Consider the following 57494-nt stretch of genomic DNA (forward strand, 5'->3'; position numbering starts at 1 on the left):
GAACGTCATGCATCCGCTCAACCGTGTCGGCGACATGGAGGGTTGCGTGCGCCATGACGACGGCTCGGTGACCACGCCCAGGGGCTTCAAGGAAGCCTTCGACCAGTATCGCGAAGGCGGCTGGATGGGCCTGGCGGCGCCCGTCGAGTTCGGCGGCCAGGGCCTGCCCTATGCCGTGCACACGGCGGTGGCTGAATACATGGTGTCGGCCAACATGTCGCTGATGATGTATCCGGGCCTGACCCAGGGCGCGATCGCCGCCATCATCACCCACGGCACCGACGAGCAGAAGGCGACCTGGCTGCCCAGGATGGTCGAGGGCAGCTGGACCGGCACCATGAACCTGACCGAGCCGCATTGCGGCACCGATCTTGGCCTGCTGCGCACCAAGGCGGTGCCGAACGGCGATGGCACCTACAAGATTTCAGGCCAGAAAATCTTCATCTCGGCCGGCGAGCACGACATGTCGGACAACATCGTCCATCTGGTGCTGGCCCGCATCGAAGGCGCGCCGGAGGGCGTCAAGGGCATTTCGCTGTTCATCGTGCCCAAGCTGAAGCTCGACACATCGGGCAATCCGGGGACGAGAAACACCGTCTCCTGCGGCTCGATCGAGGAGAAGATGGGCATCCACGGCAACTCGACCTGCGTCATGAATTATGACGAGGCCGAAGGCACGCTGCTGGGCGAGGCCAATGGGGGCCTGAAGGCGATGTTCACGATGATGAACGAGGCCCGCCTCGGCGTCGGCCTGCAGGGCCTGTCGCTGTCGGAGATCGCCTACCAGAATGCCGCCGCCTATGCCAAGGACCGGTTGCAGGGCCGCTCGCTGTCAGGCCCGAAGGCGCCGGACAAGAAGGCCGACCCGATCATCGTTCATCCCGACATCCGCCGCTCGCTGATGACCATGAAGGCGTTCAACGAGGCCGGCCGCGCGCTGGCGCTGTGGACCGCGATCAAGTCCGATATCGCGCACCGCTCCGCCGACGACAAGGATCGCCAGGCGGCCGACGACTACACCGGCCTGATGACGCCGGTAGTCAAGGGCGTGCTGACCGACAAGGGTTTTGATCACGCCGTCATGGCGCAGCAGGTGTTCGGCGGTCACGGCTACATCGAAGAACATGGCATGAGCCAGTTCGTGCGCGATGCCCGCATCGCCATGATCTATGAAGGCGCCAACGGCATTCAGGCGCTCGACCTCGTCGGCCGCAAGCTCGGCTTGAACGGCGGCCGAGCCATCCAGGCCTTCTTCAAGGAGGTCGGCGAGTTCTGCGAGGAAAACCGCGCGCACGAAAAGATGGCGCCCTTCACCAAGGGTCTGAAGAAGGGCCTCAACGATTTGCAGGCGGCGACCATGTGGCTGCTGCAGAATGGCATGGCCAAGCCCGATAATGCCGGTGCGGCCTCGACCGACTACATGCATCTCTTCGGCCTCGTCGCGCTGGGCTACATGTGGGCGCAGATGGCCAAGGCGGCACAGGGCAAGACTGATGCCAACGGCTCCCAGTCTTTCTACGATAACAAGGTGGTGACGGCGCGCTTCTTCATGGAGCGGATCATGCCGGAGACCTCGGCGCACCTCGCCCGTATTTCGAGTGGTGCCGATACGCTGATGGCCCTGCCGGCGGAAGCGTTCTAAACTCCGTCTCGCTAGCCTTTCTGTCTGTCGATACGCGGAGGAAATCGTGGCGACAAATCCCGCCGAAGTGCTCTCTTTGCCGAAACCAGCCTGGGCGGCCGACGAGGTCGGCATGCTCTACGACATGGCGACCCGCTTCATGTCGGAGGAGATCGCGCCGCGCTACGACGAGTTCGAGAAGAACGAGATGGTCGACCGCGAAAGCTGGTTGAAGGCTGGTTCCGCCGGCCTGCTCTGCGCGTCCATGCCGGAGGAATATGGCGGCTCCGGCGGCACCTTCGCGCATGAGAGCGCGATCATCGAGGCGATCGGCCATGTCGGCGTCGACGGTTTCGGCATCGGCCTGCACAATTCGATCGTCGCCCCCTACATCCTCCATTACGGCTCGGAAGAGCAGAAGAAGAAATGGTTGCCCAGGCTCGCCACCGGCGAACTGATCGGCGCCATTGCCATGACCGAGCCCGGCGCCGGTTCCGACCTGCAGGGTGTCAAGACCCGTGCCGAGAAGGACGGCAACCAGTACAAGATCAACGGCTCCAAAACCTTCATCACCAACGGCCAGCTGGCGAACTTCATCATCGTCGTCACCAAGACCGATCCGGAGAAGGGCGCCAAGGGCACATCGCTGATGGTCATCGAGACCGACGAGGTCGAGGGGTTCGAACGCGGCCGCAACCTCGACAAGATCGGACTGAAGGCCAACGACACGTCGGAGCTGTTCTTCAACGACGTGCGTGTACCGACCTCCAATCTGCTCGGCCATGAAGAGGGACAGGGCTTCGTCCAGCTGATGCAGCAATTGCCTCAGGAGCGATTGCAGATCGGCACCGGGGCGATCGCCATGATCGAGCGGGCGCTGGCGCTGACCATCGACTACGTCAAGGAACGCAAGGCCTTCGGCAAGGCGATCATCGATTTCCAGAACACACAATTCAAACTGGCGGAGCTGAAGACCGAGGCCACCATCGGCCGCGTCTTCTACAATGACTGCGTCACCCGCCACATCAATGGCGGCCTCGATCCGGTGACCGCTTCGATGGCCAAGTACTGGCTCTCCGACCTCCAGGGCAAAGTCGTCGACGAATGCCTTCAATTGCATGGCGGCTATGGCTACATGAATGAATATCCGATCGCCCGCATGTTCCGCGACGCTCGCGTCCAGCGCATCTATGGCGGCACCAACGAGATCATGAAATTGCTGATCGGACGCTCGCTCTGAGCAGCTTTTCAGCGAACCCCAGGGAGCATGAAAAATGACCGAAGCTTATGTCTATGACGCCGTGCGCACGCCGCGCGGCAAGGGCAAGAAGGACGGATCGCTGCACGAAGTGCCGGCGGTACGGCTCGCCGCCAGGACGCTCGAGGCCCTGCGCGACCGCAACGGGCTGGACACTGCAAACGTCGACGACATCATCTTCGGCTGCGTCGACCCGGTCGGCGAGGCGGGTTCCGTCATTCCACGGGCCGCAGCATTCGAGGCCGGCTACGACACCAAGGCACCCGGCATGCAGATCTCGCGCTTCTGCGCCTCCGGCTTGGACGCCATCAATTTCGGCGCCGCCAAGATCGCGCAAGGCGCCGATGAAATCGTCATCGCCGGCGGCGTCGAATCCATGTCGCGCGTCGGCATGGGCATGTCCGGCGGCGCCTGGTTCATGGATCCTTCGGTCGGCCTGCCCGGCTGGTTCGTGCCGCAAGGCATTTCGGCCGACCTGATCGCCACCAAATACGGCTTCTCGCGCGACGACGTCGACGCTTACGCGGTCGAGAGCCAGAAGCGCGCCGCGAAGTCGTGGACCGATGGCCGCTTCAAGAACTCGGTCATTCCGATCAAGGACCAGAATGGTCTCACCATTCTCGACCATGACGAGCATATGCGGCCGTCGACCGACATGCAGTCGCTCGCCTCTCTCAACCCGTCCTTCGTCATGCCTGGCGAAATGGGCGGCTTCGACGCGGTGGCGGTGCAGAAGCATCCGGAGGTCGAGGAGGTCAACCACGTCCACCACGCCGGCAACTCGTCCGGCATCGTCGATGGCGCGGCCGCCGTGCTGCTCGGCTCGAAGAAGGCCGGCAAGGCGATGGGTCTCAAGCCGCGCGCGCGCATCCGCACCTTCGCCAACATCGGCTCCGAGCCGGTGCTGATGCTGACCGGCCCGGTCGACGTCACCGAGAAACTGTTGAAGCGCGCCAAGATGAAGCTGTCGGACATCGACCTGTTCGAGCTCAACGAGGCCTTCGCCTCGGTGGTGCTGCGCTACATGCAGGCTTTCGAAATTCCGCACGACAAGATCAACGTCAATGGCGGCGCCATCGCCATGGGTCACCCGCTCGGCGCCACCGGCGCGATGATCTTCGGCACCGTGTTGGACGAACTCGAGCGGCGCGACCTCAACACCGCGCTGGTGACGCTCTGTATCGGCGCCGGCATGGGCACTGCAACCATCATCGAACGCGTCTGACGGGGAGAGAACGATGAGCTACACCAATTTCACCCTCGACATCGACGCCGATGGCATCGCGTTGGTCACCTGGAACAGCCCGGACCGCTCGATGAACGTCTTCACCGAAGAGGTGATGCGCGAGCTGAACGATATCGTGGACAAGGTGGCCGGCGACGCCGCCATCAAGGGCGCGGTGATCACCTCCGGCAAGGACACCTTCTCCGGCGGTGCCGACATCACCCTGTTGCAGAAGATGCTGACCACCTTCGCCAGCGAGAAGGTCAAGGATGTCGAAAAGGCGACCAAGGCGCTGTTCGACAATGCCGGCATCATGACCGGCCTGTTCCGCAAGCTGGAAACCTGCGGCAAGCCATGGGTCTCGGCGATCAACGGCACCTGCATGGGCGGCGCCTTCGAAATGTCGCTCGCTTGCCATGGCCGCGTCGCGGCCGACTCCGACAAGGTCAGGATGGCACTCCCCGAGGTGAAGATCGGCATCTTCCCCGGTGCCGGCGGCACCCAGCGTGTGCCGCGGCTGACCGACCAGCAGCAGGCATTGCAAATGCTGACCTCCGGCCAGACCCTGTCGCCGCAGAAGGCGAAGGCGATGGGCCTGATCCATGAGATCGCCGAACCGGCCAAGCTGGTCGAGACCGGCAAGGCAATGATCAGGAACGGCCTCAAGCCGGTGGCGCCGTGGGACGAGAAGGGTTTCAAGCTGCCCGGCGGGCCGGTCTATTCGGCGGCCGGTGCCAATCTGTGGCCGCCGGCCATCGCCATCCTGCGCCGCGAGACCCATGGCAATTACCCGGCCGCCGCTGCGATCCTGAAATGCGTCTATGAGGGCCTCCTGGTGCCCTTCGATACGGCGCTCAGGATCGAGCAGCGCTATTTCACCGAGATCATGCAGACCAAGGAAGCGGCGGCGATGATCCGCTCGCTGTTCGTGTCGCTGCAGGAATTGAACAAGGGCGCACGGCGCCCGGCCGGCGTGCCGGACACCAAGTTCAAGAAGATCGGCATCCTCGGCGCCGGCTTCATGGGCGCGGGCATCGCCTATGTCACCGCCAAGGCCGGCATTCCGGTGGTGCTGCTCGACCGGGACATGGAGGCGGCCGCAAAGGGCAAGGCGCATTCCGACGGCCTGATCTCGGATCAGGTCAAGAAGGGCCGTGCCAAGCCCGAGGACAAGGACAAGCTCTTGTCTCTGATCACGCCGACGGCAGACTATGCCGACCTCGCCGGCTGCGATCTCGTCGTTGAAGCCGTGTTCGAGGATTCCGCCGTCAAGAAGGCCGCCACCGAACAGGCGGAAGCCGCGTTGAAATCGTCGGCGATCTTCGCCTCGAACACCTCGACCATTCCGATCACCGGCCTCGCCAGGAATTCGGCGCGGCCGAAGAATTTCATCGGCATCCATTTCTTCTCGCCGGTCGACAAGATGATGCTGGTCGAGATCATCCTTGGCAAGAAAACCGGCGACAAGGCCTTGGCCACCGCGATCGACTTCGTGCGGGCCATCAAGAAGACGCCGATCGTCGTCAACGACACGCGCGGCTTCTACGTCAACCGCTGCGTGCTGCGTTACATGTCGGAAGCCTACAAGATGCTGATCGAAGGCGTGCCCGCGCCGATGATCGAGAATGCGGCCAAGGCCGCCGGCATGCCGGTCGGTCCCTTGGCGCTGACCGATGAGACGGCCATCGACCTTGCCCAAAAGATCATGAAGCAGACCATCAGGGATCTCGGCGAAAAGGCCGTCGACCCCAGGCAGATGGCGCTGATCAACACCATGGTCGACGATCACGGCCGTTTCGGCCGCAAGAACGGCAAGGGTTTTTACGACTATCCGGGCAAGCCGGCCAAGAAGAAGCTGTGGCCCGGCCTGAAGGATCTCTATCCGCAGCTCGCGGCCGAGAAGGTCGACTATGAGGAGCTGCAGCAGCGCCTGCTGGTCACCATCGCGCTCGAAGCGGCGCGCGTGATGGAAGAGGGCATCGTCACCGATCCACGCGAGGCCGATGTCGGCTCGATCCTGGCCTTCGGCTTCGCGCCCTACACCGGTGGCGCGCTGTCCTATATCGACGGCATCGGCGCCAAACAATTCGTCAAGATCGCCAAGGCGCTGCAGAAGAAGTATGGCGCCGAGTTCAAGGCGCCCAAGCTGCTCCTCGACATGGCCGAGAAAGGTGAGACCTTCTACGAACGCTTCGACCCCTATGCCAAGGGCGATGTGAAGCAGGCAGCCTGACAGAGCGTCATGTTATGTCTGGGCGCGCATGCTGGCCACGGCGCGAAGCCGTGGCCCCTACATGATGGGCGGTGAAGGCCGGCTGGCCTTTCGCTGCTTGCCGACCGACTATGACCGCAAGGCGCGCCGCTTCCTCGACATTGACGCGGTTGTCGCCGCACTTGGCCGTGCGTGAACCGCGGCCACAGACCGAGGCAGAACGCATTTTCATGACATCGCACCAGGGACTGCGCGGGCTGGCCAGATCGTCCGGCTGATCAACCCGTTGGCAAGCAGGGTTCGATCGACTTTGCCAAACCAAGCGCGGATGATACATTAGGTATCGCTAACATGATGTTGGCGGAGGAGTAATCATCATGCGTATGATGCTGAGAGTTTGCATCCCGGCCGAGGAAGGCAATAAGGCGATCAAGGACGGCAGCATGGGCAAGATCATCGAGCAAACCCTGTCCGATCTCAAGCCGGAGGCTGCCTATTTTACCGCAGACGGTGGTTGGCGGACGGCCTACCTTTTCCTGGAGGTAAAGGACAGTTCGGACATGCCCTATGTCGCCGAGCGGTTCTTCTTCGCCTTCAATGCCACCGTCGAGCTCATCCCGGTGATGAACGTCGACGAGCTCCAGAAAGGCCTACCGAGGGCGATGGCGGCATTGGCCGGATAGCGGCTTCGGCCATGACACTGTGCCGTCGTTGCGGCACACAGCTTTGTTCGTGATCCGCCGGCCCGCTGGTGGACAACGCAGCCGTTGCGCGTTAGACAGGAAGAGGCATTTTTTCCTGTTTCGAAGGAGAGCGTCATGCTCTCGCACGACCGAGTCTGGGCTGCCATCGATGCTCTTGCCGAGCGCTATTCGCTTTCGGCTTCGGGTCTGGCAAGGCGCGCGGGACTTGATTCAACCGCCTTCAACAAATCCAAACGCTTGTCCTCGGACGGTCGGCCGCGCTGGCCCTCGACCGAATCGCTGGCCAAGATCATCGAGGCGACGGGCGCTTCGCTGGACGAATTCACCGGGCTGATCGAAGGCCGTGGCGCATCGCCCGCCAGCCGGCGCGCGGTGCCGTTGCTCGGCTTCGCCCAGGCCGGCGCCGGCGGCTTCTTCGACGATGCCGGCTTTCCGGCGGGGCAGGGCTGGGATCTCGTCGAATTGCCGGCGCAATCGACCGAAAGTTCCTATGCGCTGCAGGTCCAGGGCGATTCCATGCTGCCGCTATACCGCAACGGCGACGTCCTCATCGTCGAGCCGGGTGCGGCCACCCGCAAGGGCGATCGCGTCGTCGTCAAGACCACATCGGGCGAGGTGATGGCCAAGGTGCTCGAGCGCCAGACAGTCAAGTCGATCGCGCTGGTCTCGCTCAATCCGGAGCATCCGGACCGCGATATCCCCATGCTCGAGGTCGAGTGGGTGGCGCGGATCGTCTGGGCAAGCCAATAGGTGCAACGGGTGCGACTTCCTCATCTTGTCCTGGCGGTTCTGATGATCCCGGCGATGGCGGCGCTGGTCGTTGCCGGCGGACGCACGCTGAAAGGCAGCGAAAGCACTGTTGCGGTGGATCAGATCGATCCCGGCGCCGACACTACCGCTGAGGCAGATAGGGATGCGACGCCCGAGGAACCGTCCACCTCAGCGATTCGTGCACCGGCGCAGCCACCAAATCCGGCGGTGCATTCGCGGGCGATCGACCCGGACGTGGTCGCGCCGCCGGAACTGCCTACCGGCGAACTCGAGCGGGTCGAGCCGCGTGCGCCGTTGAGCAAGCTGGCGCTCGCCGTGCCGCCCAAGCCTAAAATGCCCGACGACTGGAACGGCACGAAACTGTTCCAGCCGGTAGCTCCGGCCGCCGGCCTGATCGAGGCGAAGGGGTATTCGGTCGCGATTTCCGGCATCGATGTCGTCAGGCAGGACGAGACCTGCACCACCGACGGGAAATCCTGGCCGTGCGGCATCCGCGCGCGCACGGCATTCCGCGCCTTTCTGCACGGCCGCGCCGTGGTTTGCACGGTGCCGCCGGAAGGCGGACGCGACCGGATCGCGGCGGAATGCCGGATCGGCAAGCAGGATGTCGGTCAATGGCTGGTCGAAAACGGCTGGGCACGTGCCGCCAAGGGCGGACCCTATGTCGAGGCCGGTGACAAGGCACAAGGCGCGAAGAAAGGCATTTTCGGGTCGGCGCCGAACCTTGCCGGCATCTCGGCGATGCCGGCCGCACCCACCCCAGCGCCTCAGGCGCCGGGCTCGATCCTGGAGGAGGACTCGATCCTGCAAGAGGAGGGCGGCGTCCTCAAGCCAGCTGACCAGCCAGCGCCTTCTGAATGAGCGAGCGGGTCTCGGCGACGCCGTAGAGGGCGGCGAATGATCCAAAGCGTGGACCACGCTCCTGGCCGATCAGCACCTGGTAGATCATCTGGAAGAAGGCGCCTGAGACACCCGGGCCACCTTCAGGACTTTGCTTGGAATGATCCTGATAGCGTTCGATCTTGCGCGCCACGTTGAGCGAAGCGTTCTGGATCGCTTCGCCGCTGGCGCCCGCCGGCAAGTCGCCAAGTGCCTTTTCGAGAGCCACCAGCGCTTCGCGCTCGACCTCGTCGGCCGGGCGAAAGGTTTTCGTCGGCTTCACGAAATCGTCGAAGTAGCGGATCGCGTAGCCCGTCAGCCGGTCCAGCTCGGGATGGGTCGCCGGAGTCACACCCGCGACGTGACGCGAGATGAAGCCCCACAGCACCTCCTTGTTCTGCGCATTGGAGGCGCTGACAAGGTTGAGCAGCAGCGAGAACGGCACCGGCATGTCGATGGCGGGCGGGTTGCCGTCATGCATATGCCAGACCGGGTTGCCCAGCCGCTCCTTCCACTCCTGGCGGGGATAGGCGGCGAGGAAGGTGTAATATTCGTCCACGGCCCGCGGGATGACGTCGAAATAGAGTTTCTTGGCCTGCCGCGGCCGCTGGTACATGTAGAGCCCGAGGCTCTCGGTCGGTGCATAGGTCAGCCATTCGTCGATGGTCAGGCCGTTGCCTTTCGACTTCGAGATCTTCTGGCCATTCTCATCGAGGAACAGTTCGTAGACGAAATGCTCCGGCGCCCGCCCGCCCAGTATGTTGCAGATGCGGTCGTAAACCACTGCATTGGTCTGATGATCCTTGCCGAACATCTCGAAATCGACGCCGAGTGCCGCCCAGCGCATGCCGAAATCCGGCTTCCACTGCAGCTTCACGCGGCCGCCGGTGACCGGCAGCGTGGTTTCGGTGCCATCATCGTCGAAGGTGATGGTACCGGCCTTGGCGTCGACATGCTTCATGGGAACGTAAAGCACGCGCCCACTCTTTGGCGAGATCGGCAGGAAGGGGCTGTAGGTCGCCTGCCGCTCAGGTCCGAGCGTCGGCAGCATGACCGCCATGATCTGGTCGTAGCGTTCGGCGGCGCGCAACAGCATCGCATCGAAGCGGCCTGACTTGTAGTATTGCGTCGCGCTGGCGAATTCGTAATCGAAGCCGAACGTGTCGAGGAAGCGGCAGAGCATCGCATTGTTATGGTCGGCGAAGCTCGCATAGTCGCCGCCGAAGGGGTTGGGCACCGATGACAGCGGCTTGTGCAGATATGGCTCGAGCGCAGCGCGGTCCGGCACGCTGTCGGGTATCTTGCGCATGCCGTCCATGTCGTCGGAAAAGCACAGCAGCTTGGTCGCGACCTTGTCCTGCGTCAGCACGCGAAACGCATGGCGCACCATCGAGGTGCGCGCCACTTCGCCGAACGTGCCGATATGCGGCAGGCCCGACGGTCCATAGCCGGTCTCGAACAGGATCGTTTCGGGGAAATCGGCGCCCTTGTAGCGTTCGATGATCTTTTTGGCTTCCTCGAACGGCCATGCCTTGCTCTCGGCCGCGGCCGTCAGCAGTTCGGGATTGAGATCGATGATGTTTGATCCCGCCATGTCACAGTTTTCCAGATTGTATCCCGGCAATAGCCGCAAGTGCATTTTCAACCGGTCTCTAGGCGTGCGTGGCCGGAGCGTCAACGCGTCGGGCGCTTTTTCCTTGCGGCCTCAGGCTCCCCTTCCTACCTTCGGAGCCCGTTCAAGGAGCAAAGAATGCTGTCGCCCACCCCGCACGAAGCCCTGATCTATCTGATGGTCATCACTTCGGCCTCCGACGGGGACATGACCGATGTCGAACTGGCCAGGATCGGTGAGGTTGTTCGCTCGTGGCCGGTGTTCGAGGATTTCAAGCAGGACCGGTTGGTTGCCGTGGCCCAGGCCTGCCAGAAGATGCTGCATGAGAAGGGTGGGCTCGAAGGTGTCCTGACCCAGGTCTCGGAGGCGCTGCCGGAGCGGTTGCGCGACACCGCCTATGCCGCGGCCTTCGAAGTGGCCGCCGTCGATCTGGAGATGCGGCTGGAGGAAGTGCGGGTGCTGCAGTTGATCCGTCGCCAGCTCGATCTCGACACGCTGACCGTGGCGGCCATCGGCCGTGCGGCCAAGGCAAGGCTGCGAACTCTGACCTGACGAGGTTACGGCCGGATCAGAAAAGCTGACCGGACCGGATCAGAAGAAACTGACCGGGAAATAGCGCAGGTAGAATTCGGCAAAGGTGCCTTTCATCGAAATCTCTTGCAAAGCGTAGTCGAGGGCCGCGGCCAGCGCCGGATTGTCCGCTCGCGTGGCGATGGCCATGCCGGTGCCCAGATACTCGGGCGCCAGGTAGGGGCCGCCGGCAAAGCGGCAACAGCCGGCGGCATCGGAGCCGCCGAGCCAGAAGGCGAAGCGCATGCCATCGCCGAAGGCCGCGTCGATCTTGCCGGCCTTGAGATCGCCATAGAGGGCTTCCGGCTTGTCGAAGGGGACGACCTGGACCGTGCCGAAATAATCGCGCAGCATGCGTTCATGGGCCGAGCCCGATATCACGCCGACTCGCTTGCCATGCAATTTGTCGAAGAGCGGTTCCGCCAGCGCCTTGTTCTTCGCAGTGATGAAGCGCGCCGGGAACTGCAGGTAGGCGCGCGAGAAGGCGTATGTCTGGCGGGACTGTGACGTCGGGGCAATGCCGGCGATAACAGCTTCACCTTCGCCCCTCTCAAGCGCGCCTTGAAGCTCCGCCCAAGGCAAGGCCTGGATCTGGCATTTGTCGACGATGCCGAGTTCCGCGCAGATGGCGCGCGCCAGGTCGATGTGGAAACCGGACAGCTTCCCCGCGCCGTCGAGGAAATTGAAGGGGGGGAAATCCGTGGTCGTCAGGAACCTCAGCCGCGGCAGCGCCGAAAGGTCGGGCTTGGGAAGCCGCTCCTTGGCATCCCACAACACCGGCACCTGCGGCTCCGCCGCGCCCGCGCCGGAAACCCATGACAATGCGGCGATGAGCGCCGCTGCCAGGACATGGGACCTCCATTGGAACGCCACGATAAAACTCCGCCGCACCCGTGCTCGTGCCGGTTTTGGTACGAAAACGATACAGGCACAATGCTTTTTGATTTCAACGCTTCGATTTCAGGATATGGTTCGGTCGGTTTGCAAACAGCGGTGGCTGCCCTGGTGGGAATACCAGGGTCGAGAACCACAACCGGAAGCGGGCGCTTTGCAATCCGTGGTCGGTGGCGAAGTGCCGGGAAGGCGCGGACCATGGACTTAATGCATGAGGCAACATGGGGTTGATGTTGCGATGAGTCAGTTCGATCGAACGCTGGAATACATAGATCAACTGCAGCACGCCGCAACGGCGGCCGCGGTCTGCGAGAAACTGTTGGGCGTAACGTCGGAGTTCGGTCTGACCGCGCTGATGGCCGGAACCGTTCCGCAGCCGGGCACACCGACGGGCCAGCAGAAGCAGCATGTGCTGCTCTGCGACTGGCCGGTCGAATGGCTCGAGCGCTACGTGACGCGCAACTATGTCGATCACGATCCCGTCGTCAGTCACATGAAACAGCTGCAAGCGCCGTTCCAGTGGCGGGAAGCCGCCCAGGGCATCCGCATCGACAAGAGCAGCGGCGAAGTGATGGGCGACGCCGGCGCCTTCAAGTTGCGCGACGGGCTGGCCTTTCCGTTGATCACGCTCGACGGCGAAATCGTCATGGTGTCGCTGGGGGGCGAGGCCGTGGAACTGTCGGCGGCCGAGTTCGGCCTGGTCTCCCTGGTCTCGACCTATGCCGTCGGCCGCGCCATGCAGCTCCACACCATGGCGACCACGACGATCGATCACATCGAGCTGACGCCGCGCGAACGCGAATGCCTGCAATGGGCTGCCGTCGGCAAGTCCGAATGGGAGATTTCCCAAATCCTCGGCATCTCCGAGCACACCTCGGAGAAACATCTTCTTAACGCCAAAAGCAAACTCGGTGCCGTCAACCGGGTCCAGGCAGTCGCCGAGGCGATAAGGCGCGGCTACATTAGCTAGGTCGGCCGTGCAGGCCTAGAACTTCTTGCCTACGTGATCACGCAATTTTCGCATCGAAGCACGGCCGTATCTTCCCCTGAACCACAGGAGACTACGGAATGCTTTTTTGTCTTACGACCAAGGAATTGATGGAACGTCCCGACCTTTGGGAGGCCGTCCATCGGCTGCGCTACCGGATATTCGTCGAGGAGATGGGATGGGAGGACCTTCGGCGCCCCGACGGATTTGAAGTCGACCAGTTCGATCATGACGAGGCGGTGCATCAGATCGTCATCAGGGGCAATGAAGTCGCGGGCTATCAGAGGATGTTGCCGACCACACGGCCGCATTTGTTGACCGAGGTGTTGACCGATCTCTCCGAAGGAACGCCGCCGGCGGGTCCCAACATCTGGGAGTTGACCCGCTACGCGGTGGCTCCGGGTTTTCGCGATGGCCGGCGCGGCGTCTCGACCGTCGGCACGGAATTGATAGCCGGCTTCGTCGAGTGGGGTCTGAAGCGCGGCGTCGACAAGGTGATCATCGAGTTCGAGCCGATGTGGGTGCTGCGCGCATTGCAACTGCACTTCCTGGCGACGCCGCTCGGTTATCAGCGCACCTATGGCAACCAGCAGGTCGTGGCGACGCTGCTCACCTTCAACGAGCACACGCTGGACGTGGTGCGTTCGCGCCGCAATCATCATGCACCCGTCCTAGCCAGGGGATATCCCGACATGTTCGGTCAAAGGAGGGCGTCATGAACGCGCACCCGCAACCCGAACTGCGCAACCACACACTGATCGTCACTGTGTCGTCGAACGACGGCCGGCCGGTGCTCGACCGGAGGGCCTATGAGAGCCTTGCCAGGACGTTCCATGAAGCCGCCGAGAATGACGAGGTGCGGGTCGTCGTGCTGCGCGGCCTGGCGGGCTGCTTCTGCCTCGGTGGTGATTTTTCCGAATTCCTGGATGCCGCCAAGCACCAGAAGCTGATCGCCGCCGTCACCGACATGTTCCGCATGCTGGCGACGTTTCCAAAGCCGATCCTGGCCTGTGTCGACGGCGATGCCGTCGGCGTCGGCTGCACCATCCTGTTCCATTGCGACATGGTGATCGCATCTGAAAAAAGCACGTTCCGGGTGCCGTTCGTCGATTTCGGCCTGGTGCCGGACGCGGCAACCAGCATCCTGGCGCCGCAGAAACTCGGCTATGCCGGTGCTTTCCGCTTCTTCTGTCTCGGCGACACGCTTGTTGCCGAAGACGCCAGAGCGCTCGGCCTCGTTGCCGAGATCGTCGCGGAAGGCAGCGTCGAGGAAGCGGCGCTTGGCCGAGCCAGGCAGCTCGCCAAAAAGCCGGTTGCCGCTTTGCTGCAGACACGCGGCCTGCTCAAGGGGAACACCGCCGCGCTTTGCGAGCGCATCGACGAGGAGATATCGCTGTTCCAGCAGGCGCTGCAGGACGACGCCACGTTGCGACGGTTGCAGCGGATCGCCAGGCTGGCTGCCTGAGCCACTGCCCGGAATGCCGTGCCGCGCGGACCATCACGCGGCACGGCGGTATCAACTTTCCTTGCCCAGGAATGACGGCCCTTCGCCGATGATCTTCTTGTCTTCCTTGCCGATGTCGTCGAGATCGCGCCCCTCATAGGGCAGCGACAGGAGGATGCGGCGCATCACCGCCAGCCGCGCGCGGCGCTTGTCGTTGGCCCGCACGATGATCCATGGCGCGAACTCTTTGTGGGTGCGCTCGAACATGGTGTCGCGCGCCTTGGTGTAATCGTCCCACTTGGTGATGCCGGCAATGTCGATCGGCGAGAACTTCCAGCTCTTCAGGGGGCTGTAGCGGCGATCGTGAAAGCGCTCGAGCTGCGTCTCCCGGCCGATGTTCAGCCAGAATTTGAAGAAATGGATGCCGTCATTGACGATCATGCGTTCGAAATGCGGCGTCTCGTCGAGAAACTTCTCGTGCTGTTCGGGGGTGCAGAACCCCATCACCGGCTCGACGCCGGCACGATTGTACCAGGAGCGGTCGAAGGTGACGAATTCGCCCGCTGTCGGGAAATGGTCGGCGTAGCGCTGGTAGTACCATTGCCCCAGTTCCGTCGGGGTTGGCTTGGTCAGCGCGACGTTGCGCGCCGTGCGTGGGTTAAGATACTGGCGCAGCACGAATATCGTGCCGCCCTTGCCGGCCGCGTCACGACCCTCGAACAGCGCCATCATCCGCTTGCCGGTCGCCTGCAGCCATGCCTGCGCCTTGACGAGCTCTATCTGCAATTTCTCGAGCGTCTCGTCATACTCCTCGCTCTTCATCTTCTTGTCGTAAGGATATCCGCCCGCGGTCAGCTTGTTCTCCTCGACCCAGTCCGGAAGCTCGGGATTCTCGATATCGAACTCCCGTTCCTTGCCGCCGATCCTGATTTTCAGCGGGCCCGAGGTTGGAGTGACCGAATTGTCGTTGGCTTTTTTCATGCAGACGAACCCTTTTAAGTGTCTGGACTCATGCTATTGGGAGCCACTACAGCGCCGCGCCTCCGTTTGGACGCGCAAAGGAGGCTGTAGCACTTTTGATTTGCGGTCCAGCGGAAGTTTTCGCCGCCGTCTGACCGGTGGAGGCTGGGCGCGCGAATGACCGAGCTGGGCGCAGAGCAGAAGAGCACGGGGCAAGCTGTGGCCGCTCGGCTGTGGCACAGCCGCTGGCTGCTTGCGGCCGGTGTCGTGGCGGTTCTGATCGCCTTTGGCTTCGCGGGCTTTTCCGCCTACGTGCTGGTGCCGGCGCTGCTCCTGCTGCCGGCCGCGGCAATATTGCCGGTCACCGGCGCCCGCCATTCCGCGGGGAACGCCGCGGCGATCGAGGCGATTGGCTTGCAGCGCCTGTCCGGTGAATATCTGGCGGCCGCCGTGGCCGACCCGCTCATCATCTTCGACCACGCCGCCACCATCGTCCACGCCAACGCCGCCGCCTTTGCCGCCTTTGGCGGCATCGCGCCCGGCATATCGCTGCCGCTGAAATTCCGGGCGCCGGAAATGCAGGCGCTGCTGGACAGTGTGCTGTCGGGCACTGTCGCCTCGGATGTCGTCGACTACACGGAGAAACTGCCTGTCGAACGGGCCTACCGGGTCAGCGCATCCTCGGTCGGGCATGGCACCGATCTTTATGTGCTGGTTTTCAAGGACCAGAGCGAGGCGCGGCGTATCGACCGCATGCGCGCCGACTTCATCGCCAATGCCAGTCACGAATTGCGCACCCCGCTGGCTTCGATCGCGGGCTTCATCGAAACGCTGCGCGGACCGGCCCGCAACGATCCGGCGGCGCGCGAGCAGTTCCTCCAGATCATGCAGAACCAGACCGGCCGCATGGCCCGCCTGATCGACGACCTCCTGTCTCTGTCGCGATTGGAGATGAAGCCCTATCTCAAGCCGGGAACCGAAGTCGATCTGCGCCAGACCGTCGACAGCGTCATCGATTCGCTCGGCCCGCTCGCCCGCGAAAACAATGTCGCCATCGAGCGCGATTTCGCCAAGGGGCCGCTCGATGTGCCGGGCGATCGCGACGAGCTGTTCCAGGTGTTCGAGAACCTTTTGGAAAATGCCTGCAAATACGGCCAGTCGGGCGGTCGTGTCGTGGTGTCGATCGCGCGCGGCGATGATGGTTCCGAACCCGGCATCGACGTCACCATCAGGGATTTTGGTCCCGGCATCCCCGAGGAGCACATACCGCGCATCACCGAGCGCTTCTATCGTATCGATGTCGAGACCAGCCGGACCCAGAAGGGCACGGGGCTTGGCCTGTCGATCGTCAAGCACATCCTGACACGTCACAACGCCAGGCTGACGATCAGGTCCGAGGTCGGCAAGGGCGCCGCCTTCTCGGTCCATTTGCCGGCGCACTGATACTGCCCTAGTTTTCCACGGGGCCGTTTCTTTTTTCTGTCATCCCGTTAGCGTATCAGCGGGGATTCGAGGAAACGACTCAAAGACAAGATCCCGTGGGAAGGCATTTCATCCATGCAGTCCGTTCACATTGTCAGCGCCTATGACGAGGAACTGAAATATCTTTCGAAGCGCATCGCCTCGATGGGTGGGCACGCCGAGCGCATGGTCGAGCAGGCGGTCGCCGCCCTGGTCAATGCCGATCCGGGGCTGGCTCAGAAGGTCATCCGAGACGACGCCGTCCTGGACGAGGGACAGCGTGAGATCGACGACAAGGCGATCATCATTATCGCCAGGCGTCAGCCTATGGCGACTGACCTGCGCGAGATCGTCGGCGCCATCCGCATTTCGGCCGACCTCGAGCGCGTCGGCGACCTCGGCAAGAACGTCGCCAAGCGGGTGGTTGCCGTTACCGACGGCCGGCAGCCGACCAGCCTGTTTCGCGGCCTGGAGGCTCTGGCCAATTTGGCGCTGACCCAGCTGAAGGAAGTGCTCGACGTCTATGCGTCGCGCTCGGTCGACAAGATCGGTTTCGTGCGCGACCGTGACGACCAGATCGATGCCATGTACACGTCGCTGTTTCGCGAATTGCTGACCTACATGATGGAAGATCCGCGCAACATCACGCCCTGTACGCATCTGCTGTTCTGCGCCAAGAATATCGAGCGGATCGGCGATCACGCCACCAACATCGCCGAGACCATCTACTACATCGTCACCGGCGACCAGATGCCCGCCGACCGGCCGAAAGGCGACAAGACCGACAAAATCGGCCTCCCCGAGGCGCTGCCGGTGAAGTGAACGCACATCCTCTCGAACGCTTGATCATATTGCGGTAGACTATCCCGAGATAAGCTTGCTGGTTCCCCAGGGAAGGCAACGCTTTCGGGAGGCTGCGATGGAATATGTCCGGGAGTTCAAGGCCTCGCCGCCGGCATCAGGCATCATCGCCTGCGGCGTCTACACCGCAGGCCGCCGCATCGCCGATATTCCCATCGAGGAAGCCGGCGAATGGGCCAAGAAATCGGGACATGTCGTCTGGATCGGGCTGCTTGAACCCGACCGCGACCTCCTGCTGCGCGTCAAGGCGCAGTTTCATCTGCATGAACTGGCGATCGAGGATGCCGAGCATCCGCACCAGCGGCCAAAGATCGAGCAATATGGCGATGCGCTGTTCATCGTCGCCCGCACGGCGCAGCTGATCGACGGGCGCGTCACCTTCGGCGAGACACATCTGTTTGTCGGCTCAGGCTACATCGTCAGCGTCAGGCACGGTCCTTCGACATCCTATGCCGCCGTGCGGCAGCACTGGGAAAGCTGCCCGCACTCGTTGGCCAAGGGGGAGGATTTCGTCCTCTATGCCATTCTCGACTTCATCGTCGACAATTACATGCCCGTGCTCGAGCAGATCGAGGACGAGGTCGAGGCAATCGAGGACAAGGTCCTGCTGAAGCCGATGACCGGCCCCGACATCGAACGCCTTTACATGCTGCGCCGCGACCTCCTGCGCCTGCGCAACGCGGCATTGCCCCTGGTGGAAGTCTGTCGCCGGCTGACCAGCGCCGACCTGCCGCAGATCCATTCGGCCATGCACCCGCTGTTCCGCGACGTGACGGACCACATCCGTACTGTCCAGGAGAAGATCGATAGTCTGCGCGAGGTGCTGGCCTTTGCCTTCGAAGCCAGTCTTCTGGTCGGTCAAAGCCAGGAAACGGCGATCTCCAAGAAACTCGCTTCATGGGCGGCCATCCTGGCGGTGCCAACCGCATTCGCCGGCATCTACGGCATGAACTTTACCGACATGCCGGAGCTGAAGATGGCATATGGCTATCCGATGGTGCTGGCCACCATCGCGCTGATCTGCTGCTTCCTGTATTGGCGCTTCAGGAAGAACGGCTGGCTGTGAGGAAGTCGGTAGTCGGTAGTGAGTAGTCGGTAGTGGTTGGTGGGAGCGCTTGTTTCCTCACTACTCACTACTCACTACTCACTACTCACCGCTTATCTATTCCGCCGCCGCTCCGCCGCCGGCTGGAACGCCACGCGGGCATGGTATTTACAGTAGGGACCGGTTTCAGCGGCTTCGTTGCCGCAGAAATTGAAGTCCTCCGAAAGTGGATCGCCGTTCGGCCATTTGCAGGTGCGCTCGGTCAGTTCGACGAGCTGCAGATGCCGTGAGATCGGCACCACGACGTTCTCGACCGGACGGATGTAGTGCCGCGCCACCGGTTCGGCGTCGAATTGCGTCTGAAGGGCCGTCGCGCCGATCGAAGTCGTGACGTGGCGTGCCGTACTTGCGGCGCGCGCCACCGATTTCTGGACGGTCGATCCCTGCGTAGCCTTCTTCTGGCGCGCCGGCGTCGCTGTTGCGCGACCGCGACCCGACAGCTTCAGCCGGTGCACCTTGCCGATGACGGCATTGCGGCTGACCCCTCCAAGCTGCGCAGCAATCTGGCTTGCGCTCAGACCCTCCGACCACAGTTTTCTCAAGAGTTCTACCCGCTCGTCAGTCCAGTTCATGACCGCGCTCCTCATAAGCGTGCGGCAATCAGAATCCATTCCCGACCCAGCACCACTGCTGGGGCAGACACCACATATATCTGGTGATTAGGTCCGCCGCACGAAATCTAGTTATTTCTTGACTACAACTACTCTATGCGCTGACTCGGTGACAAGAGTCCCAAGTGCAACACGAATCGGTTTTTTCGGTTTTCCCCAACTTGCCCGGTCGCTCATGAGCCGGCGTTGCGTCGGGGGGCTTGCCGCGCGCCACTACGCGACGTTTTCGTTGACTTCATGGCCGAAAAACACGATAAGCCGCAGAAGGCCGCCGCTTTGGCGGCTTTTTTGATTTTCCGGTACCGGAGACGCATATAATGAGCGGTTCGGCGCTTTACGAGACCTTTGCTCGCGCACCCCTGGCCTTCGACCATGGGGAAGGCACTTGGCTGGTTACCGACAAGGGCGAGCGATATCTCGATTTCGCCGGCGGCATCGCGGTCAATTCGCTTGGCCATGGCCATCCGCACCTTGTCGCGGCCCTCACCGAGCAGGCGGCGAAACTCTGGCACGTCTCCAATCTCTATGAGATCCCGGGGCAGAGCAGACTTGGCGAGCGGCTGGCTGATGCCACCTTCGCCGACAAGGTGTTCTTCACCAATTCCGGCGCCGAGGCGCTGGAATGCGCGATCAAGACGGCGCGGCGCTACCACTTCGTCAAGGGACATCCCGAGCGCTTCCGCATCATCACCTTCGAAGGCGCCTTCCATGGCCGCACGCTGGCGACAATCGCGGCAGGCGGCCAGTACAAATATCTCGAAGGCTTCGGACCCAAGGTCGAAGGCTTCGACCAGGTTGGCTTCGACGACATCGACGCCGCCGAGAAGGCGATCACGCCCGAGACCGCCGCGATCCTGATCGAGCCGGTGCAAGGCGAGGGCGGTATCCGCCCAGTACCGACACAGTCGCTCAAGCGGCTGCGGCAGCTCTGCGAACAGCACGGCCTGTTGTTGATATACGACGAGGTCCAGTGCGGCATTGGCCGTACCGGCAAGCTGTTCGCGCATGAGTGGTCCGCGGTGACGCCCGACATCATGGCAATCGCCAAGGGCATTGGCGGCGGCTTCCCGATGGGCGCCTGCCTTGCCACCGACGAGGCGGCCGTCGGCATGACCGCCGGCGTGCACGGCACCACATTCGGCGGCAATCCGCTCGCAATGGCGGTCGGCAACGCCGTGCTCGACGTCGTTCTGGAAGACGGCTTCCTGGAGGATGTCCAGCGCAAGGCGCTGCTGATGAAGCAGGGGCTAGCCTCGATAGCCGACGAATTCCCCGAAATTGTCGAGGATAGCAGGGGCACCGGGCTGATGCTCGGCCTCAAATGCGCGATGCCCAACGGCAAGGTGAACATGGCGCTGCGCGACCAGCATTTGCTGGCGGTTCCGGCCGGCGACAACGTCATTCGCCTGCTGCCACCGCTCACCGTCACCGACGCCGAGATTCACGAAGCGCTCAACCGCATCCGCGCCGGCGCCAAGGGCCTGTCGGAGGCGATCGCCTCCGCCGCCGCGAAGTAATCCGGAACCATTCCTGATGTCAGTTCGCCATTTCACCGATCTTTCCACCGTTTCCGAAGGCGATTTGCGCTTCATGCTGGATGATGCGGTGACGCGAAAGGCGCGTCTCAAGGCCGGCGAGCGGAGCAAGCCGCTCGAAGGCAAGGTGCTGGCCATGATCTTCGACAAGCCGTCGACGCGCACGCGCGTTTCTTTCGACGTCGGCATGCGCCAGCTCGGCGGCGAGACCATCATGCTGACCGGCACCGAGATGCAGCTCGGCCGCTCCGAGACAATCGCCGACACCGCCAAGGTGCTGTCGCGCTACGTCGATGCGATCATGATCCGCACCACCTCGCATGAGCGGCTGCTGGAGCTGACCGAGAATGCCACCGTTCCGGTGATCAACGGACTGACCGACGACACCCACCCTTGCCAGCTGATGGCCGACATCATGACTTTCGAGGAGCATCGCGGTCCGGTGGCCGGCAAGACGATTGCTTGGACCGGCGACGGCAACAATGTGCTGCACTCGCTGCTCGAGGCCTCGGCACGGTTCCGCTTCAATCTCAACGTCGCCGTGCCCGAAGGCAGCGAACCGGCGCAGAAGCATGTCGACTGGTCCAAGGCGCATGGCGGCAAGCTGCATTTCACCCGCTCGCCCGAGGAAGCCGTCGACCAGGCCGACTGCATCGTCACCGATTGCTGGGTGTCGATGGGACAGGAACACCGTGCTCGCGGGCACAATGTCTTCTCGCCCTATCAGGTCAACGCGGCGCTGATGGCCAAGGCCAAGCCGGATGCATTGTTCATGCACTGCCTGCCGGCCCATCGCGGCGAGGAAGTGACCGACGAGGTCATCGACGGGCCGCATTCGGTGGTCTTCGACGAGGCCGAGAACCGGCTCCATGCCCAGAAGGCAGTGCTTGCCTGGTGCCTCGGTGCTTGAAGTGTCTTGGTGCTTGAAGTGTCTTGGGGCTTGAAGTGTCTTGGGCGCCCGAAATGCCCAGGCGCCTGAAATGCCCAGGCGCTTGATCTGCGGCGGCGCGATGCCTATCTGCGCCGCATCACGCAAATCAAGCGCGTTTGGACGCATGTGCCCACCAGGGCCGCATGGCCGCGCCCTGGAGCTTTGTCATGTTGGAAAGCCATCAAGTGACTGAACATCACCCCAAACTCGGCGAGTTCGGCTACGCCGGCGACGATCACGTCGTTCCCTTCGAGGTCGGTCCGCTCGACGTGCGCGGCCGCACGGTCCAGCTTGGGCCGATGCTCGACGCCATCCTTGGCCGCCACGATTATCCCGAGCCGGTCGCCCGCCTGCTGGCGGAAGCCTGCGTGCTGACCGTTCTGCTCGGCACCTCGCTCAAATTCGAAGGCAAGTTCATCCTGCAGACCCGTACCGATGGGCCTGTAGACATGCTGGTCGCGGACTTCTCCACGCCCTCGGCACTGCGCGCCTATGCACGCTTCGATGCGGATCGGCTCGAAGCACTGGTCGCGGCAGGCGAGACGTCCCAGCAGACGCTGCTTGGCAGCGGCGTGCTGGCGCTGACCATCGACCAGGGCGCCCATACCCAGCGCTACCAAGGCATCGTCCAGCTCGACGGCGAAACGCTGGAAGACGCGGCGCGCACCTATTTCCGTCAGTCGGAACAGATCCCGACCGATATCAGGCTCTCGGTCGCCAAGCTGCTGACGCCCGGGATCGGCGGCGCGCGCGAGCAATGGCGCGCCGGCGGCATCCTGGCGCAGTTCCTGCCGCAATCGCCCGAGCGCATGCGCATTCCGGACCTGCCGGGTGGGGACGGCGATCCGCGCGAGGAAGTCCACGATCCGGCCGATAATTCCTGGCAGGAACTCCTGGCCTTGCTCGGCACCATCGAGCCGACCGAATTGATCGACCCGACCATAGGCGCCGAGCGGCTGCTGTATCGTCTGTTCCACGAGCATGGCGTGCGCGTCTTCGGCGGCGTTCCCGTGGCCGACCAGTGCTCATGCTCCCGCGACAAGATCCGTGGCATCCTCGAAGGCTTCTCAGCGCAGGAGATCAAGGACAGCACAGAGGATGGCGGCATCCATGTCGCCTGCGAATTCTGCTCGACGCAGTACGACTTCGATCCGGCCGAGTTTGCGGCTCAGTAAAGCCTTTCCTTCTCCTCGTTCCGCGGGGAGAAGGTGCCCGAAGGGCGGCTGAGGGGCGGCGCGACCGTCGGCGCTCAGTTCACCGTGCGCCTTGTCCCCGGCAGATCGAGCGAGAAGGCCGGGATGGCGATGTCGAACGTCTCGCCGCGCTTGTTGCGCATCGTGTAGCGTCCGACCATGATCCCGGAGGGTGTCGAGAGCGGGCAGCCGGACGTGTACTGATAGCTGTCGCCGGGATTGAGTTCCGGCTGGTCGCCGACAACGCCCGGCCCGCGCACCTCCTCGACCCGGCCGGCACCATCGGTGATGTGCCAATAGCGCGACAGAAGCTGCACGAACTCGTCAGACTGGTTGTCGATCGTTATCTGATAGCCCCAGACGTAGCGGTTCTCCTGGGGATCTGAACGATCCTCCAGATAGAACGGCCTGACCTGCACTTCGATGTTGCGCGTCACGGCGCGGTACATGAGCGGCTCCAAAACAATCCGACGACTTTCGACGCTCGCGGTGAGCAGGTCAACGTGCGCGTCTTGTCGCGCCTGGGATTGAAACGCAGGTGCCGGCAAAGAATGTCATTTAAGTGACACACGACAATGGTGGTGTGCGCGAACCGGGCGACTCGGCCCTCTGTCGAACTGTTGAAAACGGCCGCGACGCGGGCCGACTTCCGGAGTGACCAGATCTCGATGGAACTCACTCTCATATCCGCCTCGCTTTCGACCGCACTCATCCTCTCAAACGCTGCCAGCATCCTGCTTGCCGCTTCACAGCTGAAACGGCGCACCACGATTGCCCCGCCGGCGGGCAGATCGCCGGCGGTGTCGATTGTCGTCCCGTCGCGCGGCGTCGAGCCATTCACACATGAGACGCTGGAACGCGCCTTCGCGCTCGACTGGCCACGCTACGAACTGATCTTCTGCGTCGCCCATGCCGACGACCCGGTGGTCAAACTGATAAACAGGGCGATTGCCCGGTTTCCGCAGGTGCCGGCCCGGCTGTTGATCGGCGACGACCGTGTCAGTGCCAATCCAAAGCTCAACAACTGCGTCAAAGGCTGGGAAGCGGCGCGCCACGACTGGGTCATTCTTGCCGATTCCAACGTTCTGATGCCGAGGGACTATGTCGAGCACATGATGGCGGCGTGGCAGCACGGTACCGGCCTTGTCTGCTCGACGCCGATCGGCTCCAGGCCAGATGGTTTCTGGGCCGACGTCGAATGCGCCTTCCTCAACACATTGCAGGCCCGCTGGCAGTATGCCGGCGCGGCGCTCGGCCTCGGCTTCGCGCAGGGCAAGAGCATGCTGTGGAACAAGCCGATGCTGGACGCCAATGGCGGCATACGCGCGCTGGCCGCCGAGATCGCCGAGGACGCCGCCGCAACCAAGCTGGTGAACGGCCTCGGCCTGCGTGTCAACCTCGTTGCCGCCCCCTTCGAGCAGCCGCTCGGCCAGCGCACGTTTGGCGAGATCTGGTCGCGCCAGGCCCGCTGGGCGCGCCTGCGCCGCGTCACTTTCCCGCTGTTCTTCGCGCCCGAGATCCTGACTGGTGCGGCGGTCCCGCTGGTTCTTGCGCTGATTGCCGCGGCGAGCGCCGGCATTAGTCTCTGGGCGACCGCGATTGCCGTGCTGGCGGCGTTCTATCTTCCGGAATGCGCTCTGGCCCTGGCCAAGGGTTGGCACGTCTCGACGCGCATGATCGCGGCGACGGTCGCGCGGGACGTCATGCTCCCGGCCATCTGGGCGCGCGGCTGGCTCGGCGGCGCCGTCGACTGGCGCGGCAACGCCATGACCATCCGCACCAAGACGGCGGAACTGGAGGAGACGCCGTCGAGCGCCTGATCGCTGCTGACGACGCTGCCTGGACGAAACCTATTTGGCGGCCTTCAAGGCTTGCGCGATATCTTCCAGCAGGTCGTCCGTATCCTCCAGGCCGACCGACAGCCTGAGCGTACCGGGCCCGATGCCGAGTTCGGCGCGGGCCTCATCGCTGAGGTTCTTGTGGGTGGTCGTCGCCGGATGGGTGATCAGGCTTTTGGCGTCGCCGAGATTGTTCGAGATCAGCACGATGTCGAGGGCGTTCTGCAGGGCGAAGGCCGCCGGCTTGCCGCCCTTGACGTCGAGGCAGATCAGCGTCGAGCCACCCGACATCTGCTTCTTGACGATATCGGCCTGCGGGTGGTCGGCACGGCCGGGATAGATGACGCGGGCGATCTGCGGCTGCCCGGCCAGGAAGTCGGCGATCCTGCCGGCGCTCTCGGTCTGCTGGCGCACGCGCAGCGGCAAGGTTTCCAGGCCCTTCAGCAGCGTCCAGGCGTTGAACGGCGACAGGCTGGGACCGGTGTGGCGGAAATAGTCGTGCAGGTTCTCGTCAATCCACTTCTTGTCCGACAGGATGACGCCGCCCAGGCAGCGGCCCTGGCCGTCAATGTGCTTCGTGGCCGAGTAGACGACGATGTGCGCACCAAGCTGCAACGGCTTCTGCTGCAGCGGCGTGGCAAAGACATTGTCGACGACCAGCCGCGCGCCGATCGAATTGGCAAGCGAGGCGACGGCGGCGATGTCGACGACCTCGAGCGTCGGGTTGGTCGGGCTTTCCAGGAAGAACAGCTTGGTGTTCGGCCTGACCGCCTTTTCCCAATTGGCGATCTCGGTGCCGTCGACCAAGGTCGCCTCGATGCCATAGCGCGGCGCCAGCGTCTCGACCACCCAGCGGCAGGAGCCGAACAGCGCGCGCGCGGCCACGATGTGGTCGCCGGCCTTGACGCTGCACAGAAGGGCAGCCGTCACCGCCGCCATGCCCGACGCCGTGGCGCGCGCGTCTTCGGCGCCTTCAAGCGCGCACATGCGCTTTTCGAACATGTCGACGGTCGGGTTGGCGTAGCGCGAATAGATGAAACCAGGCTCTTCGCCCTTGAAGCGGGCCTCGGCGGCCTGCGCCGTCTGATAGACATAACCCTGGGTCAGGTACATCGCCTCGGAGGTTTCGCCGAAGCCGGAACGCAGGGTTCCGCCATGCACGAGTGCCGTCTGAGGTTTCCAGTTGCGCTTCTTGGTGCTCATCGCTTTGTTCCAGACACAAAAAAACCGGCCGCGAAAGTCGCAACCGGTCCATACGGCCTTGCGGCCCGACGGTCCTTTAGCGACTTGTTTAACGTGGCTGCAAGCCGACCGGCCAAATCACCACGGGATAACGACCCTTTAGACCCGCGCCACGCTTGCGTCAATTGCCGGCTTCATTAAGACGTTTGTACCAAGGCAGGTTCCGCAAAAGTGCCCGGCGGTTTTGCGGCAAGAACCTGCAACAAACAAGAACCTGCAACGAAAGAGACCAGTCTTGGGGCGGAGCCAGACTTTGCGGCAGACAGGCATTCTTCCCGATCAGGACATTTCGGCGCTGTTCCGGTCCGGCGCGCTGAAGTCGCCGCGCGCGCTCGATGCCGACCAGATCCAGCCGGCAAGCCTTGATCTCAGATTGGGCGAAAAGGCCTGGCGGGTTCGCGCCTCGTTCCTGCCCGGTCCCAACCACAAGGTGTCGGAAAAGCTCGATCGGCTGCAACTGCACGAGATCAGTCTGACCGAAGGCGCGGTCCTCGAAACCGGCTGCGTCTATATTGTGCCGCTGCTCGAAAGTCTGGCCCTGCCGGCTGACATTTCGGCCTCGGCCAATCCCAAGAGCTCGACCGGGCGGCTCGACATCTTCACCCGCGTCATGACCGATCGGGGCCACGAGTTCGATAAGATCGCCGCCGGCTACACCGGTCCGCTCTATCTCGAGGTCAGCCCGCGCACCTTTCCGATCATCGCGCGCACGGGGTCGCGCCTGTCTCAAATCCGCTTTCGCACCGGCAACGCGCTGCTCTCGGAAGCCGAGTTGCATGAACTGCATCGTGCCGAGATGCTGGTCGCCACGGAGCCACCGAACATTTCCGGCGGCGGCATCGCGCTGTCGATCGACCTCAATGGCGACAAGGATGGGCTGGTCGGCTATCGTGGCAAGCACCACACCGGCCTCGTCGATGTCGACAAGCGCGCCGCGCAGGATGTCCTCGACTTCTGGGAGCCGATCCACAAGAGCCGCGCCGGCGAACTGGTGCTCGATCCCGACGAATTCTACATCCTCGTCAGCCAGGAGGCGGTGCATGTGCCGCCGCTCTACGCCGCCGAGATGACGCCATTCGATCCGCTGGTCGGCGAGTTTCGTGTCCATTATGCCGGCTTTTTCGATCCGGGTTTCGGCCATTCGGCGGCCGGCGGCACCGGCAGCCGGGCGGTGCTCGAAGTACGCAGCCACGAAGTGCCGTTCATTCTCGACCACGGCCAGATCGTCGGCCGGCTGGTCTACGAGCACATGCTGAAGCGACCGCAGGCGCTCTACGGCACCGATCTCGGCTCGAACTACCAGGCGCAGGGCCTGAAGCTGTCGAAGCATTTCCGCGCCGTGCGCTAAGGTCGAAGCTGCCGACCTCGCTCTTGTGGGAGAGATGCCCGGCAGGGACGTGACTGAAACCTATTGCTAGATCGGCGGGACAGCGCCCCGCTCTGGCTTGCCAGCCATTCCCCACGAGAGGGGAATCACGCGCTCATGGCTTCAAAGCGCCTTCACCGACACCTTCACCGGCTTCTCGATCTCGAGCGGGTTGCGCAGCGGCAGTCCGAAATCCCCGGCCTCGATCTCGAACACGTCGCCGGCTTCCGTCTTGATGCCGTCGGCGAAGGATAGCGTCGCGGTGCCGAACATATGCACATGCACGTCGCCAGGCTGGCGGAAGGCCGAATATTTGAAGTGGTGGTGTTCGAGATTGGCGATGGTGTGGGACATGTTCGTTTCACCCGACAGGAAGGGCTTTTCCCACAATGCCTTGCCGTCGCGCAGGATACGCGACGTGCCGCGGATGTCCGAAGGCAGGTCTCCGATCAGGATCTCCGGGCCGAAGGAGGCATTGCGCAGCTTGGAATGGGCGAGGAAGAGATAGTTGACGCGCTCGGTCACATGGTCCGAGAATTCGTTCGACAAGGTGAAGCCGACGCGGAATGGCGCCCCGTCATCGCCGATGACATAGATCCCGGCGACCTCTGGTTCCTCGCCGGCATCCTTGGCAAAGGCCGGTGACATGAGCGCCGCGCCAGGCGCGACTGCCATGGTGCCGTTCCCCTTGTAGAACCATTCCGGCTGCACGCCGACCTGGCCTTTCGCGGGCTTGCCGCCTTCCAGTCCCATGCGGAACATCTTCATGGAATCGGTGAGTTGCTCCTCGCCGTCGGTGCTGAGCTTCTTGTGCATGGAATCGCGCGTCGCGGCCGACCCCAGATGCGTCAGCCCGGTGCCGGTCAGGTGCAGATGCGCCGGGTCGGGGTGATTGATTGGCGACAGCAGGCGCCCCCGCTTGTAGGCGGCGTCGAGATCGATCGTCTCGCCAAGCCCCTTGCGTTCGATCAGGGCGGCCAGGCCGACGCCGGTGCGGGCGGCCTCCATCGCCAGCGAATAGACGCTGCGTGCCCCGTTGATGATCCGGGTCTTCCCGCCGCTGCGGGCAACGACACGGATCGTCTCGGCGTCGTCGAGAATCTGCGAGATCAGCATGATCAGTCCTCTCTCATTTATCTGTACCCGGCTGCCAATGGGCAAATCCTGACCGGCGCGGCGCGGAAACGCGCCACGGTTGAAACGCTTCGTCCGGATTGCGTTCGCGAGCCTGGTCCTTCCCCGGACTTCTTGGTGCCGACGGGCTGCCGGCAGCTTCGCGATCTAGAACCCGTATGCCTCCTAGTCCTCGTCCCAGCCCTCAAGCCTTGTTCTTGTTGTAGACGTCGAAGATCACGGCACCGAGCAGCACCAGGCCCTTGACCACCTGCTGCCAGTCGACATTGACGCCCATGATGGACATGCCGTTGTTCATCACGCCCATGATGAAGCCGCCGACCACCGCGCCGATGACCTGGCCGACGCCGCCCATCGCCGAGGCGCCGCCGATGAAGACGGCCGCGATCACGTCGAGCTCGCTGCCGAGGCCGGCCGCCGGCACGGCCTGGCCGAGACGTGCGGCGATGATCAGCCCGCCGAGCGCCGACAGAACGCCCATATTGACGAACACCCAGAGCGTCAGCCTTTCGGTGTTGATGCCCGACAGTTGCGCCGCCTTGGCGTTGCCTCCCATGGCGTAGATGCGGCGGCCGATGGTCATGCGCTTGGTGACGAAGACGAACAGCGAGATCAGCACGCCCATCACCAGCAGCACGATCGGCAGGCCCCGATAGGTCGCGAACTGGAAGACCAGGAAGAGCGCCAGTGCGCTGCCGACCAGGGTCTTGATGACGAACAGGGTGAAAGGCTCGGCCTCATAACCGTGGAGTTCGCGCTTGCGTCGCGTCCTGAAGCCGAAATAGGCGTAGGCGAGCACCGCGATCAGGCCCAGCACGACTGTCGTCATGTGAAGCGTCAGGCCACTGCCCAAAACGGTCTTGCCGGCCGCGTTCACCGTCGGCGGGATCAGGGTCAGCGGACCGATGACATCGGGGATGAAACCGGAACTCAGCGCCTTGAAACTGTCGGGAAGCGGGCCGACCGAGGAGCCGCCGCCAAGCAGCGCCTGGCAAATGCCGCGGAAGATCAGCATGCCGGCGAGCGTCACGATGAAGCTTGGTATGCGGTGATAGGCGATCCAGTATCCTTGCGCGCCACCGATCAACCCGCCGACGATGAGGCAGACGATCGAGACAACGAGCGGATTGCTGAATATGCCGAGCGGCCAGATGACCATCATCATGGCGGCAAGCGCGCCGATGAAGCCGGCGACCGATCCTACGCTGAGATCGATGTAGCCGGCGACGATGACCAGCAGCATGCCGAGCGCCATCACGATGATGAACGAGTTCTGCTGCACCAGGTTGCTGAGGTTGACCGGTTTGAACAGCGTTCCCGACGTCGTGTACTGGAAGAACAGCATGATGACGATCAGCGCGATGATCAGGCCGTATTCGCGCAGGTTCGTCGTCAGCGCCGAGACGGCGACGCGAGGACCCTGCTTGACGTCCTCGGCGGTGCCGCTTTGGGGTGCGGGAGCGCTGTCTGTGCTCATGATGCTTTTCCTTCTCCGCGAACAATGGCGCGCATGATTTTTTCCTGGCTGGCGTCACTTGCCGCCATCTCGCCGACGATGCGTCCCTCGTTCATGACATAGATTCTGTCGGTGATGCCGAGCAATTCCGGCATTTCAGACGAGATGACGATGATCGCTTTGCCCTCGGCAGCAAGGCGAGCGATGATTGTATAGATTTCGTACTTGGCGCCGACGTCGATGCCGCGCGTCGGCTCATCGAGGATCAGGACTTCCGGGTCGGCGAACAGCCATTTCGACAGCACCACCTTCTGCTGGTTGCCGCCAGAGAGGTTGCCGGTCAGCTGATAGACGCTGGAGGCGCGGATATTGGTCTTCTTGCGATAGTCGTTGGCGACGCTCATTTCGCGCATATCGTCGATCACGCCGCCACTGGAAACGCCGCCGAGGTTGGCCAGCGTCACATTGTGCTTGATATGGTCGATGAGGTTCAGCCCATAGGTCTTGCGGTCCTCGGTGACATAGGCGATGCCGTTCTGCACGGCCTTGCCCACTGTGGAAAGGTCCACGGGCTTGCCGTTGAGCAGCACCTCGCCGCTGATGCGCCGGCCATAGGAGCGGCCGAACAGGCTCATGGCGAATTCGGTGCGACCGGCGCCCATCAGTCCCGCTATGCCGACAACTTCGCCCTTGCGCACCTTGAGGTCGATGCTCTTGATCACTTGCCGTTCGGCATGGATCGGGTGGTAGACGGACCAGTCCTTGACCTCGAAAATGACGTCGCCGATGCTAGGTTCGCGCGGCGGGTAGCGATCGTCGAGGGATCGGCCGACCATCGAGGTGATGATGCGGTCCTCGCTGATGTCCTTCCTCGGCAATGTCTCGATCGTGCGCCCGTCGCGGATCACCGTCACCTTGTCGGCGACGCGGTTCACCTCGTTGAGCTTGTGGGAGATCAGGATCGAGGTCATGCCCTGCCGCTTGAACTCGAGCAATAGATCGAGCAGCGCCTGGCTGTCCTTCTCGCTGAGCGATGCTGTCGGCTCGTCGAGGATCAGCAGCTTCACTTCCTTGCTGAGCGCCTTGGCGATCTCGACCAGCTGCTGCTTGCCGACGCCGATATGGGTGATCAGCGTCTTGGGGTCTTCCTTGAGCCCGACTTTCTTCAAAAGCTCGGCCGTGCGCGCCTCGTTGGCGTCCCAGTCGATGACGCCGTATCTGGCTTGCTCGTTGCCGAGGAAAATGTTTTCGGCGATCGACAGCATCGGCACCAGCGCAAGCTCCTGGTGGATGATGACGATGCCCTTGTGTTCGCTGTCATGAATGCCTTTGAACTGGCATTCCTGGCCCTGAAAGATGATCTGGCCATCATAGGTGCCGGAGGGATAGACGCCCGAAAGCACCTTCATCAGTGTCGATTTTCCGGCGCCGTTCTCGCCGACCACGGCATGGATTTCGCCTTCCTCGACGTGGAGGTTGACGTTCGACAGCGCCTTCACGCCGGGGAACGTCTTGGTGATGTCGCGCATCTCCAAAATCGTCGAGGTCATCAGGGCAAGCTCCTCCTAGACTTTCTTTTTTAGGCGATTCCTGACGGAAAACCGCTGCGCAATTTTCCGGGAATGGCTCTAGGCCGGCAGAGACAATACCGGGGCCGCTTGTGAACGAAAAGGGGCCCTGCGTCGCGCAGGACCCCTGCCTTTGTAACCGGGATTACTTCAGGTCTTCGGCCTTGATGTAGCCGGAGTCGACGACCAGGGCCTGGTAGTTCGACTTGTCGACCTCATGCGGCGTCAGCAGGATCGAGGGAACCACCTTGACGTCGTTGTTGTAGGTCTTTTCGTCGAGGCCTTCCGGCTTGCCGCCGGAGAGCACCTTGTCGACCAGCTGCACCGTGGCCTTGGCCAGTTCGCGGGTGTCCTTGAACACGGTCGAGTACTGCTCGCCCGAGATGATCAGCTTGACCGAGGCGGTCTCGGCGTCCTGACCGGTCACGATCGGCCAGGGCTGTGCGTCGGTGCCGTAACCGACAGCGCGCAGCGAGGCGGTGATGCCGCGCGACAGGCCGTCATAGGGTGACAGAACGCCATCGACGCGGCTGCCGTCCGAGTAGTTGGCCGACAGAAGGTTGTCCATGCGCGCCTGGGCGGTGGCGGCGAGCCAGCGCAGCGTGCCGACCTTGTCCATGCCGGTCTGGCCGGACTTGATCTTGATCGAGCCGTCGTCGATCAGCGGCTGCAGGACGGAGATCGCGCCATTGTAGAAGAAGAAGGCGTTGTTGTCGTCGGGCGAGCCGCCGAACAGTTCGACGTTCCACGGCTTGGTGTTCGGGAAACGCTCCTTGAGGCCCTTGACCAGGGAATTTGCCTGGATCACGCCGACGCCGAAATTGTCGAAGGTGGTGTAATAGTCGACATTCTTGGTCTTCTTGATCAGGCGGTCATAAGCGACGACGACGACGCCCGCGTCGTTGGCCTTCTGCAGCGCATCCGACAGCGTGGTGCCGTCGATCGAGGCGATGATCAGCGCCTTCGGACCCTTGGTGATTTCGTTTTCCAGCTGGCTGAGCTGGTTGGGGATGTCGTCCTGCGCGTATTGCAGGTCGACAGTGTAGCCGAGCGCCTCGAGCTGGGATTTGACGGCGTCGCCGTCATTGATCCAGCGTTGCGAGGTCTTGGTCGGCATCAGCACGCCGACAAGACCCTTGTCGGCCGCGTGCGCCTGATAGGTCATGGCAGCGATGCCAAGGGCCGCCACGGCGGCCAGCGTCTTGATAATCTTCACATTACTCTCCCTGGTTGATGGACGCGACACCTCGGGGCTTCGCGGGCCGCGCAGCCAGACAGGAGCGCAAACGCGCCGCTGTCGGCATTATCGATCTCCGGTATCCTCCCAATCGGCTCCGCGACGCAGTTTCAATCGATACGATTTTGATCGCCACCGACCCTTGCGTCCCGGAACGCGCGAAGGGTGGGTCCCTTTGCCATAACTGTCAAATGCGATCTTTGGTGGTTGCTATACCGAAACCGGTATGATCTAGCATCCGGAAAGCAATCGGCGAGAAAGCTGGGAGATCATGGCGGCATTGCGCGATCCCGATGCGATTCCAGTAAGTTACGAGAAGCTCCCGGGAGACGGGGAGACACTCCTGCGCAGTGGCTTGAGCTTGCGCCACATGCGCATGATCGCCGCCCTCGACGATCACGGACGGGTGAGCGCCGCGGCCCAGGTCATGAACATCTCCCAGCCGGCCGCTTCGCGCATGATCGCCGAGATGGAGGCGGTGCTCGACGTGAAGCTGTGCGAACGGCTGCCGCGCGGAGTGACCCTCACTCCCTATGGCCAGGCGCTTGCCAGGCGGGCCCGCTCGATCCTGCTCGAGATGCGCGAAGCCGATCGCGAGATTACCGAGCTCAAGGCCGGCAAGGGCGGTTCGGTGTTCCTCGGCGCCGTGACCGCGCCGGCGATCGAATTGGCAGTGCCGGCGATCCGTGAAATCCGCCGCATCTATCCGCGCATCGAGATCACCATGCAGGTCGAGACGTCGAACGTGCTCGCCCGCGAGCTGATCGGCTCGCGCCACGACTTCATCATCGCCCGCATTCCCGACGACCTCAATCCACGACTGTTCGAATCCCGTGTGATCGGCGTCGAGAAGGCCTGCCTGATCGTGCGCCGCGGCCACCCGCTCGCCGGAGGCAATGTGGTGCGGCTGGAAGACACCGCTGCCTATGACTGGGTGTTCCAGTCGGGCGGTTCGCCCTTGCGTCAGGCGATGGAGAGCAACTTCCTGAACCGCAACATCGCGCTGCCGGACCGGATCTTGAACACCAGTTCGCTGCTGCTCACGCTGGTCATGGTCGCGCAATCCGATGCCATCGCGCCGGTCTCGGTGCAGGTGGCGAAGTTCATCCAGAACCCGGACGGGCTTGCCGGCGCCATCGATGTCGTCCAAACCGAATTCGACATCGAGGTCAGGCCTTACAGCCTGATCACCGTCAGGAATCGCGTACTGTCGCCGGCTGCCAAAATGCTGCATGATTTCATCCTGCGCGAAGTGGGGTGATGGAACGAGAACCGCTGCCGCGCGTTCAAACCGTTCGGCATGCGCGCTGGAGCCCGTTGCGGGCGAGGAAACGAGGTGTCGACGATTAACAACTCGGGAGGTTTTTATGGAACGTCGGTTGTTTCTTACTGGAATGCTTGGCCTCGCGGGGGCAGCGGCGTTTGCGAGCGTGGCCGGACCCGGCCGCGCGGTAGCCGGTGTTCCCCAGGGAAACGGAATTCTCGATGAACTGGACAAGCCGGATCCGGCTGTCTTCGAAGGGGATGAAGCGGTCGAGGTAGAGCAGGTCTCGCATCGCGACTGGCATTTTCGCCGCCATCATGGCCACGATGGCTACTGGCGTCGTCGCCACGGGCGTCGCCGCGGCTGGAGACGAGTTTGCCGCAGCTACTGGCGCCATGGCCGCCGCCGTACCCGCTGCTGGCGCGAGCGCGTCTGGCTCCGCGTATGGCTGTAATCTCTTCTTGCTGACGCATAAGCCGGCCACCGCAGGTGGCCGGCACCTGTGTTCAGGCTCTTCAAGTCCGGCGTTGATTACCCAACTGTAACGTGTTTGGGACTCGCACTTTTGCCTAGCTGCCGCCGAATCGGCGGAACCATATGAGCCTTTGTCCGTTGAAGCCTGTTTAAAGCGGAGCTTTGACCATGCCGAGGGACCATCAAGAAGAACGGCATTCTGCAATCAAGATCATGCGTGCCGCGGAGAAGCGGCACGCATGAAGGGCGTCGCCATACTGACCGAAGCCCGCAGCGGCTCCGAATGGCTTGGCAGTCTCACGAACAGCACGGGATTGTTGGGCAAGTCGGCCGAGTGGCTCGATACGGCCAATCTGGGGTGCAAGCCGAAATCCTTCGATGACCTGATGTCCGCCGTGATCGATCGCGGCGGAACCGCAAACGGCACGTTCGCCGTGAAACTGTTTCCGCGGCATCTTCACTGGTCGCAGGCCAGATATGGAGTTGACTTCCTCGCTGAATGCAGCCGGCGCCATGCCATGGGCTTGGTCCTGCTGGAGCGGCGGGACCGCCTTCGCCAGGCGATTTCCTATTGCCGGGCAAAGGCGTCGGGGCACTGGAAAAGCACGATGGACGGCGCCGATCTGGTTCCGCGATACGACTTCGCCGGCATCTGCCAGGCCTATTTCCTGATCGAGCAGAGCTATGCCTTCTGGGAAGCTTACCTGCGGCTGGCCGACCTGGCATACGATCACTTTTTTTATGAGGATTTGTTGGACGATCCTCGGCCGTACGTTGCGTCGGTGGCCCGGCAGTTGTCGGTTGAAATGCCGGACGGAGAGTTCGAAACGAATTTACGCCTGCAGCGGGACGATCTCACCGAAGACTGGGCGGAGCGGTTCCGCAACGACGTCAAATCGGAAGACTTGCTGGCGCATCTGCCCAGGAAGGTGGCGCCGCGGAACATCAACAATCTCGCCCGGTTCCTCCTCAAGAAGCAGATGCTAACCGGACAGGCCTAGGCGAATCCCGATAGTGCTGCCAATCGGACAGGGGCCGGGCTAGGCAATCGGCTTTTCGCATCAGACTGGAGCGGGTAGCGGGAATCGAACCCGCGCGTTCAGCTTGGGAAGCTGACAGGCTACCATTACATCATACCCGCGCTGCAGCCTCGTTATCATGACGGCATGGCCTCGGGCAATCGCAAACCGGTCTCACAAGGCGGGCTTCGCCAACTCACCGGTGACGGTCGGCGTTGGCTCCCTGGCCTTTGCGACTTCGCCGCCGGCGGCGAAGCTCGGCCAGTATTTCGAGATGGCCAGCGTCGCGCCGGCGGAAGAGAAATGGCCATAGTCGAAATAGAGAAACTGCTTGCTGCCGGCATCCGCATAGGAGCAACCGGTTGCGTCGCACAGATAGGTGAGCGGGTCGATGAAGGTCGCGCCGTTGGCGAAGAGTTGCACCTGCTTGTTGATGTCGGGATCCATGGCCATCGGCCAGGATGTATTCGCGGCGCCTTCGTGTTTTGCAAAGAAAGCGATCTTCTGGACGTCGGCGATGAACTCCGGAGACTGGCCGATGACATAGACCTTGACACCCATGTCGCGTAGCCGGTCGATCGTCGTCTGCAGGCCATCGAAGCCCCTGGCCTGGTAGTCGGTCCATCGACCGCTCAGGATCACCGCCTGGATATTGGCATCACGGATGATCGACAGCGCCCGTTCGTTGAAGCGGGTGCAGGCCGGCCGGGCATAGGAAAAATAGCTCAGGTTGGGTGGGCAGCCGGCATAGGTATATTGGACGACGTTGGCCTGGATTTTCTGCGCGTTGGCTTCCAGGCCCGATACGTAGTGAGCCGCGAAGGAATCGCCCCACAGCAGCACATTGGTGGCAAAGCCGTGCGTGCGCGTGCAGTCGGCAAGGTTCCAATCCTCGATCCGGCTCGCACCCTCATTGAAGCAGACACCGTTGCGCCAGTCGCCCACCAGGATCCGTTGCGTCGAGAAATCCGGGAACCGCTGCGGAAAGCCCTTGCCCAGCACACCGGCCAGACCGCCGACGCACAGCAGGGCGATCGCCGTCGCCGAAAAGGCGAAGATCGGCAGCGGGGCGGTGAAGGCCCGCTTCCGCCGGAAAGGCTGCTCGACATATTTCCACGAGAAGGTCGCCAGGGCGACGCTAGCCACCGTCATCGCGACGATCATCGGCACCGAGATGGCCTTCAGCGAGAGGTAGTGGACGAAGGAGTTGATCGGCCAGTGAACAAGGTAGAGCGAATAGGAGATGAGGCCGATCCAGACCATCGGGGCGAACTGAAGCACACGCGTGGCGAGGGGCACGGGTCGGTTCGCATGGTTCTGGCCCGCATAGATCAGCAGGGCCGTTCCGACGCAGGGAAACAGGGCGTTATAGCCCGGAAACGGGTCGCTCTCCGAGATCGTCAGGAAGCCGAAGCCGAGCAGTGCAAAGCCGGCCAGGCCGATCAGTTCCGTCGCCGGCCGGCTGGCAAGTGGCGGCGGCCTTTTCAGCATCAGCATGGCGCCCAGCGCCAGTTCCCAGATGCGTGTCGGCAGCAGGTAGAAGCCGGCGGTCGGCGCCAGCGTGGTCGCCATCACCGCCAGGGCAAAACTGCCGATGGTGATGGGCAGAAGTATCGTCAGCCAGCGCTTCGAGGCATAGCGGTAGATCAGATAAACCAGGATCGGCGCGAAGATGTAGTACTGTTCCTCGACCGAAAGCGACCATGTGTGCAGCAGCGGCCGCAGTTCGGCGTCGATCGAAAAATAGTTCGTCGTCTTCCAGAAATAGATGTTCGACCAGAAGGTCGAGGCAGCGATCACGCTGAGGCTGAACTCGTGCAGGTCCGACGGCAGGAGGATGAACCATGCCGCGATGCTTGCAAGCAGGATGACGAAGGTCAGCGCCGGCAGGATGCGCCGTGCGCGGCGCCAGTAGAAGCGGCCGATCGAAAACTGGCCGCGCTCGAGATCATCCAGCAAGCTGCCGCTGATCAGATAGCCCGATATGACAAAGAAAATATCGACGCCGGTGAATCCCCCTGGGATGGCGGACACGCCAAAATGAAAGAGCACCACGGGCAGCACGGCAACGGCCCGCAGGCCGTCGATGTCGCGCCTGTAGTTCATTCGGACAGTCCGCGGCTCGCGGCCCGCCGATCTCGTGCGAAGCATGCCACGCCGCTCATGCGACGATGCCTTGGTTGTGCGAAAAATCGTGACGCGTGGGGTTCACAGGCTCTCCTCTGCGAAACGATTTTGCTGCACTGCAACATGAGTGTCAAGCCGGAACGCCATGCTTTGGACGCCGGCGCAGCCGGTTTGGAAGCGGCCGGTCAGGTTGCCGGCAGGTAGATCACGGCATGGTCATCGGCATAGGCCCGCTTCCAGCCCAACTCGGCGAAGAAGGGGATGCGGGTATCCGCGGCTGTAAGCAGTGCCCAGCCGATGGCGTATTTCTTCAACTGCGCCTCGAGCAGTGGTTTTCCGCCGGTCTGCCCCGTCGCCTCATCCGCTTTCGTGAACCCGCCCAGGAACAGCTGGTCCGTCCTGCCGTCGACATAGGTCTTGATGTCGTGGAAAATCAATGTGCCGCCGAAATTGTAGGAATTCAGCACATTGCCTGCGAGGTGGTGATCCCTGGCGAACGCAAGGGCGCCGCTGGCTGATGTCTTTGGGCTCGGCGCGACCTGGTAGGCGGCGTTGTTGAGCGCAAGCATCGCAACGACCAGCGACACCGCCGTCGCGCCGCGGAGCAGATGGAACCGGCTGGCGAAGAATTTTTCCAGTCCGTCGCGCTCTTCTTTCAGCCAGGCGCCTGCGGACAGGGCGGGATATTGGCGCGCGACCTCGACCGCGACCACCAGGGGAACAAGCAGGAAGAACAGATAGACGAACCGCAGATGCGAAAGGTAGACGTGCAAGGTGAAGACGATGAACAACGCCTTCGCCCAGCCGATCCGTAGCCTCGATGTCAGAAGCCCGAAAAAGGCCAGCAGTATCGCGGCTTCCTGGAGGACCTGTTCCTGGGCATTGAACGGCCGCCACTCCAGGATCAGCGGCACCGCCTCATTGCCATAGGCGACGGTGAGCGTGGCCAGGATGGCCTGCACGCCATAAGGGTGTATCAGGCTGACCAACGGACAGAGCAGGCCAAACGCCACCCACTTCGCCAAAAGTGCGGGTTTCGACAGGCCGGTGCGCGCCAGCAGATCGAGGCCGGCGAAGGCGGCGATGATGAAGCTCAGAGTGAACGTGGCATGCAGGTTCGCCCACAATACGACCAGACCGAGCAGCCAGAGCGGCGGGGCCTTCTCGTCCTGCGCGGCACGAAACAGCATCGTCGTCCAGACGACGATGATCGGCAAGGTGAAGACGTGCGGGCGCGCCGTATAGATCGGGCTGATCAGGAACGCCGCGACGAATGCCAGCGCTACGGCCAGGACCGGTTTCAGGTGCGCGCTGAGGAACCATCCCGACAGGAAGACCGCGAGACAGATCGTGCCGATGATCAGCGTGACCACGCCGTTCCAGCCACCCGCGCTGTAGGCAAGGGCCAGCAGAACCTGCCCCAGCCATTCCTTGGCGATCCACGGTTGGCCGGCGAAGGTGTAGGAATAGGTGTCGACGGTCGGAAGCGTTCCGTTTGCCAGGAAATCCAGCCCCACCTTGACATGCCACCAGCTGTCGGGGTCCTGCAGGGTTGCGCTGGCAAAGGTTGCCAGAACCGTCGCCATGACACCGGCGCCGATCAGGCAGAATATCAGCCTGGCGCGCTGTGCGTCCTCGAGCGGCGAGAACACTGGAACGATTGCCTCGACCTTGTTCATGTCGCCGCTCCAGGGGATTTCATGTCGATCGCGACCAAGACAGTGTCCTTTGCCGCGCCGACGAAGACGAAACGGGCCGAGCCGAGATAGAAGAGGACCGAGTAGAGGCAGTTTCCCGCCAGGTGGACAAACGGATTTTCGACGATGCCGGCGGACATGGCGGCGACCACTATCGTCAGGTTTGCGGTATAAGCCACAACGAAGGCAAGCGCATACCGCACGGCCGTGCCGGAGCGAAAACCGCCCGCGCGGCCGAAGGTCCAGCGGCGGTTGAGGAAGAAGCCAAGGACAAGGCCGCCGGCATAGCCGGTCATGTTGGCGGCGATGTCGCCAAGGCCCAGCTTCAGCCCGGCCAGGATAAGACAATAGCCCAGCGCCGTGTTGAGCAGCCCGACCGCGCCAAACCGCAGCATCCGCGAAAAGCCGGCCGGAACAGCCGACCATATCCCGCCCATGGCGTGCCCGTTACCCACGGTCGACCCTACCTCAACGACGCGCCGCCCGTTTCACTATTTCCTGGAGGCGGTGGACCGGCAGGTCCTGGTCCTCGGCCGCCGCCTGGCTTCGTGAAACGATTTCGTTGACGAAATAAAGCGGTCGCCGCTTCGTCTCCATGTACATGCGGCCGAGATACTCGCCGAAAATGCCCAGCACCAGAAGCTGGACGCTGCCCAGGATAAGCATGATCGCGGCAAGGCTCGTCCAGCCCGGCAGAACATTGCCGATAGACCATTCGAACAGCGTATAGCCAAGCACGACCAGGCCGAGCAGGCCGAACATCATGCCCAGCAGCGAAGCGAAGCGCAAAGGCACGATCGAAAAGCTGGTCATGGCGTCGACCGCCAGAAGAACCATCTTCTTCAGCGGGTAGTGCGTTGCGCCGGCAAAGCGCCGCTGCCGTTCATAGGGAAAGGCGGCCTGCCTCAGCCCGATCCAGCTCACCATGCCGCGAATAAACCTGTAGCGTTCGGGCATCGCGATCAGATGGTCCAGCGCGCGCCGGCTCATCAGCCGGAAATCTCCGGAGTCCGGCGCGATCTCGACATCGACCATCCGGCCGAGCAGGCGGTAGAACATCGAGGCGGAGGCCAGCTTGAACCAGCTTTCGCCCTCCCGTTTTACCCTTTGGCCGTAGACCACGTCGAAGCCTTCATCCATCTTCGCCATCATCGCGCCAAGCAGTTCGGGCGGATCCTGAAGGTCGGCGTCGAGAATGAGGATGCGTTGGCCGCGGCAGAATTCCAGCCCGGCGCTCAAGGCGATCTGATGGCCGTAGTTGCGGGCAAGGTCGATGGCGACCACATGGTCGTCTTTTTCGGCCAGTTCGAAAACGGCCTCACGGGTTCCGTCGGTCGCTCCATCGATGACGAGCACGACCTCGTAGGAGAGGCTTTGCTCGAGGCATGCCGCGCTGACGCGTCGATGAAGCTCCGCCACGCCGTCGCGCTCATTGTAGCAAGGCACGACGACCGACAATATGGGTGCGCGGTGCGCGCCGATTTTTCCCGTTCCCACCAAAGCCTGGCTCCCGCTTTGGAATGGCAATAGCGGCAATTGGTTAGAAAACAGAAAACAGGTAAGCCGGGGTCGCGCGGCCGCCACGCTTTTGGCGGCGCCGATGGCACGTGTCACGAACGAACCGGCAGTTCCATGCGGATGCGGGCACCGCGCCATGAGCCCGCCAGGATCCGGCTTTCACCAGCTGCGGCAGAGCAGAGCGCCCTCCCGATGGCGCCCAACATCTGCCGCGGCTTATCAATTCCCCCGCACCGGCCCCTGGCGGCTTGATGGATGGCCGCCAAGCACGTATCTCTGCGCCGTGCCCATGAGTCGGGGCATCTCAATCGGGAGACGGCCTTGTCCGCACTGACGCGCTTTCTCGGCGACTCGCCGCTCAGGATTATTCTGAAGCTGCTAGTGGTATCCTTTCTCGTCGGCCTGGTTATGAACGCTTTCGGTTGGTCGCCGATGGACGTGTTCTACGGCATCCAGAAGTTCTTCATTGATCTATGGAATCTCGGCTTCCACGCCATCGACCGTTTCCTCGGCTACATCCTGCTCGGTGCCGCGATCGTCGTGCCAGCCTTCATCCTGCTCAGGATCGCCAACTACCGGAAGTGACCTTCAGGCATAGTCCGATGCGACCTCGAACAGGATGGCGTGGCGCGCGGCAAGTGCCGGCACATCGGTGGAATAGCCGCCGCCGATGACACCGCAGACGGGAATGCCGAGCGCCCGGAAATGGCCGATGACCATCTTGTCGCGGGCGCGCAGGCCTTTGTCGGAAAGCGACAGCCTGCCGAGCCGGTCCTCGGCATGGACGTCGACGCCGGCATTGTAGAAGACGATGTCCCAACGCGCCTTGGCCGACAGCTCCGGCAGGATGGTATCGAGCCTTTCGACATAGGCGGCGTCGCCCGTGCCGTCGGGCAGGGCGACGTCGAGGTCGGAGGCGATCTTGCGCACGGGGTAGTTGCGCTCGCCATGCATGGAGAAGGTAAAGGCGCGTGGCTCGTCGCCCAGAATATCCGCCGTGCCGTCGCCCTGGTGCACGTCGAGATCGACCACCAGGATACTGTGTGCCGCGCCCTCTTCAAGCAGCACCAGCGAGGCGACGGCGACGTCGTTGAAGGTGCAGAAGCCGGCGCCTTGCGCGCGCCGCGCATGATGGCTGCCGCCGGCGGTGTTGCAGGCAATGCCTTGACGCAAGGCAAGCCGCGCCGCCGCCACCGTGCCACCGGCGGCAAGCTGCGCGCGCAACGAGACGCGCGGGCCGACCGGAAAGCCGATCTCTCGCTCGATTTTTTCAGGGACTGAACAAGCGATGACCTGCTCGACATAATCTGCCGCATGGGCGAGCTTAAGCCACGACGCAGGCGCGGGTTCGGCTGTATTGAGCGCCCCGGCTCCGGCTAGGCCGCGTGCTCGCAGGGCCTCCATCAGCAGCGGATATTTGCTCATCGGAAAGCGATGGCTGGTCGCGAAGCCGGCGTCGTAGTCGGGATGGTGGACGATCTGCAGGGGCATGAACTGGTCGGACGGTTTCGCGCCAGAGCGGGATTTCGGTTGGCCGCCGCGGAAGGGCGATTGCGCGGTGGCCGGAAAATGGGGCACATCGGTTCCCCGATCAAGCCGCAAATCAGCAAGGCAGCAATCCTTTGGACAAGGGCGCCATCCCAGCCGACACCAAAGTATTTTCCGTCACCAACCGGTCGGTGCTTGCCATCGCCGTGCCGATGACGCTCGCCTATCTCACGACGCCGCTGCTCGGCCTCGTCGACACGGCTGTTGTCGGCCAGTTCGGTGACGCCGCCTTGCTTGGCGGCCTGGCCGCCGGCGCGCTGGCTTTCGACGTCGTCTTCACCACCTTCAATTTTCTGCGTTCGGGCACCACCGGTCTCGTCGCCCAGGCCTTCGGGCGTGGCGACGCGCTGGAGGAACAGGCGGTGTTCTGGCGTGCCGTGCTGATCGCGGTCGTTGCCGGCGTCGTGCTGGCAGCGCTTTCACCACTCATCGCCGTTGGCGGCCAGTGGTTCATGGACGCCGGGCCACGCGTCAGCGACGCGATGGGTGTCTATATCAGGATCAGGCTGCTTGCCGCCCCGTTCTCGCTGATCAACTACGCCATCCTCGGCTACGTGCTGGGGCGCGGCGAGGGCGGGCTCGGCTTGATCCTCCAACTGGTGCTGAACGGCACCAACATCGCGCTGTGCTTCCTGCTCGGCCTTGAGCTCGGCTGGGGTGTTTCCGGCGTCGCCTGGGCAACCGTCACCGGCGAATTCCTCGCCATGCTGCTTGGTCTCGCGATCGTGGTTCGCCGGTTCCGATCCACCCCGCCCCTGCCTCGGCAGCGCCTGCTCGATATGGGCGCCTTCCTGCGCATGCTGTCGCTCAACCGCGACATCATGATCCGCTCGTTCTCGCTGCTCGCCGCCTTCGCGCTGTTCACCCGCCAGGGCGCGCAGTTCGGCACGGTGACGCTGGCCGCCAATGCGGTGCTGATGAACTTCTTTCTCGTCGCCGGCTATTTCCTCGACGGTTTCGCCACCGCCGCCGAACAACTCGCCGGCCGCGCCGTCGGCGCGCGCTCCGAACAGCCCTTCCGGCAGGCGGTGCGGCTGACCCTGTTCTGGGGCCTTGGTCTGGCCGGTGCCGCGACGCTGGTGCTGCTCATGGCCGGCACCAACCTGATTGCCGTCGTAACGACGTCGCAGGAGGTCCGCGCAGTGGCCGACACATACCTGCCTTGGGCCGCCTTCACCGCGCTGAGCGGTGTGCTCGCCTTCCAGATGGATGGTGTCTTCATCGGCGCGACCTGGTCGCGCGACATGCGCAACATGATGCTCTTGTCATTCCTCGCCTTTGCCGCCGCGCTGATCACGCTGGCGCCCGCCTTCGGCAATCACGGCCTGTGGGCGGCGCTGCACGTCTTTCTGCTGGTGCGTGGATTGAGCCTGCTGACAATTCTGCGGCTGCGGATGCAAACCGCGTTCAGTTGAGCGTCTTCGACGCCCATCGGTCGAGATGGCTGTCGCGCAACTCGCGCATCGACCTGAGTTTTTCCGTCTCGGCAAAACGTGCCATTCCGGCGACGATCCGGCCCGGCAGCGCCGGTCCGCCATAGATCATGCCGGTGTAGAGCTGGACGAGATCGGCGCCGGCGCGGATCTTTTCCAGAGCCGTCTCCACTGAGTTGACCCCGCCGACACCGATGATGGCCATTTCGGGCCCGAGCAGCTTGCGCATCCTGGCCAGCACGATGGTCGAGCGCTCGAATAGCGGCTTTCCCGAAAGCCCGCCTGTCTCCCGCGCGGCATCGTTGCTGCGCAGCGCCGGGCGGGAAATGGTTGTGTTGGAAACGATGATGCCGTCGATCTGCTTCTCGATCACCTCGGCGGCGATATCCTCCAGTTCGGCCTCGACCAGGTCAGGCGCGATCTTGAGGAAGATCGGCGGCTGCGCGGACGCCGCGGCACGCGCGTCCCTGACCCGGGACAATAATTCGCCGAGCTGCTCGCGCGCCTGCATGGTGCGCAGGCCTGGTGTATTGGGCGAGGAAATGTTGACGGTGAGATAGCTGGCATAAGGAGCAAAGCGGGAAACGCCGCTCTCATAGTCGCCGACGCGGTCGGTGCTGTCCTTGTTGGCACCAATGTTGACGCCGACGATGCCGCCGCGCCCCAAGCGCGCCACAAGCTTTTTTTCGGCGGCCGCATGGCCCTCATTGTTGAAGCCCAGCCGGTTGATGACAGCTTCATCCGATGTCAGCCGGAAGATGCGCGGCTTCGGGTTGCCGGCCTGCGGCAGCGGCGTCACCGTGCCGACTTCGGCAAAGCCAAAGCCGAGGCCAAGCAGCGCGTCGGGTACTTCGGCGTTCTTGTCGTAGCCAGCCGCCATGCCAAGTGGGTTCGGGAAATCGAGACCGCAAAGGCTGACCTTCAGCCTCGTATCGCGTACCGTCCGCGCGCCGCCCGGCAGGCCGCAGCGCAGTGCCGCGATCGACAGGCCATGCGCGGTTTCCGGATCGAAGGTGAACAGCAGTTTCTGGCCGATCCGGTCGAGCACGCTCATTGCCCCTCCAGGGCCGGGAACTGGTGGGTACCGTCGGCCCCAAGCGGCAGCGGCTTGACCCAGAGCACCGCTTTCAGGTCGAGCACGCCGTAGAGGTGCGGAAACAGCGCGCCGCCGCGCGAGATTTCGTATTTCAGCGCGTCACCCAGGCGGGTTCCGTCGACGGCGACCAGCAGAAGGTCGGTCTGGCCCTGGAAATGCTTTGCCGCGGTTTCCCTGGCCTGCGCCGCCGTCGAAAAATGGATGAAGCCGTCGGCGGTGTCGATCGGCGCTCCGGCGAAGCGGCCTTTGGCTTCGGCCTCGCGCCAAGGCGCTTGCGGAGTTATCTTGTAGATAATCTGTGACATGGTTGCGCTATAATCCGAACCAGTCGCGCGGGGAAGGCCAGGCCAAGGGTCTTCCCCATTTCCGGCGCAAACATGCGATATTTGAGGCCTTGGCCATGGAGGACAACATGCGTCTGCAGCACATCTTGATCCCCGCCGCGCTCGTTTCGCTGGTCGCGGCTTCAGCTTATTCGGAAGAAACGGACCGCTACCGGCTGGAAAAATCGGCCACCGGCTATATCCGCATGGATACGCAGACCGGCGCGATGTCGATCTGCGAGGAGCGTTCGGGCCAGCTCGTCTGCAAGATGGCGGCCGACGAACGCGCCGCCTACCAGGACGAGGTCGATCGCTTGCAGGCCTCGATGAAGGCGATGGACGAGCGCGTCACCAAGCTGGAGAATTCGCTCTCCGCCCGTCTCGAATCGAAACTGCCGAGCGAGGAGGATTTCAACACGACGATGAGCTACATGGAGCGCTTCCTGAAGAGCTTCATGGCCATCGTCAAGGATATGGACAAGGACAGCGGCGACGGCGCCCGGCCCAACTCGCAGAAGACCTGAGCGCCATAGACGAGGGAAAACGCGGCGCGCTGGCTTTGCCGCTTGAAAACAGTGCGCAGCCCCTCATAATCGTCCAACTGATCCCGCAAAAAGCAGTAAATCGGGGATTCGGGGAGGGACATTTGCCGTCAGGCTATTCTTTCGTGATCGCCGACGATCATCCGCTGTTTCGCGGCGCGCTGCGCGAGGCGCTTGCCGGCATCGGCAATGTCGCCGCCATCCATGAGGCCGGTGATTTCGAAAGCGCCAAGGCGCTGGTCGTGGCCAATGAAGATGTCGATCTGGTGCTGCTCGACCTGTCGATGCCCGGCGCCAGCGGCCTCTCCGGCCTGATCTCGTTGCGCGGTATCCATCCTGCGGTGCCGCTGGTCGTGGTGTCGGCGCATGACGACCCGGCGACCATACGGCGTGCGCTCGATCTCGGCGCCTCCGGTTTCATCTCCAAGTCGGCCAGCATGGAGGAAATCCGCGGCGCCGTGCAGTCGGTGCTTGCCGGCGACATCGCGGCACCTGTCGGCGTCGATCTCGGCGTCGAACGCGATCCCGAAATATCGGACCTGATCAAACGATTGCAGACGTTGACCCCGCAGCAGACCCGCGTGCTCGGCATGCTGGCCGAGGGCCTGCTCAACAAGCAGATCGCTTATGAACTCGGCGTCTCCGAGGCGACGATCAAGGCGCATGTCTCGGCCATATTGCAAAAGCTCGGCGTCGACAGTCGCACCCAGGCGGTGATCCTGCTGTCCAAGATAGGCAGCGACCCGCTGCAGCCGGCGGGCTGAGTGCCGGCTGCTTGGCTCAGTCGGAACTTTTAACTTCGGCTCGCCGGATCGGCCTGTTCCGATGCTCGCCGACATGTTCTGCGCCTATCTCGAAACCCTGGAGCACCAGGCCTGATTCAGGCGCTTCGATGTCACTCCGCCGCCCGCACCATCGGCCTGAACCTGGCCATCATCGAACGCAGCACCGCCGGCTTCAACGGCTTGTTGATCATCGGGATGTCGAGGCCTGCCGCGGCTGCTCGTACCTCGTTGGAACGGTCGGCCGTGACCAGCACGGCCGGCAGGTCGTCGCCGTGGGTGGCTCGCAGCCTGATAATGATATCGAGACCGGTTTCGCGGTCGAGATGGTAGTCGGCAAGCACGATGTCCGGACGGTCGATCGCGGCCCTCTCCAGATCCTCCGAGCCGGTCACCGTGGCGACATTGCAGCCCCAGCCCTCGAGCAGCAGCCGCATGCCCTCGAGGATACGGATGTCATTGTCGATGCACAGCACATGCAGGCCGGAGAGCGAAGCCGCCGCGCGGGCCGGCGCCCTGGTCTCGACCTCGCGTCGCGGCACCTGCGCGGCCGCCACGGGCAGGATGACGGAAAAGCGCGTGCCCTTGCCCGGGTTGGAGAAGATACGGATCTCAAGCCGCAACACCCTGGCGATGCGGTCGACGATGGACAGGCCAAGACCAAGACCTTCTGCTTCGCGTGCGCCTTCGTCCAGTCGGGTAAACTCATGGAAGACGGTGTTCAGCTTGTCACCGGCGATGCCAATGCCGGTGTCGATGATCTGGATTTCCGCCAGTTCGCCGCGCCGCCGCACGCCGACCAGGATGCGCCCCTGGCGGGTGTACTTGATGGCATTGGAAACCAGGTTCTGGATCAGGCGGCGCAAAAGGTTGCGGTCCGTCATCACGGTCAGTGAGGACGCAGTGATGGTCAGCTCGAGCTTCTTTGCTGCGGCCATCGGTCGAAAATCATTGCGGATCTGGCTGAGCAGGCCGTCGAGGTTGAAGGCGGTATCGTCCGGCTTCATGGCGCCGGCATCGAGGCGCGAAATGTCGAGCACGGCGCCGAGAATGGTCTCGACCGATTCCAGCGAGGATTCGATGTTGATGGCCGCCTTGCCGGCCGGACCCTTGCCGGCCTTCTCGATCAGCGAGGAGCAATAGAGCCGGGCGGCGTTCAAGGGCTGCAGGATGTCGTGACCGGCGGCGGCAAGGAAGCGCGTCTTGCCGAGATTGGCCTCCTCGGCGAGCATCTGGGCCTGCGCCAGTTCCTCGTTGACCCGGGTCAATTCCTCGTTGACCCCAGTCAGTTCGATGGTGCGGGTCTTGACGCGCTGCTCCAGTGATTCATTGGCGCTTTTCAGCGCGAGATCCTGTTCGACGCGGCCGGAAATGTCGGCATAGGTGGCGACGATGCCGCCGTCAGGCATCGGGTTGGAGCGCAGTTCGAGGATGCGGCCGCTGGTCTTCAGCTCCATCTGCCAGGGGCTGACGAAGCTGGTCAGCCGGTTGAGCATCGTCACGCGCTGGTCGGCGGGAATGTCGCCGCGTTCGGCCAGATGGCGAAGGATCTGGTCGAGCGAAACGCCGACCTGGCCCATCTCGTCGGGCAGGTCGAACAGCGCCCGGTATTGGCGGTTCCAGCAGATCAGCCGGAAATCGCGGTCGAAGACGGTAATGCCTTGCTCCATCTGGTCTAGCGCGATCTGCAGCAGGTCGCGGTTGTGCTGCAGCGCTTCCGTGGCGTCGTCGAGCAGGCGGAAGGCGTCGCGGGATTCGCGGTCGTGGCGCCGGAACAGCAGCGACAGGATCAACCGTGCCGAGGAGGAGCCGACGGCGCTGGCCAAAAGCTGCTCGGAAAAGCGGATGACGTCCATGCTGGCCTGCTCGTTGCCATGCAGCGAGGTACCATTGCTCTTCTCGAAGGATTGAAACGACCGCTCGGTTCGTTCGACGCCGAGATAGCGTGCGATCGTATCCTTGAGGTCGTTGACGGTGATGGCGGTGCGGAAGCGGCGCAGGCTCGGCATCGGTCCGGCTTCGCGCGGCACGAAGATCGATGCCTGGATGCGCTCCAGCGGTACCGACGCGCGCGACAGTGACCCGAAGACGAAAAACAGCGCGTTGACCGAAAGGCTCCACAGCACGCCGTGGTTCAGTGGCTCGGCGACGGTGCCGAACAGTGCCTGCGGCCGCAGTGCCTCGAAGCCGAACAGTCCGTGGACGATGATGCCTGTATCGGGCGCGACGAGCGACGGGACCAGCAGCGTATAGCCCCAGACCAGGATGCCGGCGACCATGCCGAGTGCCGCACCCCGGCCATTGGCGCCGCGCCAGATCAGCCCACCAACCAGGGCAGGGGCGAACTGCGCGATCGCGGCGAAGGACATCAGGCCGATCGAGGACAGCCGGGCGCTGTTGGTGCTCTCGCGATAATAGAGAAAGGCGATGAACAAAAGGATGAAGATCGACGCCCGCCGCACATTGAGGATGAGCGTCGACCAATCCTCGTTCTCGGAGGTGGTCGTCCGCAACAGCCGGCGCACGAACAGCGGGATGATCAGGTCGTTGGAGATCATGATCGACAGCGCCACGCTCTCCACGATGACCATGGCGGTTGCCGCCGACAAGCCGCCGATGAAGGCGGCCATGGCCAGGAAATCGTGGCCGCTGAACAGCGGCAGCGACAGCACGTAAAGGTCGCTGCTCGTCCTCGCGCCGACCAGCGTCAGGCCGGCAAAGGCGATCGGCAGCACGAACAGGTTGATCGCCACGAGATACAGCGGGAACACCCAGGTCGCGGTGCGCAGTTCGGCCTCGCTGCGGTTCTCGACGATGGTGACGTAGAACTGCCGCGGCAAAAGGATGATGGCGAAGCCGCTCAGGCACGTCAGCACCAGCCAGGTGGCCAGCGATGTCGAATAGCCCATTGCCTGCCGCACCTGGCCATTCTCGGCCAGCCGGTCGAACATGTCGCCGGGGCCGCCGAAGATCAGGAAGGTGACCATCAGGCCGATGGCCAGGAAGGCGGCGAGCTTGACCACGGTCTCGACCGCCACCGCCAGCACCAGCCCATCCTGGTGTTCGGTGGCATCGGCATGGCGCGTGCCGAACAGGACCGCGAACAGCGCAAGCAGCATGGCGACGACCAGCGAGATGTCGCTGACAAACGGATCGAAGGATGGCGGCGAGCCCGTATAATGCTCGACCATCAGGCTGACCGAGCCGGAGATCGCCTTCAATTGCAGCGCGATATAGGGCACGGCGCCGATCGTGGCGATCAGCGTGGCGATCGCGGCCACGGTGAAGCTCTTGCCGTAGCGGGCGCCGAGGAAGTCGGCGACCGAAGTGATCTTCTCGGTCTTGGCCAGCCGCACGATGCGGTTGAGCAAGGGAAAGCCGAACACGAACACCAGCACCGGGCCGGTATAAATGCCGAGGAACTCGAGGCCGCGTTCGGAGGAAAGGCCGACCGAGCCGAAGAAGGTCCAGGACGTGCAGTAAATGGCAAGACTGAGCGCATAGATGAAAGGTCGCGCCCTGCTGGGCCCTGACAAGGCCGAGCGGCGGTCGCCCAGGCTGGCGATGGCGAACAGCAGCGTCACATAGGCGATCGCGATGATGACGATGAACAAGCCCTGCACGCCGGCAAGATCCTCCCTGTGCCGATTTTCACCTGGCCGGGTCAGACGCAATCACAGCTTGGGCGTCAAGTCCATCACGGCTTTGGGCACCTGATTTCAAAGAGGTAACGCAGGGTAAGGCGAAACCGGTTGTTTTCTCCTTTTTGCCCATGTTGCAACTTGAGGTTTTTGTTATGGTGTCGCCGGGGCGGTGCTTCCGGGATGGGACGGCTGCGCGGCCCGCCATGATAAGGAGGGTCGAATGCTGAAAGAATTCCAGGAATTCATTTCCAAGGGCAATGTGATGGACTTGGCCGTCGGCGTCATCATCGGCGCTGCCTTCGGCAAGATCGTCGATTCCCTGGTCAACGACATCATCATGCCGATCGTCGGAGCGATCTTCGGCGGCTTGGACTTCAACAACTACTTCTTTGGGCTTTCCTCGGCCGTCAACGCCACCTCGCTGGCGGAAGCCAAAAAGCAAGGTGCTGTTTTTGCCTATGGCAGCTTCATCACCGTGGTGCTGAATTTCATCATCCTAGCCTTCATCATCTTCCTCATGGTCAAGGCCGTGAACAACATGCGCAGGCGCCTGGAAAGGGAAAAGCCCGCGCCAGCGGCCGCGCCACCGCCGGCCGATGTGCAGCTTTTGACCGAAATCCGCGATCTGCTGGCCAGGCGATAGACGGATAGGGTTCTTCTGGACCAAAACCCCGGTCGTTCGCGGCCGGGGTTTTCTGTTTTCGCATCTGGTAAACAGCACCTCCGAACGCCCCGAGACAATGGACCTGCCCATGACCTTGATCCAGACCCTGCGCCCCGAGGCCCTGGCCGCGCCCGAAAGCGGTATCGTCGCCGTCGTCAACTATGGCAGATTGCGCGAAGGCCTGATCCCGCTTTGGGCCGGCGAGGGCGACCTGCCGACGCCGTCCTTCATCACCGATGCGGCGTCGAAGGCGCTGGCCGGCGGTGAGACGTTCTACACCTGGCAGAGGGGCATTCCCGATCTCAGGCAGGCGCTGGCACGCTACTACGAAAGGCACTTCGCCAAGACCTTCGCCGAGGAGCAATTCATCGTCACCGGCTCCGGCATGCATGCCATCCAGCTGGCGCTCGACGCGCTTGCGGGAGCCGGCGACGAGGTGATCTACCTGTCGCCAGCATGGCCGAATTTCGACGCCACCGCCGCCATCGCGGGTGCCGTGCCGGTGCCGGTCACGCTCGACCATTCCGGAAATGGCTGGTCATGCGACGTCGAGAAAATAGCGGCGGCGGTCACACCGCGCACGAAGGCGTTGTTCATCAACACGCCGTCCAATCCGACCGGCTGGACCGCCGATCACGAGACCTTGCGGGCGATCCTCGATCTCGCCCGCGCCAAGGGCCTGTGGATCATCGCCGACGAGATCTATTCGCTGTTCCACTATGGTCACGGCCGCGCGCCGTCCTTCCTCGACATCGCGGAGGCGGAAGACCGCATCCTGTTCGTCAACAGCTTCTCCAAGAACTGGGCGATGACCGGCTGGCGCGTCGGCTGGATCAAGACGCATCCAAGCCTGCAGCAGGTGTTCGAGAACCTGATCCAATATTCGAACTCGGGCGTGGCCCAGTTCATGCAGCGCGGCGCGGTCGCGGCGCTCGACGAGGGCGATGCCTTCGTCGCCGAACAGGTGGAGCGGGCGAGACAAGCGCGCGACCTGGTCTGCGGTATTCTCGGCGAAACCGGCAAGGCGCGCTTCACCGTGCCGCAGGGCGCCTTCTACCTGTTCTTCACCGTCGACGGCATCACGGACTCGCGGGCAGCCGCTTTCGAAATCGTCGACAAGGCCAATGTCGGCCTGGCGCCCGGCACCGCCTTCGGGCCCGGTGGCGACGCGTTCCTGCGGCTGTGCTTCCACCGACGCCTCGACCAGCTCGAGGATGCGGCAAACCGGCTGGCAAGGTGGATGAAGACTGTCTGAACTCTGACGAAGCCCGAATTGAAAGCCGCGTCAGCTGGCCGTCGGAGTAGAGTTTCAAACGGGCTTCAGCCGCCCGACTTGGGCACCAGCAGTGGAATGATGCGGTCGCTCTTGGTCACTGAGGGCCGTCCCGCCGAACCGTAGGGGATGCCAAGCGCGTCCCAGGTTTCGACCAGCGCGTCCTGCAGTTCGGCGATCAGCGCGTCGGAATGGAACGGCGTCGGCGTGATACGCAGCCGTTCGGTACCGCGTGGCACCGTCGGGTAGTTGATCGGCTGGATGTAGATGCCGTGGACGCCGAGCAGGCGGTCGCTCGCCATCTTGCAGAGTTCAGGATCGCCAACCAGCACCGGCACGATATGTGTCGGCGACTCCATCACCGGCAGACCGGCCGCCGACAGGATCTGCTTGGTTCGGCTCGCCTGCTGCTGCTGGGCGTCGCGCTCGGCCTGCGAGCGCTTCAGGTGACGGATCGAGGTGGTGGCCGCCGCGGCGATCGCCGGCGGCAGCGCCGTGGTGAAGATGAAGCCCGGCGCGTAGGAGCGCACCGCGTCGATGACGGCGCTGGTGCCGGTGATGTAACCGCCCAGCGTGCCGAACGCCTTGGCCAGCGTGCCTTCGATGATGTCGATGCGGTCGGCCAGGCCTTCGCGCTCGGTGATGCCGCCGCCGCGCGGTCCGTACATGCCGACGGCATGGACCTCGTCGATATAGGTCATGGCGTTGTAGCGTTCGGCAAGTTCGACGATCTCCTTGATCGGCGCGATGTCGCCATCCATCGAATAGACGCTTTCGAAGACGATCAGCTTGGCGCGTTCGCGCCCCGCGGTCTGCAGCAGGCTTTCCAGATGCGCGACGTCATTGTGGCGGAAGATCTTTTTCTCGGCGCCCGAGCGCCGCACGCCTTCGATCATCGAGGCATGGTTCAGTTCGTCCGAGATGATCAGGCAATTGGGCAAAAGCCGCGCTATGGTCGAGATCGAGGCTTCGTTGGAGACGAAACCGGAGGTGAAGACGAGTGCCGCCTCCTTGCCGTGCAGGTCGGCAAGCTCATGCTCGAGCTCGACCAGCGGGTTGGACGTGCCGGAAATGTTGCGGGTGCCGCCGGCGCCCGATCCCATCTTGCCGGCCGCGTTCTGGAATGCGGCGATCACGTCAGGATGCTGGCCCATGCCGAGATAGTCGTTGGAACACCAGACGGTGATTTCCTCGGCGCGGCCGTTGGAACGCCAGATGGCGCGCGGAAACTTGCCCGCGATACGCTCCAGGTCGGCGAAGACGCGGTAGCGACGCTCGGCATGGAGCTGATCGATCGCTTCCTCGAAAAACCGCTGATAGTTCATGTCGACTTCCCAATTTTGGGCGGCATCATAATCATTGGCCTTTTGGCCGTCCACCGGGCCATTTTGGTCAAAATGCCACGCCCCGCACCTGTTCCTAACGTTGGCGGATCGTGGCCTATTCCGCTTCACGACACGCTCAGTGGATCACTTTTGTTTCCGCATGATGCCACATCAAGTGAACGCCGGTTACCTCTCGTTCTAATGGTCATGCGCCGGGCTTTCCAGTAAGGCGGTTGTTGAGACAGTTTCCGATAGATCTTGGGTGAGCGAGGACTTGGGATGACGGTTTTGGTGACAGGCGGCGCCGGCTATATCGGCAGCCATATGGTCTGGGAATTGCTGGATGCAGGCGAAAGCGTGGTCGTTCTCGACCGCCTTTCCACCGGCTTCGAATGGGCAGTGGCGCCGGAGGCAAAGCTGATTGTCGGCGATGTCTCCGACAAGGAATTGGTCGGCGGGATCATCCGGGACAATCATGTCGACGCCATCATCCATTTCGCCGGCTCCATCGTGGTGCCGGAATCGGTAGCCGATCCGCTCGCCTACTACGAGAACAACACCTCGAAGACCCGCACGCTGATCGAAACAGCGGTCCGCGAAGGCGTGCCGAATTTCATCTTCTCCTCGACAGCCGCCGTCTATGGCGGCGCCGGGCTGGAGCCGGTGCGCGAGGATGCCCGCCTGGCGCCGGAATCGCCCTATGGCCTGTCCAAGCTGATGAGCGAGTGGATGCTGCGCGACGCGGCCCTTGCGCACGACATCCGCTACACGGCGCTGCGCTATTTCAACGTCGCCGGCGCCGACCCGAAGGGCCGCACCGGCCAGTCCACTCCGGGCGCCACCCATCTGATCAAGGTCGCCTGCGAGACCGCGCTCGGCAAGCGACCCTTCATGCAGGTCTTCGGTACCGACTATCCGACGCCGGACGGCACCTGCATGCGCGACTATATCCACGTCAGCGATCTGGCCGCCGCGCATCGCCTGGCTTTGCAGCGGCTGCGCGCCGGGGGCGCCAGCCTCGTCGCCAATTGCGGCTACAGCCACGGTTATTCGGTGCTCGAGGTGATCGAAAGCGTGCGGCGCGCCTTCGGCCATGATTTCGAGGTCAGGATGGGCGACCGGCGTCCCGGGGATGCCGCGGCGGTGGTTGCGAATTCCGATCTCGCCCGGTCGGAACTGGGCTGGACCCCGCGGCGCGACGATCTCGACCAGATCGTCAACGACGCGCTGTCCTGGGAACGCATCCTGACCAGCAAGAACTCCGCGCGGGGCTGAGCGCGCTTTCCCCAGGGGCTCACAAGCCCAGGGCTCGCAAGGCGCGCGGCGACGCGCTATGGAAGCATTCGCGACACAGCGTGGAGGCGCGGTGCCGCGATGAGCTTTGGGGGAAGGCATGAAGATAACGGTGCTTGGAGCCGGCGTCGTCGGGACGGCGGCAGCCTACTATCTGGCCGCCGACGGCCACGAGATCACCGTCATCGAGCGTCATGCCGCGCCGGCGCGAGGCACCAGCCAGTCGAATGCCGGGCTGGTGTCTCCAGGTGACGCCACCGCCTGGGCCTCGCCCGCGGCACTCAAGACGTTCCTGCGCGGGCTCTACAATCATGATCTCGGCATCAAGGTGCGGCTGCGCTTCGATCCCTATTTCCTCGCCTGGAGCCTGCGCTTCCTTCGCCAGTGCACGGTGGCCCGCCTGCGGGCAAACAGCCAGGTCAAGCTGCGGCTGGCGCTCTATTCGCGCGACTGCATCAACGCCATATCCGCCGATACCGGCATCCATTACGACGAGCGCAAGAAGGGCATCCTCTACTTCTTCCGCTCGCAGCACAGTCTCGACACCGGCACCGACAATTACCGCTATCTGGCCGAGCATGGCCTGCCCATCGAGATCGTCGGCCGCGACCGGCTGGTCGAGCTTGAACCAGGTCTTGCCGGGGTGAAGGAAAAGATCGCCGGCGGTGTCTACTCGCCGATCGACCAGACCGGTGATTCCCGGCAGTTCGTGGAAAACCTCGCTGCCTATGCCGCCGAAAAGCTCGGCGTGAGATTCCTTTATGGGACGACGGTCGAGGGCCTCGACATCGAAGGCGACCGGGTGCGCGCCGTGATGACCTCGTCCGGACCGATCGCCGGCGATGCGGTGGTCATATCGATGGGGCCGGAGAGCGGCCTGCTCGGCCGGCGCTACGGCATCGACCTGCCGGTCTATCCGGTGAAGGGCTATACCGCGACGATTCCGCTGGAGGATGAGAGCAAAGGCCCGACCATGGGCGGCGCCGACGAGGATCAGCTGATGGCCTATTCGCGCCTCGGCAATCGATTGCGGTTGGCTTCGACCGCCGAATTCACCGGCTTCGACCGCACCCACAAACCCAGCGACTTCGCCACCATGTTCAGAACCGGCAAGGACCTGTTCCCCGGTGCTTTCGACGAGAGGAAGGCCGAGCTATGGGCAGGTTTGCGGCCGATGATGCCGAACTCGGTGCCGGTCATCGGCCAGGCGAAATACCGCAACCTTTACCTCGACACCGGCCACGGCCATGTCGGCTGGACCATGGCGTGCGGCTCGGGAAAATTTCTCGCCGACCTCATCGCCGGCCGCAAGCCGGAGATCGACCCGCAAGGCCTGGTCTACAGGGGATAGGATGTCGGGACCGCAAGTCGCCATCGACCTTGGCCGCATCGAGCGCAATGCGCGCACCATCGTGGACCGCTGCGCGCTTTCGGGCATCAAGGTTTTCGGCGTCACCAAGGGCACTTGCGGCATGCCGCAGGTGGCACGCGCCATGCTGCGCGGCGGCGTCTCCGGGATCGCCGAGTCGCGTTTCGAAAACATCCGCCGGCTGCGCGACAGCGGTATCAGCGCGCCGATCATGCTGTTGCGCAGCCCGCCGATGGCGCGCGTCGAGGAGGTGGTGCGCACCGTCGACGTCAGCCTGCAGTCGGAGCTGACGATCATCCGCGAGATCTCGCGCACCGCCGAGCGTATGGGCCGCGTCCACGACATCATGCTGATGATCGATCTCGGCGACCTCCGCGAAGGCATCTGGCCGAACGACCTCATCCACACGGTCGAGCGGATTCTCGACATGAAGGGCGTGCGCATCGCCGGCATCGGCACCAATCTCGGTTGCTTCGGCGCCATCATGCCGACGGAGGAAAATCTCGGCCAGCTCGTCGCTCATGCCTACAAGACCGAACGCCTGTCCGGGAAAAGCCTGGACTTCATCTCCGGCGGCGCGTCGTCGTCGCTGCCGCTGCTGCTCGAAGGCAAATTGCCGGCCGGCATCAACAATTTGCGCATCGGCGAGGCGATCCTGCAGGGCGGTGTCGAGACCTTCCGCGATGTCCCATGGGCGGAACTCGAACCCGATGCCTGCCGGCTGACCAGCGACGTCATCGAGGTCAAGCTCAAGCCGTCGCGGCCGATCGGCACCTCCGGCTACGACGCCTTCGGCAACCAGCCGGTCTTTCCCGACGAAGGCGACAGGCTGCGCGCCATCGCCAATATCGGCCGCGAGGATGTGCTGGTCGAAGGGCTGATCCCGATCGCCAAGGGGATAAGGGTGCTCGGCGCCTCCAGTGACCATCTGCTGCTCGATGTGCAGGATGCCGACCCGCCGCTCGCCGTTGGTGACCGCGTCGCCTTCCGCATGAGCTACGGCGCCATGCTTCTGGCCATGACCTCGGAATATGTCGAAAAAGCACCGATGCACGATGTCGCGGATTTCTCCGGCCGCAAGATGGTGTCGATCTCGGCCGAAGCGGAAGCGGCTCGCATCCTCGCGCGCGAAGCAACCGGCGCCCGGCTGGAGTCGATGAATTTCGACGTCGTCGAACTGGCCGATATCGATCGGCCGCCCTCGGGCCTGATCCGGTTCGCCGCCGGCGCCGATCGTCGCATCGCGCACAAGGCGCTGACCGCAACGGCCCGCGCGACCCACTCCTTCGGCCTGATCTGGATCGATTCCATCGCCGCGCTGATGCCGGAGGACGAAGATGGCATCGACCTGCCGGAGGCGTCGGTACTGGCGCGCTCGCTTGGCCTCGACCACAAGGCCGGCGCGCTGCAGCCGCAGCTGTCGCCGG

The 57494-nt window shown here is 63.2% G+C and carries 50 protein-coding genes, 1 tRNA gene, 1 pseudogene and 1 riboswitch (2 of these 53 only partly in view); of the genes and pseudogenes, 31 read left to right on the forward strand and 21 right to left on the reverse strand.

Annotated features, from left to right (window positions below; genetic code table 11):
- From FJ954_RS05425 to FJ954_RS05460, 8 genes and pseudogenes are all read left to right on the forward strand, one after another.
- Window positions 1–1642, forward strand: partial view of an acyl-CoA dehydrogenase gene (locus FJ954_RS05425; RefSeq protein WP_140660672.1) — the 3' portion only. Its footprint begins 149 nt before the window's first position; the window shows 1642 of its 1791 coding nt (coding positions 150–1791); its start codon lies off the left edge, out of view; its stop codon occupies window positions 1640–1642.
- 46 nt (window positions 1643–1688) lie between these two features.
- On the forward strand, window positions 1689–2861 hold the full coding sequence (locus tag FJ954_RS05430) for an acyl-CoA dehydrogenase family protein (protein ID WP_140614747.1): 1173 nt from the start codon (window positions 1689–1691) through the stop codon (window positions 2859–2861).
- 34 nt (window positions 2862–2895) lie between these two features.
- Window positions 2896–4104, forward strand: a complete 1209-nt coding sequence (locus FJ954_RS05435) for an acetyl-CoA C-acetyltransferase (protein WP_140660673.1) — start codon at window positions 2896–2898, stop codon at window positions 4102–4104.
- Between the two features lie 13 nt (window positions 4105–4117).
- Window positions 4118–6337: a 3-hydroxyacyl-CoA dehydrogenase NAD-binding domain-containing protein gene (locus FJ954_RS05440; protein WP_140660674.1), complete on the forward strand. Its 2220-nt coding sequence runs from the start codon at window positions 4118–4120 to the stop codon at window positions 6335–6337.
- 28 nt (window positions 6338–6365) lie between these two features.
- Window positions 6366–6594, forward strand: a pseudogene (locus tag FJ954_RS05445) (hypothetical protein).
- Window positions 6595–6693: 99 nt separating this feature from the next.
- On the forward strand, window positions 6694–6999 hold the full coding sequence (locus FJ954_RS05450) for a hypothetical protein (RefSeq protein WP_140660675.1): 306 nt from the start codon (window positions 6694–6696) through the stop codon (window positions 6997–6999).
- A gap of 135 nt (window positions 7000–7134) precedes the next feature.
- Complete coding sequence (locus FJ954_RS05455) at window positions 7135–7770, forward strand: helix-turn-helix transcriptional regulator (protein ID WP_015319305.1); 636 nt, start codon at window positions 7135–7137, stop codon at window positions 7768–7770.
- Window positions 7771–7779: 9 nt separating this feature from the next.
- On the forward strand, window positions 7780–8652 hold the full coding sequence (locus tag FJ954_RS05460) for a thermonuclease family protein (protein WP_348641122.1): 873 nt from the start codon (window positions 7780–7782) through the stop codon (window positions 8650–8652).
- On the opposite strand, the gene FJ954_RS05465 is transcribed toward FJ954_RS05460, so the two are convergent.
- The gene (locus tag FJ954_RS05465) at window positions 8618–10264 is read right to left on the reverse strand and encodes a lysine--tRNA ligase (protein ID WP_015319303.1); all 1647 of its coding nucleotides are present in this window, start codon (window positions 10262–10264) and stop codon (window positions 8618–8620) included. The genes FJ954_RS05460 and FJ954_RS05465 overlap by 35 nt on opposite strands.
- Window positions 10265–10420: 156 nt before the next feature.
- Here FJ954_RS05465 and FJ954_RS05470 point away from each other — a divergent pair, with 156 nt between their 5' ends.
- Window positions 10421–10834 carry a tellurite resistance TerB family protein gene (locus tag FJ954_RS05470; RefSeq protein ID WP_140660676.1) on the forward strand — a complete coding sequence of 138 codons (414 nt, stop codon included), beginning with the start codon at window positions 10421–10423 and terminating at the stop codon, window positions 10832–10834.
- 39 nt (window positions 10835–10873) lie between these two features.
- Here the strand turns inward: FJ954_RS05470 and FJ954_RS05475 are convergent, their stop codons facing one another.
- Window positions 10874–11725, reverse strand: coding sequence for a transporter substrate-binding domain-containing protein (locus tag FJ954_RS05475; protein WP_140660677.1), 852 nt, complete (start codon window positions 11723–11725; stop codon window positions 10874–10876).
- Between the two features lie 259 nt (window positions 11726–11984).
- Between FJ954_RS05475 and FJ954_RS05480 the strand changes: the two genes are divergently transcribed.
- The 3 genes from FJ954_RS05480 (at window position 11985) to FJ954_RS05490 (ending at window position 14199) form a co-directional block, all read left to right on the forward strand.
- On the forward strand, window positions 11985–12716 hold the full coding sequence (locus tag FJ954_RS05480) for a LuxR family transcriptional regulator (RefSeq protein ID WP_041163567.1): 732 nt from the start codon (window positions 11985–11987) through the stop codon (window positions 12714–12716).
- A 98-nt stretch (window positions 12717–12814) separates the two neighbouring features.
- Entirely contained in the window at window positions 12815–13453 is a 639-nt protein-coding gene (locus tag FJ954_RS05485; protein WP_015319299.1) for an acyl-homoserine-lactone synthase, read from the forward strand.
- A complete protein-coding gene (locus FJ954_RS05490; protein WP_140660678.1) occupies window positions 13450–14199 on the forward strand; it encodes an enoyl-CoA hydratase-related protein in 750 nt (249 codons plus the stop codon). Before FJ954_RS05485 ends, FJ954_RS05490 begins: the two co-directional genes overlap by 4 nt.
- A gap of 51 nt (window positions 14200–14250) precedes the next feature.
- On the opposite strand, the gene ppk2 is transcribed toward FJ954_RS05490, so the two are convergent.
- Window positions 14251–15159, reverse strand: a complete 909-nt coding sequence (gene ppk2 / locus FJ954_RS05495; RefSeq protein WP_140660679.1) for a polyphosphate kinase 2 — start codon at window positions 15157–15159, stop codon at window positions 14251–14253.
- Window positions 15160–15315: 156 nt separating this feature from the next.
- Between ppk2 and FJ954_RS05500 the strand changes: the two genes are divergently transcribed.
- The 3 genes from FJ954_RS05500 to FJ954_RS05510 all read left to right on the forward strand — a co-directional run bounded on the left by FJ954_RS05500 (window position 15316) and on the right by FJ954_RS05510 (window position 18526).
- Window positions 15316–16581 (forward strand): ATP-binding protein, encoded by a 1266-nt coding sequence (locus tag FJ954_RS05500; protein ID WP_015319296.1) that lies wholly within the window; start codon window positions 15316–15318, stop codon window positions 16579–16581.
- Between the two features lie 114 nt (window positions 16582–16695).
- Window positions 16696–17421: a phosphate signaling complex protein PhoU gene (gene phoU / locus FJ954_RS05505; protein ID WP_140660680.1), complete on the forward strand. Its 726-nt coding sequence runs from the start codon at window positions 16696–16698 to the stop codon at window positions 17419–17421.
- A gap of 97 nt (window positions 17422–17518) precedes the next feature.
- A complete protein-coding gene (locus FJ954_RS05510) occupies window positions 17519–18526 on the forward strand; it encodes a magnesium and cobalt transport protein CorA (protein WP_140660681.1) in 1008 nt (335 codons plus the stop codon).
- A gap of 92 nt (window positions 18527–18618) precedes the next feature.
- On the opposite strand, the gene FJ954_RS05515 is transcribed toward FJ954_RS05510, so the two are convergent.
- Window positions 18619–19137 carry a GcrA family cell cycle regulator gene (locus tag FJ954_RS05515; RefSeq protein ID WP_140614743.1) on the reverse strand — a complete coding sequence of 173 codons (519 nt, stop codon included), beginning with the start codon at window positions 19135–19137 and terminating at the stop codon, window positions 18619–18621.
- Window positions 19138–19493: 356 nt separating this feature from the next.
- On the opposite strand from FJ954_RS05515, the gene FJ954_RS05520 reads away from it, so the two are divergent.
- The 3 genes from FJ954_RS05520 to FJ954_RS05530 all read left to right on the forward strand — a co-directional run bounded on the left by FJ954_RS05520 (window position 19494) and on the right by FJ954_RS05530 (window position 22817).
- Window positions 19494–20693 carry an aspartate aminotransferase family protein gene (locus tag FJ954_RS05520; protein WP_140660682.1) on the forward strand — a complete coding sequence of 400 codons (1200 nt, stop codon included), beginning with the start codon at window positions 19494–19496 and terminating at the stop codon, window positions 20691–20693.
- Window positions 20694–20709: 16 nt separating this feature from the next.
- Window positions 20710–21621, forward strand: coding sequence for an ornithine carbamoyltransferase (argF, locus tag FJ954_RS05525; RefSeq protein ID WP_140660683.1), 912 nt, complete (start codon window positions 20710–20712; stop codon window positions 21619–21621).
- Window positions 21622–21785: 164 nt separating this feature from the next.
- Window positions 21786–22817 carry an Hsp33 family molecular chaperone gene (locus FJ954_RS05530; protein WP_140660684.1) on the forward strand — a complete coding sequence of 344 codons (1032 nt, stop codon included), beginning with the start codon at window positions 21786–21788 and terminating at the stop codon, window positions 22815–22817.
- Window positions 22818–22891: 74 nt separating this feature from the next.
- Here the strand turns inward: FJ954_RS05530 and apaG are convergent, their stop codons facing one another.
- Window positions 22892–23284 carry a Co2+/Mg2+ efflux protein ApaG gene (apaG, locus tag FJ954_RS05535; RefSeq protein WP_023772981.1) on the reverse strand — a complete coding sequence of 131 codons (393 nt, stop codon included), beginning with the start codon at window positions 23282–23284 and terminating at the stop codon, window positions 22892–22894.
- 219 nt (window positions 23285–23503) lie between these two features.
- Between apaG and FJ954_RS05540 the strand changes: the two genes are divergently transcribed.
- Entirely contained in the window at window positions 23504–24655 is a 1152-nt protein-coding gene (locus tag FJ954_RS05540; protein ID WP_140660685.1) for a ceramide glucosyltransferase, read from the forward strand.
- Window positions 24656–24685: 30 nt separating this feature from the next.
- Here FJ954_RS05540 and FJ954_RS05545 read toward each other — a convergent pair whose 3' ends face one another.
- Window positions 24686–25876 (reverse strand): O-succinylhomoserine sulfhydrylase, encoded by a 1191-nt coding sequence (locus FJ954_RS05545; protein WP_015319287.1) that lies wholly within the window; start codon window positions 25874–25876, stop codon window positions 24686–24688.
- A 56-nt stretch (window positions 25877–25932) separates the two neighbouring features.
- Window positions 25933–26010: riboswitch (SAM riboswitch) on the reverse strand.
- 158 nt (window positions 26011–26168) lie between these two features.
- Here FJ954_RS05545 and FJ954_RS05550 point away from each other — a divergent pair.
- A complete protein-coding gene (locus FJ954_RS05550; RefSeq protein ID WP_140660686.1) occupies window positions 26169–27263 on the forward strand; it encodes a 2'-deoxycytidine 5'-triphosphate deaminase in 1095 nt (364 codons plus the stop codon).
- A 141-nt stretch (window positions 27264–27404) separates the two neighbouring features.
- Here the strand turns inward: FJ954_RS05550 and araD1 are convergent, their stop codons facing one another.
- The 4 genes from araD1 to chvE all read right to left on the reverse strand — a co-directional run bounded on the left by araD1 (window position 27405) and on the right by chvE (window position 32655).
- Entirely contained in the window at window positions 27405–28397 is a 993-nt protein-coding gene (gene araD1, locus FJ954_RS05555; RefSeq protein WP_015319285.1) for an AraD1 family protein, read from the reverse strand.
- Window positions 28398–28599: 202 nt separating this feature from the next.
- A complete protein-coding gene (gene mmsB / locus FJ954_RS05560) occupies window positions 28600–29892 on the reverse strand; it encodes a multiple monosaccharide ABC transporter permease (protein ID WP_015319284.1) in 1293 nt (430 codons plus the stop codon).
- Window positions 29889–31421: a multiple monosaccharide ABC transporter ATP-binding protein gene (mmsA, locus tag FJ954_RS05565; RefSeq protein ID WP_140660687.1), complete on the reverse strand. Its 1533-nt coding sequence runs from the start codon at window positions 31419–31421 to the stop codon at window positions 29889–29891. The genes mmsB and mmsA overlap by 4 nt, the downstream gene beginning before the upstream one ends.
- Before the next feature lie 163 nt (window positions 31422–31584).
- Entirely contained in the window at window positions 31585–32655 is a 1071-nt protein-coding gene (gene chvE / locus FJ954_RS05570) for a multiple monosaccharide ABC transporter substrate-binding protein (RefSeq protein ID WP_015319282.1), read from the reverse strand.
- A gap of 292 nt (window positions 32656–32947) precedes the next feature.
- Between chvE and FJ954_RS05575 the strand changes: the two genes are divergently transcribed.
- Window positions 32948–33937, forward strand: coding sequence for a LysR family transcriptional regulator (locus FJ954_RS05575; RefSeq protein WP_140660688.1), 990 nt, complete (start codon window positions 32948–32950; stop codon window positions 33935–33937).
- Between the two features lie 85 nt (window positions 33938–34022).
- Here the strand turns inward: FJ954_RS05575 and FJ954_RS31450 are convergent, their stop codons facing one another.
- On the reverse strand, window positions 34023–34289 hold the full coding sequence (locus tag FJ954_RS31450) for a hypothetical protein (RefSeq protein ID WP_181171003.1): 267 nt from the start codon (window positions 34287–34289) through the stop codon (window positions 34023–34025).
- A gap of 364 nt (window positions 34290–34653) precedes the next feature.
- Between FJ954_RS31450 and FJ954_RS05585 the strand changes: the two genes are divergently transcribed.
- Window positions 34654–35415, forward strand: coding sequence for a Stf0 family sulfotransferase (locus tag FJ954_RS05585; RefSeq protein ID WP_140614736.1), 762 nt, complete (start codon window positions 34654–34656; stop codon window positions 35413–35415).
- Between the two features lie 66 nt (window positions 35416–35481).
- Here the strand turns inward: FJ954_RS05585 and FJ954_RS05590 are convergent.
- The 5 genes from FJ954_RS05590 to FJ954_RS05610 all read right to left on the reverse strand — a co-directional run bounded on the left by FJ954_RS05590 (window position 35482) and on the right by FJ954_RS05610 (window position 40754).
- Window positions 35482–35555, reverse strand: a tRNA-Gly gene (locus FJ954_RS05590).
- A 52-nt stretch (window positions 35556–35607) separates the two neighbouring features.
- On the reverse strand, window positions 35608–37539 hold the full coding sequence (locus FJ954_RS05595; RefSeq protein WP_140660689.1) for an acyltransferase family protein: 1932 nt from the start codon (window positions 37537–37539) through the stop codon (window positions 35608–35610).
- A gap of 206 nt (window positions 37540–37745) precedes the next feature.
- Complete coding sequence (locus FJ954_RS05600; RefSeq protein ID WP_140660690.1) at window positions 37746–39239, reverse strand: hypothetical protein; 1494 nt, start codon at window positions 39237–39239, stop codon at window positions 37746–37748.
- Window positions 39236–39712, reverse strand: coding sequence for a GtrA family protein (locus FJ954_RS05605; RefSeq protein ID WP_224588043.1), 477 nt, complete (start codon window positions 39710–39712; stop codon window positions 39236–39238). The genes FJ954_RS05600 and FJ954_RS05605 overlap by 4 nt, the downstream gene beginning before the upstream one ends.
- Before the next feature lie 13 nt (window positions 39713–39725).
- Window positions 39726–40754 (reverse strand): glycosyltransferase family 2 protein, encoded by a 1029-nt coding sequence (locus tag FJ954_RS05610; protein ID WP_140660691.1) that lies wholly within the window; start codon window positions 40752–40754, stop codon window positions 39726–39728.
- Between the two features lie 342 nt (window positions 40755–41096).
- On the opposite strand from FJ954_RS05610, the gene FJ954_RS05615 reads away from it, so the two are divergent.
- Window positions 41097–41360, forward strand: coding sequence for a DUF6460 domain-containing protein (locus FJ954_RS05615; RefSeq protein ID WP_023770995.1), 264 nt, complete (start codon window positions 41097–41099; stop codon window positions 41358–41360).
- A 3-nt stretch (window positions 41361–41363) separates the two neighbouring features.
- On the opposite strand, the gene FJ954_RS05620 is transcribed toward FJ954_RS05615, so the two are convergent.
- Complete coding sequence (locus FJ954_RS05620) at window positions 41364–42266, reverse strand: histone deacetylase (protein ID WP_140660692.1); 903 nt, start codon at window positions 42264–42266, stop codon at window positions 41364–41366.
- Window positions 42267–42397: 131 nt separating this feature from the next.
- Here FJ954_RS05620 and FJ954_RS05625 point away from each other — a divergent pair, with 131 nt between their 5' ends.
- The gene (locus tag FJ954_RS05625) at window positions 42398–43738 is read left to right on the forward strand and encodes an MATE family efflux transporter (RefSeq protein WP_140660693.1); all 1341 of its coding nucleotides are present in this window, start codon (window positions 42398–42400) and stop codon (window positions 43736–43738) included.
- On the opposite strand, the gene FJ954_RS05630 is transcribed toward FJ954_RS05625, so the two are convergent.
- Both FJ954_RS05630 and FJ954_RS05635 read right to left on the reverse strand, forming a co-directional pair.
- Window positions 43731–44810, reverse strand: a complete 1080-nt coding sequence (locus FJ954_RS05630) for a quinone-dependent dihydroorotate dehydrogenase (RefSeq protein ID WP_140660694.1) — start codon at window positions 44808–44810, stop codon at window positions 43731–43733. The genes FJ954_RS05625 and FJ954_RS05630 overlap by 8 nt on opposite strands.
- Window positions 44807–45157, reverse strand: a complete 351-nt coding sequence (locus FJ954_RS05635; protein ID WP_140660695.1) for a DUF952 domain-containing protein — start codon at window positions 45155–45157, stop codon at window positions 44807–44809. Before FJ954_RS05635 ends, FJ954_RS05630 begins: the two co-directional genes overlap by 4 nt.
- Window positions 45158–45264: 107 nt before the next feature.
- Here FJ954_RS05635 and FJ954_RS05640 point away from each other — a divergent pair, with 107 nt between their 5' ends.
- Window positions 45265–45699 carry a hypothetical protein gene (locus FJ954_RS05640; protein ID WP_140660696.1) on the forward strand — a complete coding sequence of 145 codons (435 nt, stop codon included), beginning with the start codon at window positions 45265–45267 and terminating at the stop codon, window positions 45697–45699.
- A gap of 122 nt (window positions 45700–45821) precedes the next feature.
- The gene (locus FJ954_RS05645) at window positions 45822–46481 is read left to right on the forward strand and encodes a response regulator transcription factor (RefSeq protein ID WP_015319247.1); all 660 of its coding nucleotides are present in this window, start codon (window positions 45822–45824) and stop codon (window positions 46479–46481) included.
- 131 nt (window positions 46482–46612) lie between these two features.
- Here FJ954_RS05645 and FJ954_RS05650 read toward each other — a convergent pair whose 3' ends face one another.
- Window positions 46613–50122 carry a PAS domain-containing hybrid sensor histidine kinase/response regulator gene (locus FJ954_RS05650; protein ID WP_140660697.1) on the reverse strand — a complete coding sequence of 1170 codons (3510 nt, stop codon included), beginning with the start codon at window positions 50120–50122 and terminating at the stop codon, window positions 46613–46615.
- 241 nt (window positions 50123–50363) lie between these two features.
- On the opposite strand from FJ954_RS05650, the gene mscL reads away from it, so the two are divergent.
- Both mscL and FJ954_RS05660 read left to right on the forward strand, forming a co-directional pair.
- Entirely contained in the window at window positions 50364–50786 is a 423-nt protein-coding gene (gene mscL, locus FJ954_RS05655) for a large conductance mechanosensitive channel protein MscL (protein ID WP_015319245.1), read from the forward strand.
- Window positions 50787–50895: 109 nt separating this feature from the next.
- A complete protein-coding gene (locus FJ954_RS05660; protein WP_140660698.1) occupies window positions 50896–52062 on the forward strand; it encodes a pyridoxal phosphate-dependent aminotransferase in 1167 nt (388 codons plus the stop codon).
- A 65-nt stretch (window positions 52063–52127) separates the two neighbouring features.
- Here FJ954_RS05660 and hemA read toward each other — a convergent pair whose 3' ends face one another.
- Window positions 52128–53405: a 5-aminolevulinate synthase gene (gene hemA / locus FJ954_RS05665; RefSeq protein WP_140660699.1), complete on the reverse strand. Its 1278-nt coding sequence runs from the start codon at window positions 53403–53405 to the stop codon at window positions 52128–52130.
- Window positions 53406–53684: 279 nt separating this feature from the next.
- Between hemA and galE the strand changes: the two genes are divergently transcribed.
- The 3 genes from galE to FJ954_RS05680 form a co-directional block, all read left to right on the forward strand.
- A complete protein-coding gene (gene galE, locus FJ954_RS05670; RefSeq protein WP_140660700.1) occupies window positions 53685–54680 on the forward strand; it encodes a UDP-glucose 4-epimerase GalE in 996 nt (331 codons plus the stop codon).
- A 118-nt stretch (window positions 54681–54798) separates the two neighbouring features.
- A complete protein-coding gene (locus FJ954_RS05675; protein ID WP_140660701.1) occupies window positions 54799–56049 on the forward strand; it encodes a D-amino acid dehydrogenase in 1251 nt (416 codons plus the stop codon).
- Between the two features lies 1 nt (window position 56050).
- Window positions 56051–57494: the 5' portion of an alanine racemase gene (locus FJ954_RS05680; RefSeq protein ID WP_140660702.1), read on the forward strand. Its footprint extends 383 nt past the window's final position; the window shows 1444 of its 1827 coding nt (coding positions 1–1444); the start codon lies at window positions 56051–56053; its stop codon lies off the right edge, out of view.

The sequence above is a fragment of the Mesorhizobium sp. B2-3-15 genome (genome assembly GCF_006442875.1).
Lineage (GTDB): Bacteria > Pseudomonadota > Alphaproteobacteria > Rhizobiales > Rhizobiaceae > Mesorhizobium > Mesorhizobium australicum.

What these genes read in the sequence shown, in the direction of transcription:
- galE (WP_140660700.1), top strand. Translation starts at nt 53,685, where the DNA reads ATGACGGTTTTGGTGACAGGCGGCGCCGGCTATATCGGCAGCCATATG.
- mscL (WP_015319245.1), top strand. Translation starts at nt 50,364, where the DNA reads ATGCTGAAAGAATTCCAGGAATTCATTTCCAAGGGCAATGTGATGGAC.
- argF (WP_140660683.1), top strand. Translation starts at nt 20,710, where the DNA reads ATGTCAGTTCGCCATTTCACCGATCTTTCCACCGTTTCCGAAGGCGAT.
- FJ954_RS05620 (WP_140660692.1), bottom strand. Translation starts at nt 42,266, where the DNA reads ATGCCCCTGCAGATCGTCCACCATCCCGACTACGACGCCGGCTTCGCG.
- hemA (WP_140660699.1), bottom strand. Translation starts at nt 53,405, where the DNA reads ATGAACTATCAGCGGTTTTTCGAGGAAGCGATCGATCAGCTCCATGCC.
- FJ954_RS05640 (WP_140660696.1), top strand. Translation starts at nt 45,265, where the DNA reads ATGCGTCTGCAGCACATCTTGATCCCCGCCGCGCTCGTTTCGCTGGTC.
- FJ954_RS05630 (WP_140660694.1), bottom strand. Translation starts at nt 44,810, where the DNA reads ATGAGCGTGCTCGACCGGATCGGCCAGAAACTGCTGTTCACCTTCGAT.
- mmsA (WP_140660687.1), bottom strand. Translation starts at nt 31,421, where the DNA reads ATGACCTCGACGATTTTGGAGATGCGCGACATCACCAAGACGTTCCCC.
- FJ954_RS05470 (WP_140660676.1), top strand. Translation starts at nt 10,421, where the DNA reads ATGCTGTCGCCCACCCCGCACGAAGCCCTGATCTATCTGATGGTCATC.
- mmsB (WP_015319284.1), bottom strand. Translation starts at nt 29,892, where the DNA reads ATGAGCACAGACAGCGCTCCCGCACCCCAAAGCGGCACCGCCGAGGAC.
- FJ954_RS05465 (WP_015319303.1), bottom strand. Translation starts at nt 10,264, where the DNA reads ATGGCGGGATCAAACATCATCGATCTCAATCCCGAACTGCTGACGGCC.
- apaG (WP_023772981.1), bottom strand. Translation starts at nt 23,284, where the DNA reads ATGTACCGCGCCGTGACGCGCAACATCGAAGTGCAGGTCAGGCCGTTC.
- FJ954_RS05480 (WP_041163567.1), top strand. Translation starts at nt 11,985, where the DNA reads ATGAGTCAGTTCGATCGAACGCTGGAATACATAGATCAACTGCAGCAC.
- FJ954_RS05600 (WP_140660690.1), bottom strand. Translation starts at nt 39,239, where the DNA reads ATGAACAAGGTCGAGGCAATCGTTCCAGTGTTCTCGCCGCTCGAGGAC.
- FJ954_RS05515 (WP_140614743.1), bottom strand. Translation starts at nt 19,137, where the DNA reads ATGAACTGGACTGACGAGCGGGTAGAACTCTTGAGAAAACTGTGGTCG.
- FJ954_RS05510 (WP_140660681.1), top strand. Translation starts at nt 17,519, where the DNA reads ATGGAATATGTCCGGGAGTTCAAGGCCTCGCCGCCGGCATCAGGCATC.
- FJ954_RS05675 (WP_140660701.1), top strand. Translation starts at nt 54,799, where the DNA reads ATGAAGATAACGGTGCTTGGAGCCGGCGTCGTCGGGACGGCGGCAGCC.
- FJ954_RS05575 (WP_140660688.1), top strand. Translation starts at nt 32,948, where the DNA reads ATGGCGGCATTGCGCGATCCCGATGCGATTCCAGTAAGTTACGAGAAG.
- phoU (WP_140660680.1), top strand. Translation starts at nt 16,696, where the DNA reads ATGCAGTCCGTTCACATTGTCAGCGCCTATGACGAGGAACTGAAATAT.
- FJ954_RS05585 (WP_140614736.1), top strand. Translation starts at nt 34,654, where the DNA reads ATGAAGGGCGTCGCCATACTGACCGAAGCCCGCAGCGGCTCCGAATGG.
- FJ954_RS05540 (WP_140660685.1), top strand. Translation starts at nt 23,504, where the DNA reads ATGGAACTCACTCTCATATCCGCCTCGCTTTCGACCGCACTCATCCTC.
- araD1 (WP_015319285.1), bottom strand. Translation starts at nt 28,397, where the DNA reads ATGCTGATCTCGCAGATTCTCGACGACGCCGAGACGATCCGTGTCGTT.
- ppk2 (WP_140660679.1), bottom strand. Translation starts at nt 15,159, where the DNA reads ATGAAAAAAGCCAACGACAATTCGGTCACTCCAACCTCGGGCCCGCTG.
- FJ954_RS05635 (WP_140660695.1), bottom strand. Translation starts at nt 45,157, where the DNA reads ATGTCACAGATTATCTACAAGATAACTCCGCAAGCGCCTTGGCGCGAG.
- FJ954_RS05660 (WP_140660698.1), top strand. Translation starts at nt 50,896, where the DNA reads ATGACCTTGATCCAGACCCTGCGCCCCGAGGCCCTGGCCGCGCCCGAA.
- FJ954_RS05530 (WP_140660684.1), top strand. Translation starts at nt 21,786, where the DNA reads ATGGCCGCGCCCTGGAGCTTTGTCATGTTGGAAAGCCATCAAGTGACT.
- FJ954_RS05595 (WP_140660689.1), bottom strand. Translation starts at nt 37,539, where the DNA reads ATGAACTACAGGCGCGACATCGACGGCCTGCGGGCCGTTGCCGTGCTG.
- FJ954_RS05440 (WP_140660674.1), top strand. Translation starts at nt 4,118, where the DNA reads ATGAGCTACACCAATTTCACCCTCGACATCGACGCCGATGGCATCGCG.
- FJ954_RS05500 (WP_015319296.1), top strand. Translation starts at nt 15,316, where the DNA reads ATGACCGAGCTGGGCGCAGAGCAGAAGAGCACGGGGCAAGCTGTGGCC.
- FJ954_RS05455 (WP_015319305.1), top strand. Translation starts at nt 7,135, where the DNA reads ATGCTCTCGCACGACCGAGTCTGGGCTGCCATCGATGCTCTTGCCGAG.
- FJ954_RS05435 (WP_140660673.1), top strand. Translation starts at nt 2,896, where the DNA reads ATGACCGAAGCTTATGTCTATGACGCCGTGCGCACGCCGCGCGGCAAG.
- FJ954_RS05490 (WP_140660678.1), top strand. Translation starts at nt 13,450, where the DNA reads ATGAACGCGCACCCGCAACCCGAACTGCGCAACCACACACTGATCGTC.
- FJ954_RS05520 (WP_140660682.1), top strand. Translation starts at nt 19,494, where the DNA reads ATGAGCGGTTCGGCGCTTTACGAGACCTTTGCTCGCGCACCCCTGGCC.
- FJ954_RS05485 (WP_015319299.1), top strand. Translation starts at nt 12,815, where the DNA reads ATGCTTTTTTGTCTTACGACCAAGGAATTGATGGAACGTCCCGACCTT.
- FJ954_RS05450 (WP_140660675.1), top strand. Translation starts at nt 6,694, where the DNA reads ATGCGTATGATGCTGAGAGTTTGCATCCCGGCCGAGGAAGGCAATAAG.
- FJ954_RS05545 (WP_015319287.1), bottom strand. Translation starts at nt 25,876, where the DNA reads ATGAGCACCAAGAAGCGCAACTGGAAACCTCAGACGGCACTCGTGCAT.